Genomic DNA, 57,671 nt, shown 5'->3' on the forward strand with positions numbered 1-57,671 from the left:
CGAGGTGTTGAGCGGGAAGGCGTCCATCACGACGAACGCCTCGGGGATCATGTAACGCGGCAGACGGTCGGCGAGGAAGTCCGGCAGCTCGGCAACGTTCACGTTTCCGACCACGTAGCCCACGAGCTGCTGACCAGCAGCGACGTTGAGAACGACCGCCGCCGACTGAGTGATCGACGGGTGGTCGAGCAGCGCCGCCTCGATCTCACCGAGTTCGATGCGCTGACCACGCAGCTTGACCTGGAAGTCGGTACGACCGATGTAGTCGATGCGACCGTTGGGCAGCCACTTGACGAGGTCACCCGTGCGGTACATGCGGCCCTCGGCGAACGGGTTCGCCACGAAGCGATCCGACGTGAGATCCGGGCGGCCCAGGTAGCCCCGCGCGAGCTGGATGCCCGCGAGGTAGAGCTCACCCGGAGTACCGACCGGAACCGGACGCAGCCGCGAGTCGAGGACGTACCACTGGACATTCCACTCGGGAACACCGATCGGAACGGCGACTTCGTGCTCGGGCTTGGCCTGCTCGTACGACACTGAGACCGCAGCTTCGGTCGGGCCGTAGAGGTTGTGCAGACCTGCATCCGACAGACGCATCCAGGCCTGAGCCGTGGCACCCGGAAGTGCTTCACCGATGACGTAGACGTGCTTCAGCGTGGCGAGGTCAGCAGCCTTAGCCTGCGAGATGAAGACCGAGAGCATCGACGGCACGAAGTCGGTGATCGTCACGCCGAGCTCGGCGATCTTCGCCGACACGTACGCCGGGTCGCGGTGACCATCCGGCGTTGCGACGACGAGGCGCGCACCGCTGGCGAGCGGCATCCAGTAACCCCACAGCGAGACGTCGAACGTGGTCGCCGTCTTCTGGAGGTAGATGTCGTCCGCAGTCAGCGCGTACTCGGCGTTCATCCACTTGATCTGGTTGACGATCGCCTGGTGCGGCACCGCCACACCCTTCGGGCGACCGGTCGAGCCGGACGTGAAGATGACGTACGCGGTGTTCGTCGGACGCAGGCCGACGTTCGTGAGCGGCTCGGCGGAGTACTGCGTCAGGTCGACTTCGTCGACATTGACGACCGGGAAGTCCGTCTCGTACGGGTACGCAGAAGTGGTCAACACTGCCGCCGGCTGCGCCGTGTCGAGCACATAAGCCGTGCGCTCCGACGGGTGCTCCGGATCGACCGGAACCCACGCGCCACCAGCGGTGACGATCGCGTACATACCGATGACGAGGTCGAGCGAGCGCGCCATACCGAGCGCCACGCGCGACTCCGGACCGACACCCACGGACTGCAGGTGGCGGGCCAGACGGTTCACCTTCGCAGCGAACTCCGCGTAGGTGAGCTGCTCCCCCTCGAACTCGACCGCAGTCGTGTTCGGAGTCGCCACGGCTTGACGCTGGAACGCTTCATGCAGCAGTTCGGTCGTGTCGGTCTCGTGGAACGTGTCATTCCACTCCTCGACGATCGTGACCTTCTCCGCCGCCGACAGCACGTCGATCTCCGCGACCTGCTTGGCCGGGTTCTCGATCATCTGCGACAGGATGCGCATGAGTCGGCCCGCAACCGCAGCGACATCCGACTCGGAGTACAGCGCCGCGAGGTACTGCAGCGTGAACTTCACCTGCGTGCCGTGGACACCGACAACTAGCGTCAGCGGGTAGTGCGTGACGGTGATGACGTTGACGTCGTTGATGCGCATGCCGTCGATGTCGGCCGCACTCGCGAGGCCTTCGACGTCGATCGGGTACGACTCGAACAGGTACAGCGTGTCCGAAAGCGCACCCTGTCCCGCGACGGCCAGGATGGCCGGCAGCGCGACGTAGTGGTGGTCGAGCAGCGCAGTCTGCTCACTCTGCAGACGCTGGACGACGGTCTCGATCGTCTCCTGCGCACCGGCCTTGACGCGCAGCGGAACCGTGTTGATGAAGAGACCGATCATCTCCTCGACACCCGGCAGCTCCGGCGGACGACCCGACACGGTGTTGCCGAAGACGACGTCGTCGCGACCCGTCATGCGGGACAGCAACAGACCCCACGCAGCCTGCGTGATCGTGTTCGGCGTGACACCCAGTCGTGCCGCGAGCTTCGAAAGCTGTTCGGCGACAGCCGGATCAAGTTCGAAGTCGAACTCGCCCGACAGCGTGGTGATCTGGCTGTGGTCACCCGGTGCGATGATCGTCGGCTCGTCGACGCCGACCAGGTTGTCCCGCCACGCCTCGAGCGCAGCCTGCTGATCGACCTTCGCGAGCCACTCGGTGTACGCCTTGAACGAGCGCGCCTGTCCAAGGGCTGACGCATCGCCGCGCGTGGCGTAGAGGACCAGAAGGTCCTTCATGAGCAGCGGCATCGACCAGCCGTCCACCAGCACGTGGTGGATCGCGAACGTCATCGTCCACTCTTCGGCACTCGTCTGGATCAGCGAGTAGCGCAGCAACGGCGGCTTCGTCGGGTCCATCCAGCGGGTGCGGTCCTCGAAGACCAGGCGGTCAGCCTCAGCCTGCGGGTCAGCAGAAGCAGTGACGTCGTGGATCGCGAACGGAACCTCGACCTCGCCCATGATGAGCTGCACCGGCAGACCGGTGTCCGCGGTCTGGAAGCCCGCACGCAGGATCGCGTGACGTGCCACCGCGGCGCTGGCCGCAGCCTGCATCCGCGCCGGATCGACCTGGCCGACGAGCTTGATGACGACCTGCGAGATGTAGACGTCGACCGTGGTCTCCGCCAGCATCGCGTGGAAGAGCAGACCGCCCTGCAGCGGCGACAGACCCCAGATGTCGGTGAGGTCCGGGTACTCCGACTCCCACGCCTCGATCTCGCGCTGGCTCAGCGGCACGACGACGTCGGACGGCGTGAGGCCACCCTCAGTCTCGGCCAGGTGCGCAGCGAGAGTTTCGAGCGCAGCGGTCCAACGCTGGGCAATCGCCTCGACGGCGTCCCGGTCGATGGCACCCGCCGGGAACGCGAACGTCGCCTTGAGGACGTCGTTGTCGGTGACCACCGCGTTGATGTCGATCGTCTTGTTCGCGGCCATCGTCGACGGACGCAGGTCCTCGACGTCGGTGATGTCGGTGGCCGGAATGAAGCCCAGACCAGCGGGGACTTCAATACCGCCGCCCATGCGACCCAGGTAGTTGAATGAAATCTGGCCGGTCGGCAACTCCGAGAGCTCCGCCCTGGTGTCCTCGTTCAGGTACCGCAGCAGACCGAAGCCGATTCCGTTGTCCGGGATCGCGCGCATCTGCTCCTTGACCGCCTTGATGGCAGCACCAGGCTCGAGGCCCGTCACGTCCAGGCGAACCGGGTAGACCGAAGTGAACCAACCGACCGTGCGAGTCAGGTCGGCGCCCGGCACGATGTCCTCGCGTCCGTGGCCTTCCATCTGGATCAGCGCCTGGCCGTCGAGAGCGATCGCGAGAGCGGTCAGCAGACCGTCCTGGGCACCACCGCGGTACTTGTCCGCGACGAGCGTGAGCAGGCGTTTCGTCGTCTCCGGCGACACCGAGACCTCGACCTGCTGCAGGCTCGCAGCAGTATCGACAGCCGGGTCGAACGAACGGTTGCCCAACAGCGGGTCCGGTCCGTCGAGCGTCTGCTTCCAGAAGTTGAGCTCACCGGCACGCTTGTCGGCTTCGTCGACCATCGCGTGCGACCAACGACGTAGCGACGTGCCGACCGAGCTGAGGCTGACGGTCTGGTTGTTCGAGAGCTGTGCCCACGCCTGAACCAGGTCCGGAATGATGATCCGCCACGAAACGCCGTCGACGACGAGGTGGTGGGCCACGAACAGCAGGCGATCGCGGTTCTCGAGCCAGACGAACTGCAGCATGACGCCGTTTGCGGGGTCGAGGTTGTCGAGCGCCCGGCTGTACGCCTCGGACGCATCGCCGCTGGTGCGGACGATGAGCGACGAGACATCGATGCTTCCGGCTTCGGCAATCTCAACCGACATGCCGACGAGCTTCATACGCAACGCGTCGTGGTGGTCGACGACCGCACTCAGCGTCGCGACCAGTTGCTCTTCGGTGATGCCAGCCGGCAGTTCGAGCGTCGACGTCTGAACGAAGCGCGAGTAGTCGCCGCGCTCGAGCATGAGGTGACCGAACGGCAGCAGCGGTGCGTCACCGATACCGCCACCCGGCAGCTCTTCGAGAACGACTGCATCCTCGGCACCGCGAGCGACCTCGGCGAGCGCCGAAACCGTGCGCTGTTCGAACACATCACGCGGGGTGAAGACCACACCTCTGGCGCGAGCACGTGCCACAAGCTGGATCGACAGGATCGAATCACCACCGAGGGCGAAGAACGAGTCGTCCGCACCGACACGATCCGCACCGAGAACCTCGGCGAAGACCTCCGCGATGACCTGCTCGGCCGGCGTGGCCGCCTCGCGGTACTCGGTTCCGGCGCCGAGGTCCGGTGCCGGCAGCGCCTTGCGGTCGAGCTTGCCCGACGCGTTGAGCGGCAAGAACTCGAGCACCATGATCACGGCCGGGACCATGTACTCCGGGACCGATTCCGCAATGAACGACTTGAGCGCCTCGGGGTCCGGAGCCGTGCCGGTCTTGCCGACGACGTAACCGACCAGCGCATCCGCCGGACCGTCCTTGCGAACGATCACCGCGGCTTGAGCCACTGATTCGTGGCGCAGCAACGCCTCTTCGATCTCACCGAGCTCGATTCGCAGACCACGCAGCTTGACCTGGAAGTCGGTGCGTCCGATGTATTCGATCTCGCCGTTCGACAACCAATGGACGAGGTCACCGGTGCGGTACATCCGGTCGCCCGGCTGTCCGAAGACGTCCGCGACGAAGCGGTCCGCGGTGAGGTCCGGTCGGTTGACGTAGCCGCGGGCCAGCTGGATACCGGTCAGGTACAGCTCGCCCGGAACTCCCACCGGAACCGGGTTCAGGCGTGCGTCGAGAACCCGGACGCCGGTGTTCCACAGCGGGCGGCCGATCGGCACCGAGCCGAGGTCGTCATCGGTGACCTCGTGGTACGTGACGTCGACAGTCGCTTCGGTCGGGCCGTACAGGTTGTTGACCTCGATCCCCGGGATCGCCTGGCGCAACTGCTGCGCGATTCGACCCGGCAGCGCCTCACCCGAGGCGAAGACCGCACGGAGGGAGACACAATCCTCCGCACGACCCGAACCGGTGAACACCGACAGCATCGACGGGACGAAGTGCGCGAGCGTGGCCTTCGTCGAGACGATCAGGTCGGCGAGGTAGTCCGGGTCGCGGTGACCATCCGGCTTGCAGATGACGAGCTTGGCACCGACGCGGAACGGCGTGATGAGCTCCCACACCGACACGTCGAAGGTCGTCGGCGTCTTCTGCACGATCACGTCGCGCGACGTGATCGCGTACATCGCGGACATCCAGGTCATGCGGTTTACGACCGAGAAGTGTTGAATCGCAACACCCTTCGGGCGACCGGTCGATCCGGACGTGAACAGCACGTAGGCGGTGTTGTACGGCCGCAGCGGACGGATCCGGTCGGCGTCGGTCAATGCCGCATCGGAGTAACCGCTGACGTCGAGCTGGTCGATGACGAGGACCGGTGCTGCGTCGGTGGTCCACTCGTCCCACGAGGCGGTGAGCACACAGACCGGTGCCGCCGTCTCGAGGATGTAGTCCACGCGCTCGGCCGGGTGGTCCGGGTCGATCGGGACGTACGCGCCACCGGCGGCGAGGATCGCGTAGATCGCGACCATCATGTCGTTGCTTCGACGCAGACCGAGGCCGACGAGCGACTCCGGACCGACGCCGATCGACACCAGGTGACGTGCGAGACGGTTGACCCGCGAAGCGAACTGGCCGTAGGTGACGACGTCGCCCTCGAACTCGAGAGCCGGCGCATCCGGGGTCGCCGCGCACTGGCGGTAGAACTCCTCGAGCAGCGTCGACTCGTGGTCGAAAACGCGCTCGGTGGAGGTCCACTTGTGGAGCACGCGTTCGCGCTCGTAGTCACTGACCAGCGAAACATCCCCGACGGCACCGTTGGGGTTCGCGACGATCGCCGTCACCGCGCGCTTGAGGCGGTCGATGAGTGTGTGGACCGTGCGGTCGTCGACCAGGTCACGCAGGTAGATCGAGCTCAGCTTGAGCTCGGTGCCCGGCGCGACGAGGACCATGAGCGGGTAGTGCGCAGAGTCCGTACCCTGCATCTCCACCACGGCCATGCCGTCGATGTCCGCGGCCTGCGCGGCGATGCCCTCGGCGTCGACCGGGTAGGACTCGTACACGAGCAGGGTGTCGAACAGGTTCGGCACCTTGGTGATCGCCTGGATCTCCGACAGACCCGTGAAGTGGTGGTCGAGCAGTCCGGCCTGCTCCGCCTGCATCCGGCGCAGCGCCACCGACACTGACTCGCTCAGCCCGTACTGCGCACGAATCGGGATCGTGTTGATGAACAGACCGACCATCTCTTCGACGCCCGGCAGACCTGCCGGACGACCCGAGACCGTGGCACCGAAGACGACGTCCTGGCTGTTGGTCAGCTGACCGAGGACGATGCTCCACGCGAACTGGACGAACGTGTTGACGGTGACACCGAGTTCGGCAGCCGTGGCGACGATCTTCGCCGTGGTCTCCGCGTCGACAGACGTGTGGTAGCGACCCGACAGGGCCGTGACCTCACGGTTCGCCGATCCCGGCGCGAGCAGCGTCGGCTCAGTGAAGCCGGCCATCGCGTCGCGCCAGGCCTCACGGGAGGCCTTGTTGTCCCGGTTCGCAAGCCAGCGCAGGTACTCCCGGTACGGCTTGACCGGCGGCAGCAGCGACTGGTCGCTGCGGACCGCGTACAGGAACAGCATGTCCTTGAGCAGCAGCGGCATCGACCAACCATCGAGAAGGATGTGGTGGTAGGTCAGCAGCAGTTGCGACTTGCTGTCGGTCAGCTTGTACAGCGTGAACCGCATGAGCGGTGGCTGCGCGAGGTCGAACTTGTGTCCGCGGTCCGCGTCGATCAGACGCTGAAGCTCCGCGTCCTGGTCGGCACCCGACAGGTGCGACAGGTCGACGTCATGCCAGCCGACCTTTCCGGACGGCAGCACGACCTGCAGTGGCGTGCCGTACTCGCTGAGCACGAACGCGGTCCGCAGGTTCGGGTACCGCGCCACGACCGCGTCGGCGGCGCTGTGCAGTCGCGCCGAGTCGATCCGGCCTTCGAGCGTCATCGTCGCTTGCGGGATGTAGACGTCGACACCCTGCTCGGCCATGACCGAGTGGAAGAGGAAACCGGTCTGCAGAACAGCGAGCGACCACGCGTCGTTGATCGAGCCGTACTTGCCGTTCCAGGTGTCGATGTCCTTCTGCGTGACCTCGACGAGCGGGAAGTCGCTCGGCGTGAAGCCACCGGCGTTCGCGTCCTTGACGTGCTCGGCGAGAGCCGTCAGGTTCTCGACCCACAGGTCCGCGAGTTCCTGCACCGCGTCGCGCTCGAGGAGCGTCGACGGGAACGAGAACCGTGCGGTGAGTTCGTCGCCGACCGTGATCGAGTTGATCTCGAGCGCGGCGAGAGCCGGCATGTCCTCATCGCCAGCCGCGTGCAGTGCAATCTCATCGGTCGACGGGAGCCAGCCCAAGCCTTCGGGCATTTCCGTGGTCGTCGAACGGCCCAGGTAGTTGAATCCGATCTGGCCCGGCACGCCGACCGGCAGCTGAGCTGCGGTTTCGTCGTTCAGGTAGCGCAAGAGGCCATAGCCGATGCCGTTGTCCGGGATCGCGCGGAGCTGTTCCTTGACCGCCTTGACGACCTTGCCGATGTCACGGGTGCCGCTCGCACTGAGGTCGAGCTTGACCGGGAACATCGTCGTGAACCAGCCGACCGTCTGGCTCAGGTCCGCACCCGGTGCGACCTGCTCCTCACGACCGTGGCCTTCGAGTCGGATGAGGGCAGCATCGGTCTGGATGCCGTGACGCTTGCGCCACGAGACCACCGCGAGCGCGAGCGCCGCGAGCAGACCGTCGTTGACACCGCCGTGGAACTTCTCCGGAACGTCTCGGAGCAGCGCGCTCGTGACGTCGGCCGGCAGTCGCAGCTGGATGCTTTCGACGGTCGTCGCGAGGTCGACCTTCGGGTCCAGGGCACGCGAGCCGAGCAGCGGGTCCGGGGTGTTGGCGGCATCGAGCCACAGGCCGAGTTCGGCCACGCGAGCCGGCTCGTGGGCAGCGTCCTTGAGCGCATGCGCCCACCGGCGAGCCGAGGTTCCGACCGCGTCGAGCTGAACCTCAGCACCGTTGCTGACCTGCGCCCACGCCTTGACGAAGTCCGGAATGAGGACACGCCACGAGACACCGTCGACGACGAGGTGGTGCAGGACCACGATCATGCGGCCAAAGTCGGCACCATCGAGCCAGACGAACTGCGCCATGACGCCGTTCTGCGGGTCGAGGCGGTCGGCGGCGTTGGCGAACTCCGCCTCGGCGACCGCTTCCCAGTTCTCCGGCGTCACGTCGACGCGATGGATCAGAGCGTCGACATCCGCGGACTCGAGAGCCTCGAAGACCCACTCGCCGTCGACCTGGTGCAGCTTGGAGCGCAGCATGTCGTGACGTGCGAAGACACCCTCGACGACCGTGATGACGTCCGCGCGGTCCATGCCGGCTGGGACGTCGAGCATGGTCGTCTGCTCGAACTGGTTGAAGCCACTACCCCAGCCGAGCATCCACTGCACGATCGGCGGGATCGGCATTGTGCCGACGCCACCGCCATCGAGCTCCGCGAGGACGGACTCCTCCCCGGAGATCGCCTTGGTGACCGACGCGAGCGCCTCGACCGTGCGCTGCTCGAATACATCACGCGGTCCGAATCCGATGCCGCGAGCACGAGCACGCGAGACCAGCTGGATCGAGATGATCGAGTCACCACCGAGCGCGAAGAAGTCGTCGTCCAGACCGACCTGGTCAACGCCGAGGATCTCGCCGATGAGTTGGGCAAGCACCTGCTGCGTCTCAGTGACCGGCGCGCGGAACGCCTTCTGCTCGATGACCGGCTCGGGCAGTGCCTTGCGGTCGAGCTTGCCGACCGGGGTCAGCGGAACCTCGTCGAGCACGGTGATCGACGCCGGGACCATGTAGGCGGGCAGAGTTTCCCCAACCCACGCGGCCAAGGCATCCTTGTCGGCGGTCTGGCCGGGCACGAACACGATGTAGGCCGCGAGTGACGTGACCCCAGCCGTGTTCTTGTGACCGATGGTGACCGCGAAGTCGACCGCCGGGTGCTGTGCGAGGCGCGCGTCGATCTCACCGAGCTCGATACGCAGACCACGAACCTTGACCTGGAAGTCCGAGCGGCCGACGTACTCGACGCGGCCATCTTCGGTCCAGCGCACGACGTCACCGGTGCGGTACATCCGCTCGCCCGGCATGCCACCCGGCAACGGGAGGAAGCGGTCCGCGGTGAGGGCCGGACGGGCGTGGTAACCACGCGCGACCTGGACACCCGCAATGTAGAGCTCGCCCGCGACCCCGACCGGAACCGGGCGCAGACGCGCGTCCAGGATGAGCGACTGCACACCACCGATCGGCGCACCGATCGTGACGCGCTCGCCCGCGAGCATCGTGTCGTTGTTGGAGAAGATGACGGTTTCGGTCGGGCCGTAACCGTTGACCATCTTGCCGACGACCGGTGCCCAACGGCGGACGAGTTCAGCCGGAACCGCTTCACCACCGGCGAGGAGGACCTCGATGGAATCGATGCCCGTCGGATCGACCGACGCCAGCGCCGACGGCGTGATGAACGTGTGCGTGATCCGCTGCGTGCGCAGGAGTTCAGCAAGGTCCGGACCGGCGAAGACCGTCGGCGGCGAGACCACCAGGGTTGCCCCGGCCGACAGCGCGAACAGCAGCTCGAGCATCGACGCGTCGAACGACGGCGACGCCACGTGCAGGACCCGCGAGTCCTTCGAGATGTTGTGCCGTTCCCGCTGGTCGGCCGCGAAGTTCGCGAGACCCGACTGCGGAACCGAAACACCCTTCGGCAGACCGGTCGAACCCGACGTGTAGATGAGGTACGCCAGGTTGTCCGGAACAAGGTTGTTCTCGACCGGCTCGCTCGAATAGCCAGACAGGTCGAGCGTGTCGATCTCGATCCACTCGATGTCGGTCGGCAGACCGGCCTTCGAACCGGACACCGTCAGACCGACGAGCGAGCCCGAGTCGGTGACCATGTGCGTGATGCGGTCGGCCGGATAGGTCGGGTCGACCGGGACGAATGCCGCACCCGATCGAGCCACGGCCCACCACGCGACGACCGACTCGATCGAACGCGGAATACCGATCGCGACAATAGTTTCCGGCTTCGCACCGCGCTCGATGAGGAAGCGGGCGAGCTTGTTCGACCACACGTCGAGTTCGGCGTAAGTGACCACTTCGTCGCCGAGAACGATCGCGGCACCATCTGGGTTCGCGGCAACTGCTGCGTCCATGAGGTTCGGCAGCAAGCCCGGCTCGGCAGCCGTCGCGGAACGACGGTTGAGCAGATCGCGCTCTTCGGCCGGGTCGAGGATCGTGATGTCGCCGATCGGCTGTGCGGGCTGCATGACGACGCTCGCCAGAATGCGGCGCAGGCGCGTGATGAAGCCTTCGACCGTGTCGCGGTCGAACAGGTCGGTGGCGTACTCGAACTGTGCAGTGAGACCGGCCGCGTGCCCCTCGGAGTCGAGCGGCTCGCTGATCGTGAGCATCAGGTCGAACTTCGAGATGCCGGCGTCGAACTCGACGGCCGAGACCGTCAATTCCGGCAGCGCGAAGGTCGTCGTGCCGAGGTTCTGGAAGGCCAGCGCGACCTGGAACAGCGGCGTGTAGGACTGCGTGCGGTGCGGTGCGAGGACGTCGACGAGACGCTCGAACGGCACATCGGCGTGATCGAACGCGGCAAGGTCGGTCTCCCGCGCAGCCGACACGATGTCGGTGAACGAGGCGCCCGGCTCGACGAGCGTCCGCAGCGCGAGCGTGTTGACGAACATGCCGACGAGGTCGTCGAGGGCAGCGTCACCGCGGCCCGCGATCGGCGTGCCGATGACGATGTCATCGGTACCCGACAGGCGGCTGAGCAGCACCGCGAACGCGGAGTGCACGACCATGAACAGCGACGCGTTGTGGCGCCGGCCCAGATCAGCGAGTTCCGCGCGCAGCGACTCGTCGATGTCGAAACGGATCGTGGCACCGCGGTTGGACATCGACGACGGACGCGGGCGGTCCATCGGCAGCGCGAGGACGTCCGGAACACCGGCAAGCTGACGCTTCCAGTAGTTCTCCTGAGCGCTGACCAGCGACTCCGGGTCGTTCTCCGAGCCGAGAACCTCGCGCTGCCACAGCGCGTAGTCCGCGTACTGAACCGGCAACGGATCCCACGACGGAGCCTCGCCCTCGATGTGGGCGCTGTAGGCGACCATGACGTCGCGAGCCAGCGGTCCCATCGAGAAACCGTCGCCCGAGATGTGGTGGACGACGACGACGAGAACATACTCGGTGTCCGTCACCTGGAGCAGCGCCGCACGCAGCGGCACCTTTGCGGCAACGTCGAAGCCCTGGCCGACGATGGCCGCCGCCTTGGCGATGACCTCGTCCTCGGAAACCGCGATCGGAACCATCGGCTCGAGAGCTTCGTGCGCCGAGACGATCTTCTGGTATGGCGTGCCGTCGATCTCCGGGTAGACCGTGCGGAGGCTCTCATGACGCGAAATCACATCGTGCAGAGCAGCATTCAGCACGGTGACGTCGATCCGACCGCTGAGTCGGATGGCGACCGGGATGTTGTAGGTCGCGGCCTCGACGTCGAAGCGGTTGAGGAACCACATGCGCTGCTGAGCGAGCGACAGCGGGATCTGCGTCGGACGCAGCATCGGCGCGAGCGGCGCGCGAGCCGATTCACCCGTGTGCGCCGAGACGCGAGCCGCGAGACCCGAGACGGTCGATGCGTCGAACACGACCCGAACCGGAACGCGGTGTCCGAGTGCCTGGCTCAGACGTGCCACAACCTGCGTCGCCATGAGCGAGTTACCGCCCAGGGCGAAGAAGTCGTCGTCCGCACCGACGCGCTCGACGCCGAGGACCGCGGCGAAGACCGCCGCGACTTCCTGCTCCATCGCCGTTTCCGGAGCGCGGTACTCCTTCGCGGCGAACGTCGGCGCCGGCAGCGCATTGCGGTCGAGCTTGCCCGAAGCGTTGACCGGGAACGAGTCGAGGAAGACCCAGGCGGACGGAACCATGTAGGGCGGGAGGTGCTTGGACAACTCGCCCTTGAGCATCTCGACATCGTCCGAGCCGACCACATAGCCGACGAGCTGGTCGCCCGTGTGCGCGTCGTGGTAGACGATGACCGCCGCCTGCTCGACGCCCTCGATCGACGCGAGCGCCGACTCGATCTCGCCGAGCTCGATACGCAGACCGCGCAGCTTGACCTGGAAGTCAGTGCGGCCGATGTACTCGACCTCACCGTTCGGCAACCAGTGCACGAGGTCACCGGTGCGGTACATGCGCTGACCGTCCGCGTCTGCGACGAAGCGGTCGGCCGTGAGATCCGGCCGGCTGACGTAGCCGCGCGCGAGCTGAACACCCGTCAGGTAGAGCTCACCCGGAACACCGACCGGGACCGGCTTCAGGCGTGCGTCCAGAACCCGCAGTCCGGTGTTCCAGACCGGCGCACCGATCGGAACGGAAAGCGTGTCGGCGTCGACGACCTCGTGGAAGGTGACGTCGACGGCAGCTTCCGTCGGGCCGTAGAGGTTATGCACCTTGACGCCCGGGATGAGCTGGCGCAGCTTCTGTGCGGTCTGCGCGGGCAGGGCTTCACCGGAGGCGAAGACCATCCGCAGACTGGTGGCCTGGTCAGCCGAATCAGACGCAACGAACACAGCCATCATCGACGGCACGAAGTGCGCGGTCGTGACACCCTGCTCAGCAATGAGTTGCGCGAGGTACTCCGGGTCGCGGTGGCCGTCCGGCTTCGCGATGACCAAACGAGCACCCACCTGCAGCGGCCAGAAAAGCTCCCACACCGACACGTCGAACGTGACCGGCGTCTTCTGCACGACCACGTCGGTGTTGGTCATGCCGTAGGCGCCCTGCATCCAGTCGATGCGGTTGACGATCGAGCGGTGGCTGACGCCCACACCCTTCGGTCGACCGGTCGAACCGGACGTGAAGATGACGTAGGCGAGGTTGTCCGGCTTTGCCGCGAGCTCGAGCGGCTCATCGGAAACGTCGCTGAGGTCGAGCTCGTCGACGAGGACGACTGGAGCAACCGCAGACGTCATCCCGTCCGCTGTCGTGGTCAGCAGCGCGACCGGCTGGGCGGTCTCGAGGATGTACTCGATGCGCTCGGCCGGGTGGTCCGGGTCAACCGGAACATAGGCACCACCAGCGGTGATGACGGCGTAGATCGCGGCGAGCATGTCGACCGAGCGGCGCATGCCGACGGCGACATAGGACTCCGGTCCGACACCCATCGCCTGCAGATGACGCGCGAGCTTGTTGACTCGTGCCGAGAACTCGTCGTACGACAGTGCCTCGTCTTCGAAGACCACGGCCTCGACACCCGGCGAACGGCGAACCTCGGCCTCGAACTTCGAGACCAGCGTCTGGGTGGTGTCGATCTCGTGAGCGGTCTCGTTCCACCCCGTCAACTGAGCGAGTTCCGCGTCGTCCAGCAGAGACACGTCACCTGTCGGAACGTGCGAATCACTCGAAATCGCAGCTAGCAGGCGGATGAACCGCTCGCCGTAGATGTCGACAGTCGACGCTTCGAACAGGTCGTTGGCGTAGCGGATATCGAGGTCGATACCGCCGGCTTCCTTTTCGGCGAACGTGAACTGCAGGTCGAACTTGGCCTGGCCGGTCTCGTATTCGAGCTCGGCGACCTTGAGTTCCGGCAGTTCCAGCGACACCGGTGTCATGTTCTGGAAGGTCAGCATGACCTGGAACAGCGGCGCGTAGGCCTGCGAACGAACCGGGTTGAGGACCTCCACGAGACGCTCGAACGGCACGTCAGCGTGGGCAAATGCACCGAGGTCGTGCTCGCGAACGCCCTTGAGGAATTCGTTGAACGGCTGGTTCGGGTCGACTTCAGTCCGCAGCACGAGAGTGTTGACGAACATACCGATGAGGTCGTCGAGTTCGCGTTCACCGCGGCCCGCGATCGGCGTACCGATGACGATGTCGGTGGTACCGCTCATCTTCGCGAGCAGCATCGACAGCGCCGCGTGGATGACCATGAACAGCGACGCGTCGTGCTGACGGGCCAGCTGACGCAGCGCGTCCGCGGTGTCGGCGTCGATCTCCAGTCGGCGCGACGCACCCTGGTAGCTGGCGATCGCCGGACGCGGCCGGTCCGCCGGGAGGTCGAGCACGGCCGGGATGCCGGCCAGCTCGTTGCGCCAGTAGTTGACCTGCTGGCTGATGAGCGATGACGCATCGGTCTCGGAACCCAGCACGTCGCGCTGCCACAGCGCGAAGTCGGCGAACTGCACGGGCAGCGGAGCCCACGCGGGAGCCTCACCGGCAACGCGCGAGTTGTAGGCGATCATCACGTCGCGCGCCAGCGGTCCCATCGAGAAACCGTCACCGGCGATGTGGTGGACCACGACCGCCAGGATGTGCTCGGTCGGACTCACGCTGAACAGCGCCGCACGAACCGGCGGCTTGACCGTGACGTCGAAGCCCTCGGACACGAAGCCGATGACCGTGCTGAGAACGTCAGCCTCAGCGACCTGATGCAGAGCAAGCTCCACGCCCGCCTGAGCGACAGTCAGCACCTGCTGAACTGCGCCACCATCGACCTCGGGGTAGATCGTGCGCAGAACCTCATGGCGAGCCACCAGATCGCGAACGGCCTTCTTGAGCGCCGCACTGTCGATCGCACCGGTCAGTCGAACCGCAACCGGGATGTTGTTGACGCCCGACTCGGGATCGAAGCGGTTGAGGAACCACATGCGTTGCTGTGCGAGCGACAGCGGAATGCGGGCCGGACGCTCCTGCGGGACGAGTGCCTTTCGGCCACCCTCACCAGCGTGCGACTCGAGGGCCGCCGCCATCGCGGAGACCGCCGGCGACTCGAAGACGACGCGGACCGGGACGCGAGTGTCGAGCGCCGCCGACAGGCGTGCCACGACCTGCGTCGCGAGCAGCGAGTTACCACCAAGCGAGAAGAAGTCATCGTCCGCACCGACGCGCTCGATGCCGAGCACGTCGCTGAAGACTCCCGCGACCACTTCTTCGATCGGCGTCGACGGCGCACGGAACGCACGTGCGGCGAAGACCGGTGCCGGCAGCGCCTTGCGGTCGAGCTTGCCCGACGGGTTCAGCGGGAACTCGCTGAGCACCATGATCGCCTCGGGGACCATGTACTTCGGCAGGTCCTTGGCAACGAACGTCCGCAAGTCTTCCGGCAGAACCGTCTGGCCCGGGTTGCACACGACGTATCCGACAAGCTGCTGGCCGATCTCGCTCTCGCGAACGAGGACGACCGATTGGCTGACGGCAGGGTGGTCGAGGAGGTCGGCCTCGATCTCGCCGAGCTCGATGCGCTGACCGCGGAACTTCACCTGGAAGTCGGTACGGCCGATGTAGTCGATCGCACCGTCGGGCTGCCATACGACGAGGTCACCGGTCCGGTACATGCGCTCGCCAGGGGTGAACGGGTTCGCGATGAAGCGGTCGCTCGTGAGGTCCGGACGCTCGAAGTAGCCGCGCGCGAGCTGAACGCCCGCAACGTACAGCTCGCCGGGGATACCGACCGGCACCGGACGCAGGCGCGCGTCGAGGACGTACGCCTGGACGTTCCACTCCGGGACACCGATGGGCACCGTGTTGCCGAGAATTTCGGCGGCCGGCCAGTCAGTGACCGAGACCGCGGCCTCGGTGGGTCCGTAGATGTTGTAGATGTCGGCGGTCGAAATCCGGCGGAACGCCTCCACAGTTGCCGACGGCAGCGCCTCACCGACACCGATCGCAATACGCAGCGCAGCCAGATCAGCAGCGTTCGCCTCCGCGGCGAAGACGGCCATCATCGACGGCACGAAGTCGGTGAAGGTGACGCCCTCTTCACGCATCCGCGCCGACTGGTACAGCGGGTCGCGATGTCCGTCCGGAGTCGCCACGACGAGGCGCGCACCGACGGCCAGCGGAACGAAGTAGCCCCACAACGAGACGTCGAACGTCGTCGCGGTCTTCTGGAAATAGACGTCGGCCGCGGTGAACTCGTACTTGGTCGCCATGTACGCGATCTGGTTGACGATCGCCTCATGGGTGATGACGACGCCCTTCGGCTTACCCGTCGAACCCGAGGTGAACAGGATGTAGGCCGTGTGATCCGGACGGACATCCACGCCGCTGACCGGCGCGCCCGAAACCTCCGACAGGTCGAGCACATCGATATCGATCGTCTCGAAGTCGTTGTCCGGCAGCGTGTCCTGTGTCGTCTTGAGGATGCACACCGGGTTCGCCGTCTCGAGGACGTACGTCGTGCGGTCCGCCGGGTGGTCCGGGTCAACCGGAACGTAGGCGCCACCCGCAGTGAGCACCGCGTAGATGCCGACGACGAGGTCGAGCGAACGGCGCATACCCAGCGCGACGAGCGACTCCGGTCCCACACCCATGTCGATGAGATGACGGGCGAGCTTGTTGACCCGCTCGGCGAACTCGGCGTAGGTGAGCGACTCCCCTTCGAAGATCACCGCGACGGCGTCCGGAGTGGCGAGCGCTTGCGCTTCGAACATGCTGGTCAGGCGCAAGGTCCGGTCGACATCGTGCGCGGTGTCGTTCCAGCCGACGACGATCGCGTCGCGCTCTTCGGCGCTCATGAGATCGATGTCGCCGAGCGAGACCTCCGGCTTAATGAGGATCGTCTCGAGGACGCGGCTGACGCGATCAGCGAAGACCTCGATCTCGGCCTCGTCGAACAGTTCACGCAGATACTGCAGCGTGAAGCGCGCACGATTGTCGTCAACCATCGCCAGGAACGACATCGGGTAGTGCGTGATCGTGGTCATGTCGACGTCGGTGATCGACATGCCGTCGATGTTGCTGGCCTGCGACTCATCGATGTCGACTGGATACGACTCGAAGATGTAGAGGGTGTCGAACACGGCACCTGCGCCGACCGACGCCTGAATCTCGGGCAGGCCGACGTAGTGGTGTTCGAGCAGGTCGGACTGCTCCCCCTGCAGACGGGTGAGCAGTGACGCGGCAGTCTCGTTCGGCGAGAAGCGCACGCGCGCGGGGACCGTGTTGATGAACAGACCGATCATCTGCTCGACGCCCGGGAGCTCGGGCGGACGGCCGGCGACGGTGTTACCGAAGACGACATCGTTGCGGCCCGTGTGCTTGGCGACGATGAGACCCCACACCGCCTGCATCACGGTGTTGACCGTGACACCGAGTTCGGTGGCGTAGGCAGTCAGGCGAGCGGACAGCTCAGGTGCCAGCTCCCACTTGTATTCGGCTGCGAGCGTGGAGATTTCACGGTTCTGCCCGGCGTCCGACAGGAGAGTCGGCTCGTCGACTCCGACGAGGGCGCGGTGCCAGGCCTCGACCGACTTGCCGAAGTCGACTCCGCGCATCCACTCCAGGAACGACTTGTACGAACGCGGCGCCGGCAGCGCCGACGTGTCGCCCCGGGTGGCGTACAGGAAGAGGAGTTCCTTGAGCATGAGCGGCATCGACCAGCCGTCCACGAGAACGTGGTGGATGGCGAAGATGAGCTCGTAGGTCTCGTCCGCGGTGCGCACGAGGGTGAAGCGCAGAAGCGGCGGGCTGGCCGGGTTGAACCACGCCTTCCGGTCCTCGAGGATCATCTGCCGCAGCGTTCCCTCGATGTCTGCGTCGTTGCGGAGGTCGACCTCGCGGAACGGCACCTCGACCGAATCCATGACGAGCTGGACCGGGCTACCGTCCGCCGCGGTCGCGTAGGCGGCGCGCAGGTTCGGGTAGCGGCCGACCATCGCCTGGGCGGCGTTGGACAGACGTGTCCCGTCGACCGTGCCAGTGAGCGTCAGAACGATCTGCGAGATGTAGACGTCGACCGAGGTCTCGGCGAGCATCGCGTGGAACAACAGACCGCTCTGCAGCGGCGACAGCGACCAGATGTCGTCGAGCGCGGGGTACTTGGTCTCCCACGCCGCGATCTCGCGCTGACCGACCTTGACCAGCGGAACGTCCGACGGCGTCAGACCACCGGCGGCCGAGTCGGCCGCGTGCTGCGCGAGCGCGGTCATCGCGTCGACCCAGTTGGTGGCGATCTCCTGGACCGCTTCGGCCGTGATCGCACCGCACGGGTAGGCGAACGACACCTTCATGTCACCGTCGTCGGTGACGATGGCGTTGATGTCGAGCGTCTTGTTCGCCGGCATGTCCGACGGGCGCTCGTCGGTCAGATCGCCGAGGTCCTCGGCCGGAAGGAAGCCGAGGCTCTTGAGCGCCTCCGGCACGTCACCAACGACAACGCGACCGAGGTAGTTGAACGAGATCTGACCAGTCGCGTAAGCCGAGAGCTCCGCCTTGGTGTCCTCGTTGAGGTAACGCAGCAGACCGTAGCCAAGGCCCTTGTCTGGGAGCGCGCGCAGCTGCTCCTTGACGGACTTGACGGTGTCACCAATTGCTTTTCCGCCGGCCAGAGCCTCGTCGATGTCAATTCCGGCGATGTCCAGGCGGACCGGGAAGACGCTCGTGAACCAACCGACCGTGCGCGACAGCTCGGCGCCCGGAACGATCTCTTCTTCACGACCGTGGCCTTCGAGCTGCAGCAGCGTCGAATCCCACTCTTGTCCCTTGCCGCGCCGGTACTTGCCGATGGCGAGTGCGAGGGCCGCGAGCAGACCGTCGTTGACACCGCCGTGGAACTTCTGCGGAACGGTCGTGAGCAGCGTGTTCGTGACGTCGGCCGGGACCACGACATGGTGGTGGACCACCGTCGCGACGGTGTCGACGGCCGAGTCGAAGACGCGCGTGCCGAGAATCGGGTCCGGTCCTTCGAGCACGTCCCGCCAGATGGGAAGTTCGTTCGTGCGATCCGGCGCCTGCTCGACGAGAGCGTGCGACCAGCGGCGCAGCGAGGTGCCGACGTTCGCCAGCGTCGGCTCCTGGCCGTTGCTGATTTGCGCCCAAGCCTGGACCAGGTCCGGCACGATGATGCGCCACGAAACACCGTCGATGACGAGGTGGTGCGCGACGACGAGCAGTCGGCCCGACTCTTCTGAACCACGATCGAGCCAGACGAACTGCAGCATGACGCCGTTGACCGGGTCGAGGCGATCGAGCGCCGAGCTCAGGACGTTCGAGGCGTCCGCGAACGCGGCCGGGATGCGGTGCAGGAGCGGGTCGACGTCGATACTGCCCGCCGGGCTGATCTCCAGACCCGGGCCATCGCCGATGACGAGCTTCGAACGAAGAACGTCGTGACGGTCGATCACTGCAGTCAGGGTCGCCGCGAGCTGTTCGCGGTCGATAGCGGCCGGAACTTCGAGAGTCAGCATCTGCGCGAAGCGGCGGAAGTCGCCACCGCGCTCGAGCATGACGTGGCCGAACGGCAGGAGCGGCGCCCAACCGACACCGCCACCGGGCAGTTCGGCGAGCGTGATGGTCTCGGCCTCGCCGAGCACGGCGACCGACGCCAGGCCGGTGACGGTCTTCTGCTCGAAGACGTCACGCGGGGTGAAAACGACACCGCGAGCACGAGCGCGGGCGACCAGCTGGATCGACAGAATCGAGTCTCCACCGAGGGCGAAGAACGAGTCGTCGGCACCCACGCGGACGCCACCCAGGACATCGCTGAAGACCTCGGCGATGATCGCCTCGGTCTCGTTCTCCGCCGCGCGGAACTCCTTGGCCTCGAAGACCGGAGCCGGCAGCGCCTTGCGGTCGAGCTTGCCGGAGGCGTTCAGCGGGAACGCGTCAAGGACCATGATCACGGCCGGAACCATGTACTCCGGCAGGACCTTGCCGATCTCCTCCGTCACGGCGGCGATGTCGACAGCGCGACCCTCGGCCGGGATGACGTAGGCGACGAGGGCCTCGGCCGGACCGTCCGTGCGGACGACGGCGACGGACTGGGCGATCGAATCCTGCGCGATGAGCGCGTTCTCGATTTCGCCGAGTTCGATCCGCAGACCGCGCAGCTTGACCTGGAAGTCGGTACGACCGATGTACTCGACCTCACCGTTCGGCAACCAATGCACGAGGTCACCGGTGCGGTACATGCGCGTGCCGTCTTCGTCGGCGACGAAGCGGTCAGACGTGAGGTCGGCGCGACCGACGTAGCCGCGCGCGAGCTGAACACCCGTCAGGTAGAGCTCACCCGGAACACCGACCGGAACCGGCTTGAGGCGAGCGTCCAAGACGCGCAGTCCGGTGTTCCAGACCGGCGCACCGATCGGAACCGACAGCGTGTCGGCATCGACGACCTCGTGGAACGAGACGTCGACCGCAGCTTCGGTCGGGCCGTAAAGGTTGTGCACCTTGACGCCCGGAATGAGCTGACGCAGCTGCTGAGCCGTCTTGGCCGGCAGGGCTTCACCGGAGGCGAAGACCATCCGGAGGCTGGTCGCGCTCGCGGCCGCCTGGCTCGAGACGAACACTCCCATCATCGACGGCACGAAGTGTGCCGTCGTGACGCGCTCGTCGCGCATGAGCTGCGCGAGGTATTCGGGATCGCGGTGGCCGTCGGGCTTCGCGATCTGGAGTCGGGCTCCGACCTGCAGCGGCCAGAACAGCTCCCACACCGAAACGTCGAACGTGACGGGCGTCTTCTGCACGACCACGTCGTCCGCCGTCATGCCGTACGCGCCCTGCATCCACTCGAGGCGGTTGACGATCGCGCGGTGCGCGATGCCGACACCCTTCGGACGACCGGTCGAACCCGAGGTGAAGATGACGTACGCGAGGTTGTCGGGCTGGGCGGCGATAGGTAGAGCTCCGCCATCGACATCGGTCAGGTCGAGTTCAGCGAGGTAGTCCTCGGTGATCACGGCGACCGGCTGAGCGGTTTCGAGGATGTACTCGATGCGCTCGGCCGGGTGATCCGGGTCGACCGGAACATACGCACCACCGGCGGTGATGACGGCGTAGATGGCGGCGAGCATGTCCGTCGACCGACGCATCTTGACCGCGACGAACGACTCCGGTCCGACGCCGATCGACTGCAGGTGACGGGCTAGCTTGTTCACCTTGGCCGAGAACTCGGCGTAGGTGACTGTCTCGCCTTCGAACCCGACCGCAACGGCGTTCGGGGTAGCCGCTGCCTGACGCTCGAACATCGAGACAAGCGTCTGCGATGCGTCGACGTCATGCGACGTGTTGTTCCACGAATCGATCTGTGCGAGCTCCGAAGCGTCGACGAGCGGAACCTCGCCGGCGATCGAATTCACGTCAGCGGCAAGCGCTTCCAGAACGCGGATGTAGCGCTCACCGAACAGGTCGATCGTGTCGGCATCGAACAGGTCGGTCGCGTAGTTGAGCTCGACGCCCATTCCGCCCTGGCCGTTGTCACCGAGCGTGACCTGCAGGTCGAACTTCGCCATGCCGTCGTCGAACGGCACACCCGAGATCGTGAGTCCCGGCAGTTCGAAGCTGATCGGAGCCATGTTCTGGAAGGTCAGCATGACCTGGAACAGCGGCGAGTAGGCCTGCGAACGCTCTGGCTTGAGCACCTCGACGAGACGCTCGAACGGCAGGTCCGCGTGGGCGAACGCACCGAGGTCCGCCTCGCGAGTCGTGCGAAGGACCTCGGCGAAGGTCACTCCCGGCTCGAACTCCGTGCGCAGAACGAGCGTGTTGACGAACATGCCGACCATGTCGTCGAGTTCGCGCTCACCACGACCCGCGACCGGCGTACCGATCGCGATGTCTGTCGTCGCCGACAGACGCGCGAGCAGCACCGCCAGCGCCGAGTGGACGACCATGAAGAGCGAGGTTTCGGACGTTCGCGCGACCTCGTTCAGCTTGCTGACGAGAGCATCGTCGAGCGTGAAACGACGCACCGAACCGCGGTACGAGGCAACCGCCGGACGCGGCCGGTCCGTCGGCAGATCGAGCACGGCGGGGATGCCGGCGAGGGCCTGCTGCCAGTAGCGAACCTGCTCGCTGATGAGCGACTTTTCGTCGTCCTCCGAGCCAAGCACCTCACGCTGCCAGATCGCGAAGTCCGCGAACTGCACCGGAAGCGGCGTCCACGACGGCTGCTCCCCTGCGACGTGCGCGTTGTAAGCGACCATGACGTCGCGAGCGAGCGGGCCGGACGAGAATCCGTCGCTGCTGATGTGGTGAACGCACAGGATCAGGACGTAGTCGTTAACCCCGACTTCGAAGAGACCCACGCGAACCGGCGGTTCCGCAGTGACGTCGAATCCGGCCGAGACGAACTCGACCAGACGCGGCAGAAGCGCATCTTCGCCGATCTGCTCGAAGACGAGGTCTGCCTTGACCGCGGACGCCGGGAGGATGACCTGCGCGGCCACGCCGTCGACCTCCGGGTAGACCGTGCGCAGAACTTCGTGGCGACCGAGCACGTCGCGAACAGCCGTCCGCATGGCTTCGACGTCGAGAGAACCGGTGAGTCGCACCGCGAGCGGGATGTTGTTGACACCCGACTCCGGGTCGAAGCGGTTGAGGAACCACATGCGCTGCTGCGCGAGCGACAGTGGCACGTGCGCCGGACGCTTCTGCGCGACGAGCGCCTTGCGGCCGCCCTTGCCGACGTGCGATTCCAGGCGCGAAGCCAGGCCCGCAACCGACGGTGCCTCGAAGATGAGACGGACGGCGACGCGGGTGTCGAGAGCCGCTGACAGACGGGCGACGACCTGCGTGGCGAGCAGCGAGTTTCCACCAAGCGAGAAGAAGTCGTCGTCGGCACCGACGCGCTCGGCACCGAGGACCTGCGCGAAGACGTCGGCGACGGCCTCTTCGGTCGGAGTCGCCGGAGCCCGGAAGACGCGCGGTGCGAAGACCGGCGCCGGGAGTGCCTTGCGGTCGAGTTTGCCGTTGACGTTGAGCGGCAGCGCGTCGAGCACGACCCACGCGGCCGGAACCATGTAGCTCGGCAGCTGCGACGCCACCGCGGCACCCAACGCGCCGGTGTCGATTGTCTGACCATCAGCAGCTACCACGTAACCGACGAGCTGAGCACCGATCAGATCGTCCTTGCGGGCGATGACGGCGATCTGCTCGACCTCCGGCTGTGCCGCGATGACCGCTTCGATCTCACCGAGTTCGATACGGAAACCGCGGACCTTGACCTGGAAGTCGGTGCGGCCGACGTAGTCGAGTTCGCCGTTCGGCAGGAATCGGACGAGGTCACCCGTGCGGTACAGACGACCCGAGCCGAACGGGTTCGCGACGAAGCGATCCGCGGTGAGGTCGGGACGGGCGAAGTAGCCGCGTGCCAACTGGATGCCCGCGAGATAGAGCTCTCCCGCGACACCCGCCGGAACCGGGTTGAGGCGTGCGTCGAGGACGTACATCTGCACGTTCCACTCGGGACCACCGATCGGCACCGAGATCTCGTCCGCCGAGGTCACGGTGTGCGTGGTCGCCGAAACGGCGGCCTCGGTCGGGCCGTAGAGGTTGAACAACTGCAGGTGCTTGTTGTTGTCGGCGACGCGCTTGGCCAGGCGGGCCGGCAGGGCTTCACCGATGGCGAGGATGCGGCGGAGCGAGCCCGGCAGCGCGTTGCCGGATTCGGTCATGAGGGCGTCGAGCATCGACGGGACCACGTGCAGCGTCGTCACCTTCGCCGACCGCATGAGGTCGTTGAGGTAGGACGGCTCCTTGTGGCCGTCTGCGGTCGCGATCACCAATGCAGCGCCCGACGCCAGCGCCGACCAGAACTCCCACACCGAGAGGTCGAACGTCGCCGCGGTCTTCAGCAGAACCGCGTCGCCGGCACCCATCTCGAAGTACTGACGCTTCCAGATGATCTGGTTCGCCACCGCGACGTGCGGCAGCATGACGCCCTTCGGGCGACCGGTCGAACCCGAGGTGAAGATGACGTAGGCCGCGTTTGACGAGGTCAGCGGGGCGACGCGGTCGGCGTTGGTGAGCGGACCGCCGTCGTAGGCGGCGAGATCGAGGTCGTCGAGAACGAGGACGGGTGCTTCAGTTGCGGTGAACTCATCGCGAGCAGTCGTCAGCACACAGACCGGTGCCGCGGTGTCGAGGATGTAGCCCGTGCGATCGGCCGGCTGGTCCGGGTCGACCGGAACGTAGGCACCACCGGCAGCCGACACCGCGTACATCGCGATGACGAGTTCCGGCGAGCGACGGATCGCGAGGGCAACCCGCGACTCCGGACCGACCCCGATCGACACGAGGTGACGTGCGATCTTGTGGACCTCAGCGGCGAACTCGGAGTACGTCCAGCGGCGGCCTTCGTACACGAGCGCGGTGGCGTCCGGGGTGGCGGCCGCGGCCTGTTCGAACAGGTCCACCAGGGTGAGCGAGTGGTCGACCTCAGCCGCACTGTCGTTCCAGGTGTCGAGAACGAGGGTGCGCTCGGCGTCGTCGAGAAGTTCGATCTCACCGACCGGCTGGCCCGGGTTCGCGACGATCTGGCGCAGCACACGCACCAGACGCTCGCCGAACTGGTCGACGGTCGCCTCGTCGAAGAGGTCCTTCGCGTAGGTGAAGAAGCCGTTGACGCCGGTCGCGGCACCGTCCAGGGAATAGGTGTCCGACACGATGAGGTGCAGGTCGAACTGCGACAGACCCATGTCGTAGTCGAGCGGCTCGACCGTCAGGCCCGGGAGTTCGAGCTTCGCCTTGGCGAGGTTCTGGAACGACAGACCGATCTGGAACAACGGGTGGTGCGCGGTCGAACGGACCGGGTTGAGCACCTCGACGAGACGCTCGAACGGCACATCTGCGTGGGCGTAGGCGTCGAGGTCGGTGGCGCGCTGGCGTTCGAGCAACGTCTGGAACGATGTCCCGAGCTCGACCCGCGAGCGGAACACGAGCTGGTTGACGAACATACCGACGAGGTCTTCGAGAGCAGCCTCGCCACGACCCGCGCTCGGCGTACCGATCGCGATGTCATCCGCTCCGGACAGTCGCGACAGCAGCACTGCGAACGCCGTGTGCACGACCATGAACAGCGTCGAACCCTGGCTGCGCGCCAGATCGACGAGTGCCTGGTGCAACTCGGCGTCGAGGGTGATGTCCGACCGGCCACCAGCGAACGTCTGCACTGGGGGCCGTGGGCGGTCGGTGGGCAGCTCCAGCACTGCCGGCAGATCGCCGAGCGCTTCGCGCCAGTACCGGATCTGCTGCGTCGCAACAGATTCCGGATCGTTCTCGGAGCCGAGAACCTCGCGCTGCCACAGCGCGTAGTCGGCGTACTGAACTTCGAGCGGCAGCCAGCCCGGCTCCTCGCCGCGGACCCGCGCCGAGTAGGCGATCATGATGTCCCGCGCGAGCGGAACCATCGACGAGCCGTCGGCCGAGATGTGCTGCGCGACGAGCGCGAGCACAGCTTCCTGCGGCGAAACCCGGAACAGCCCGACGCGCAGCGGAACCTCGGTGGTGACGTCGAACGTGCGCGAGGTGAAGGTGACGATCGCCGGGATCAGTCCGGATTCGTCGACGTCGGAAACCGGCAGATCGACGTGTGCGTCGCTGATCGGGAGCACGACCTGAACCGGGCCGTTGACCGTCTCCGGGTAGATCGTGCGCAGGACCTCGTGGCGGCCGACGACGTCGGCGATCGCCCGGCGCAGTGCCTCGACATCGAGTTCGCCCGACAGGCGGATCGCGGCCGGCATGTTGTAGGCCGCGGACTCGTCGAAGCGGTTGAGGAACCACATGCGCTGCTGCGCGAGCGACAGCGGGATCTCGGCCGGACGGGGCTTGGCGACGAGCGCCTTGCGGCCACCCTCACCAGCGTGAGATTCCAGGCGCGCAGCGAGGTGGGTGACCGTCGGCGCCTCGAACAGCAGGCGTACCGGGACGCGGGCGTCCAGCGCTGCGGAAAGGCGCGCGACCACGCTCGTCGCGAGCAGCGAGTTACCACCGCGGGCGAAGAAGTCGTCGGCCGCACCGACGCGGTCGATACCGAGAACCGCGGCGTACGTCTCGGCGACGATCTCTTCGATCGGGCCACTCGGTGCGCGGTACTCGGCGGCCTGGAAGACCGGCGCGGGCAGCTGCTTGCGGTCGAGCTTTCCGGACGCGTTGAGCGGCATCTGCTCGAGCTCGATGATCTGCGCCGGAACCATGTAGGCCGGCATCTTCGCGCGGGCCGCGTTGGTGAGCGCGGTCGCGTCGATCGTCCGGCCGAACGCCGGGACCACGTAGGCGACGAGCTGCTCGCCGAAGTTCTCGTCCTTGTAGACGATCGCGACCGTCTGCGCGACCGAGTCCTCTGCCGCGAGAACCGTTTCGACCTCGGAGAGCTCGATGCGGAGACCGCGCAGCTTGACCTGGAAGTCGGTACGGCCGATGTACTCGATCTCGCCCTTGGCATTCCAGCGCACGAGGTCACCCGTGCGGTACAGACGGCCTTCCCCGTATGGGTTGGCGACAAAGCGCTCGGCCGTCAGGCCACCGCGGCCGAAGTAGCCACGCGCGACCTGGGTACCACCCATGTAGAGCTCACCCGGGACGCCGACCGGAACCGGACGCAGCCACGCGTCGAGGATCAGCGCCTGCGCGTTCCAGACCGGCATACCGATCGGGACCGGGCCGTCGGCGTATTCGCGGATGACGAGGTTCGTCGCGTGGACGGTGAACTCGGTCGGACCATAGAGGTTGGCGGGAACAGCGTCGGACACCCGAGCGAGTGCCGCAACCGTGCGGCCGGTCAGCGCCTCACCGGCGATGAGCACGTAGCGGAGGCTGTCGACCGAGCCCGGCTGGACCTGCGAGGCAAACACCGAGAGCATCGACGGAACGAACGACGTCATCGTGACGCGCTGTGCCGCAATAACATCCGCGAGGTAGGCCGGGTCGCCGTGGCCGTCCGCGGTCGCGATGACCATGCGCGCGCCCACCGCAAGCGTCGAGAACAGCTCCCACACGGACACGTCGAACGTCGACGGCGTCTTCTGCAGCACGACGTCGTCGGCGTTGATGCCGTACTCGTCGGCGAGCCACAGGACCTGGTTGACGGCCGAGCGATGCGAGATCGCCACGCCCTTCGGACGACCGGTCGAACCGGACGTGAAGATGATGTACGCGAGGTTGCCCGGGTTCAGCGGTGCGGTGCGCTCGGCGTCGGTGATTGGCGCCTCGGAGTACCGCGACAGATCGAGGGTCTCAATCTGGATGCCGGCCATGCCGTCGGCGACGGTGGTCAGGACGACGGTTGGCTCGGCCGTTTCGAGGATGTACTCGATGCGGTCGGCCGGGTAGTCCGGGTCGATCGGCACGTAGGCACCACCGGCGGCATGCACCGCGTACATCGCGGTGACCATGTCGAGCGAGCGGCGCATACCGAGCGCGACGCGAGACTCCGGACCAACGCCCCCGGCCACCAGGTAGCGCGCGAGCTTGTTGACGCGGGCCGAGAACTCGGCGTAGGTCAGCTCGACGTCGCCCGCGACGACCGCGACGGCGTCCGGAGTGGCCTGAACCTGAGCCTGGAACACCGCAGGCAGCGTCAGCGCCGGGTCGATCTCGTGCGATGTCTCGTTGAGTTCGACCAGTACGCGCTTGCGCTCGGTCTCGCTGAGCAGCGCGATGTCGCGCAGCGGGAGGTCCGCGGTCGCGCCGATCTGGGTGAAGATCCGGACCAGACGCTCGGCGAACACCTCGATCGTCGACGCCTCGAACAGGTCGCTCGCGTACGAGATCTCGCCGCGGAGGGCACTGAGCTGGCCGTCGGCGTCGTACTCCTCGCCGAACGTGACCTGCATGTCGAACTTCGCGACGCCGGGGTCGAAGTCGAGCGCCGAGACCGTGAGACCCGGCAGCTCGAAGCGCACCGGACCGAGGTTCTGGAACGCGAGCATCACCTGGAAGAGCGGTGCGTGCGCGGTCGAACGACGCGGGTTGAGCACCTCGACGAGCCGCTCGAACGGAACGTCCGCGTTGCTGAACGCGCCGAGGTCGGTGTCACGGATCTGCGCCAACAGGTCGGCGAACGACTGCTCGGCGTCGACGTGTGCGCGCAGCACGAGGGTGTTGACGAACATGCCGACGAGGTCGTCGAGGGCAGCTTCACCACGACCCGCGACCGGCGTACCGACCGCGATGTCGTCCATGCCCGACAGCTTTGACAGCAGGATCGACAGACCGGCGTGCACCGTCATGAACAGCGAGGCACCGCTGGCCTGCGCGAGGCTGCTGAGCGAGCGCGTGACCTCGGCCGGGACCGTGAAGAGGTGCCGTCCACCGCGGTACGACGCGACCGCCGGGCGCGGCTTGTCGGTCGGCAATTCGAGCAGGGTCGGCAGGTCGGCGAGCTGCTGCGTCCAGTGGCTGAACTGACGCGAAATGAGCGATGCCGGGTCGTCTTCGGAGCCCAGGACCTCACGCTGCCACAGCGCATAGTCGGCGTACTGGACGACCAGCGGCGACCAGCCCGGCTCCATGCGGCGAGCGCGAGCGCTGTAGGCGACCATGACGTCGCGAGCGAGCGGTCCCATCGAGAAACCGTCACCGGCGATGTGGTGCAGAACCAGGACCAGCACGAACTCGGTTTCGGCTGCTTGGAACAGCGCGAACCGGACCGGAACCTCGGTCGTGACGTCGAAGCCCTGAGTCGCGAGCGCGGTGACTTCGGCAATGAGGTCCGACGGGGCGACGCGGATCGGGTCGAGGTGCGGCACGACGTCCGACGTGCGGCGGATGACCTGCACCGCGGAACCGTCGACCTGCGGGTAGACCGTGCGCAGCACTTCGTGGCGGCCGACGACATCGGCGACCGCGGCACGCAGGGCCGCGAGGTCGAGCGCGCCGGACAGCTGGATCGCGACCGGCACGTTGTCGACGGCCGACTCGGGATCGAAGCGGTTGAGGAACCACATGCGCTGCTGCGCGAGAGACAGCGGAACGCGCTGCGGGCGCTCCTTGGCGACAAGTGCCTTACGGCCGCCCTCACCGACCTGTGTCTCCACGCGGGCGGCGAGGCCGGCGACCGTCGAGGCCTCGAACACGGTACGAACCGCGACCTGGGCATCGAGGGACGCACCGAGGCGAGCCACCAACTGCGTTGCGAGCAGCGAGTTTCCGCCGAGTTCGAAGAAGTCGTCGTCGGCACCGACCAGGTTTTCGAGGCCGAGAACCTCGGTGAACACCGACGCCACGATCTCTTCGACGAGCGTCGACGGGGCACGGAACGCGCGCGCCTGGAACACCGGGTCCGGCAGTGCCTTGCGGTCGAGCTTGCCACCCGGGGTCAGCGGGACCTCGTCGAGAACCATGATCGACGCGGGGACCATGTAGGCCGGCAGGAACTCCCCGACGTAAGCGCTGAGCTCCGCGGTGTCGATGATCATGCCGGGCTTCGCCACGACGTACGCCGCGAGAGAGACCACTCCCGTGGAGCTCTTGTGGCCGACCGTAACCGCGAAATCGACAGAGGTGTGCCGGGAGAGCGCCTGATCGATCTCGCCGAGCTCGATACGGAAACCGCGAACCTTGACCTGGCTGTCCGACCGACCGACGTACTCGATCGAGCCGTTCTCCGTCCAGCGGACGACGTCACCCGTGCGGTACATGCGCTGGCCAGCGGTTCCGAACGGGTTCGCGACGAACCGCTCGGCCGTCAGCCCCAGGCGCTGGTGGTACCCGCGTGCCACCTGAATACCGGCGACATAGAGCTCACCCGCGACACCGACCGGGACCGGCTGCAGCGCGCGGTCGAGGACGAGAGCCTGCAGACCACGGATCGGGCCACCGATCGTGACGCGGTCTCCGGGGATGAGGGCATCGGACAGGTTCGTTGCGATGGTCGCCTCGGTCGGACCGTAGGCGTTGAAGAACTTGCGACCGCAGGTGCCGTCCGCATCGAACGTCACCCAACGCTGGACCAGATCGGCCGGTACCGACTCACCACCGGATGCCACGACCTCGAGGTCGTCGAGCCCGGCCGGATCGACCGACGCCAGTGCGGCCGGCGTGATGAACGCATGGGTCACCCGCTGGATGCGCAGAACCTCGGCGAGGTCCGCACCACCGAAGACCGTCTGCGGGACGACGACCATGGTCGCGCCGGAACCGATCGCGAGAAGCAGTTCCAGAACCGAGGCGTCGAACGACGGCGACGCCACGTGCAGCGTCCGCGAGGCAGAGGTCACCCCGTAGCGGTGGCGCATCTCCTCGGCGAAGTTCGCGAGACCGGCGTGCGTGACGGCGACGCCCTTCGGCAGACCCGTCGAACCGGACGTGTAGATGAGGTACGCGGTGTTCGCGACGCGCACCGGCGACCGGCGGTCCGCGTCGGTGACCGGGGCACCCGAGACGTCACTGGTGTCGAGCGCGGTGATGTCGAGCCACTCGATCTCTGCCGGCAGATCATTCGCACCGGCAGCCAGACCCACCACGGATCCCGAGTCGGTGACCATGTGCAGGATGCGGTCAGCCGGGTAGTTCGGGTCGACCGGCACGAACGCCGCACCCGTCTTCGCGACGGACCACCACGCGAGCACCGATTCGACCGACCGGGTGATACCGATCGCGACGACCTTCTCCGGACCGACGCCATAGTCGATCAGAACCCGTGCGAGCCGGTTCGAACGCTCGTCGAGTTCCGCGTAGCTGACCTCGGTTTCCCCGAAGACGATCGCGGTGCCGTCGACATTGGCTTCGACCGCGCGAGCGAGCAACTGCGGCAGCACGACCGGCGCAACGCCGGCGCCGCCCGAGCGAGACGTGAGCACGGCACGCTCGTGGCCGTCGAGGATCTCGACCTCGTCGACCGGTGCGTCCGGGTTCGCGATGACGGCTTCGAGGATGCGGACGAGGCGGTCCCCGAAACTGCGGATCGTCCGCTCATCGAACAGATCGGTGGCGTAGCTGAACTCCGCGATGAGCGGGCCACTCTCGTTCGCCGACATCAGGAGACCACCGTGACCAGCGTCTTCACGAATGTTGAGCGCGATGTCGAACTTGGCCAGGCCCGGGTCGAATTCGACCGTGGAGATGCTCAGGCTCGGCAGTTCGAGGCGCACCGGACCGGTGTTCTGCAGCGACAGCGACACCTGGAACAGCGGGTGGCGGGCCGCCGAACGCGGCGGGTTGAGGATCTCAACGAGACGCTCGAACGGCACGTCCGCGTGGCTGAACGCCGCCAGGTCGGTGTCGCGAACCGTCGACAGGAGCTGGTTGAACGACTCGCCCTGCTGAGCCGTCGTACGCAGCACGAGGGTGTTGACGAACATACCGATGAGGTCGTCGAGGGCGGCTTCACCGCGACCCGCGACCGGCGTACCGATGACGATGTCGTCGGTTCCGGAGAGACGGCTCAGCAGCACGGCGAGCACACCGTGCATCACCATGAACAGCGACGTGTTGTGCGCACGACCGAGTTCGAGCGCCTTGACGTGGAGCTCCGCCGGAATCGTCATCGAGAAGCTGGCACCGGCAAAGGACGCCGTCGCCGGCCGCGGACGGTCCGTCGGCAGGTCGATCTGGTCCGGGAGACCGGCCAGAGCCTTCCGCCAGTAATCGACCTGCTGGCTGATGAGCGATTCGGGGTTGTCCTCCGAGCCCAGCACCTCGCGCTGCCACAGCGCGTAGTCGGCGTACTGGACCGGCAGCGGCGTCAGCGCCGGAGACTCCCAGTGGGTGCGCGACGCGTATGCCGTCATGACATCGCGCGCGAGCGGTCCCATCGACCAACCGTCGGTCGAGATGTGGTGGACGACCAGCACGAGAACGTACTCGGACTCGCTGAGTTCGAACAGACCCGCGTGGACCGGCACCTCGGAGGTGACGTCGAAGCCCATGCTCGCCATCTCGATGAGCTCGGCCTCGAGCGTGTCCGGCGACACCGGGATCGGCGTGAGGTCGGGTACAACGCGAGCGGCGTCGGTGATGACCTGCGCCGGACCGTTGTCGGTCTGCGGGAACAGCGTGCGCAGCGACTCGTGGTGGTTGAGCACGTCGATGACGGCGATCTGCATCGCGGCGACGTCTAGCTCGCCTTCGAGGCGGATCGCGATCGGGACGTTGTTGACCGCCGACTCCGGGTCGAAGCGGTTCATGAACCACATGCGCTGCTGAGCGAGCGACAGCGGGATGTGGTCCGGGCGCGGGCCCGCGACGAGCGGCTTGCGTCCGCCGTCACCCATGTGGGTCTCGACGCGCGCGGCGAGCGCAGCGACAGTCGAGTTCTCGAAGATCAGGCGCACCGGAACGCGGACGTCGAGAGCCGAACCCAGACGCGAAGCGACCTGCGTCGCGATGAGCGAGTTACCACCGAGGGTGAAGAAGTCGTCGTCGACGCCCACGCGCGGAACACCGAGCACGTCTTGGAACACGTCCGCGACGATCTCCTCGATCGCGGTCGTCGGCGGGCGGAACACCCGCAGGACGCGCATCTTGAAGGTCGGCTCGGGGAGTGCCTTGCGGTCGAGCTTTCCACCCGGGGTCAGCGGCACGAAGTCGAGCACCATGATCGCCGAGGGCACCATGTACGACGGCAGTGACTGACCCACGTGCTCGGTCAGCTCATGGGTGCTGATGTGCTCCCCCGCCGCCGCGACGACGTACGCGACGAGCGATGTCACACCTTGGGAGTTGGTGTGGCCGATCGTGGTCGCGAAGTCGACGGTCGGGTGGTTGAGCAGCGCCGCGTCGATCTCACCGAGTTCGATACGGAAACCGCGAACCTTGACCTGGAAGTCGGAGCGGCCAACGTACTGAATTTCGTCGCCGACCCAGCGGACGACGTCACCGGTGCGGTACATGCGCGCACCAGCGTCGCCATACGGGTTCGCGACGAAGCGCTCGGCGGTCAGGCCCAGGCGTTCGTGGTAGCCGCGTGCGATCTGGGCGCCGCCGATGTAGAGCTCTCCGGGCACGCCCTGCGGGACCGGACGGAGTCGTCCGTCGAGGACGAGCGCGTGTGCCCCGCGGATCGGACCACCGATCACGACGGATTCACCCGTGGCGATCGCGGACGTGTTGGTCATGACCGTGGCTTCGGTCGGACCGTAGGCGTTGAAGAACCGGCGGGTACCGGCGGAATCGGTGCCGGACCAGCGGGAAACGAGTTCGGCGCCGACGGCTTCACCACCGGCGATGATCGACTGGAGGCTGTCCACGTCGCTCGGGTCGACCGACGCGAGCGCGGCCGGCGTGATGATCGCGTGCGTGACGCCTTCGTAGCGGATGAGGTCCGCAAGCTCGGCGCCACCGAACACGTCAGGCGGCGAGACCACGAGAGTGGCACCGGCGCCGGACGCCATGAGCAGTTCCATGATCGAGGCGTCGAACGACGGCGACGCGACCTGCAGGACGCGCGAGTCCTTCGTGATCCCGTAGGTGTCGCGCATCTCGAGGGCAAGGTTCGCGATACCGATGTGGGTGACGACGACGCCCTTCGGCAGACCCGTCGAACCCGAGGTGTAGATGACGTACGCCGGGTTCTCCGGCGCGATCGGCTCATTGCGGTCCGCGTCGGTCAGCGCGGCGCTGTCGAGGTCGGCCAGCTCGTCCGTGGCGAGCACCCAGTCGATGTCGTCCGGTAGCTGACCAGCCACTGCCTCCACGGTGACACCGAGGGTGACCCCGGAATCGCGCAGCATGTGCAGGATGCGGTCGGCCGGGTAGTTCGGGTCGACCGGCACGAACGCGGCACCGGTCTTGGCGACCGCCCACCACGCGCGAACCGATTCGTAGGACCGCGGGACCGAGATCGCGACGATCGTCTCCGGGCCTGCGCCCTTTGCGATGAGGTGCCGCGCGAGGCGGTTGGAGTCCGCGTCGAGAACCGAGAACGGAATCTCGCGTTCGTCGAAGACAACTCCGATGCCGTCCGGGTTGATCGCCACGGCGTCGGCGAGCAGCTCGGGAAGCATGCGGATCGGCTCAGCGTGCGCACCGATGCGGGCCGTCAGGTCAGCGAATTCGGCCGGCTCGAGGATGTCGATCTCGCCGACGGACTGCGCGGCGTCGCGCGTGATGGCATCGAGCAGTCGGACCCAGCGGGTCGCGAACGTGGCGACCGTCGACTCATCGAAGAGGTCAACGGCGTACGTGAGTTCGGCCGAGATTCCGGCCGCTGCCCCAGCGGTGCCGACCGGGCGCTCGGACAGCATGAACTGCAGGTCGAAGTTCGCGATGTCGACCTTGATCTCGGTGGCGCTGACCTCGAGATCGCCGAGCGACATCGAGGTTTCCGGCTGCTTCTGCAGCGACAGCGTCACCTGGAACAGCGGCGAACGAGCCTGCGAGCGAACCGGATTGAGCACTTCGACGAGCCGCTCGAACGGCACCGCGGAATGTGCGAAGGCCGCGAGGTCCGCGTCGCGCGTGCGTGCGAGCAGGTCGGCGAAGCTCTCGCCCGGCTCGATCTCGGTGCGCAGCACGAGCGTGTTGACGAACATACCGATGAGCTGGTCGAGCGCTTCCTCACCACGGCCCGCGATCGGCGTACCGATGGCGATGTCCTCGGTCGCGCTCATCCGCGACAGCAGCACCGCGAGAGCGCTGTGCAGCAGCATGAACAGCGTGACACCGTTCGCGCGGGCGAGAGCCTGCAGGCGACCGTGGAGGTCGGCGTCGATCTCGAACGGCAGACGTGCACCACGGAACGACTGGCGGTTCGGACGCGGCCGGTCCGACGGAAGGTCGAGCTGGTCCGGCAGCCCGTCGAGCGTCTTCTTCCAGAATTCGATCTCGCGCGATATCAGCGAGTCCGCATTGGTCTCGGCGCCGAGCAGGTCGAGCTGCCAGACCGTGTAGTCCTGGTACTGCACCGGCAGCGGCGCCCAACCCGGCGCTTCGCCGGCGGCGCGCGCCATATAGGCGACGGCGACGTCCGTGGCCAGCGGTGTGAACGAGAAGCCGTCCGCAGCGATGTGGTGGACGACCATCGCGACGGCGTAGTCGTTGTCGGCGAGGCGGAAGATTCGGGCCCGAATCGGCAGTTCCTGCGAGACGTCGAAACCGTTGGAGGCGAAGTCACGCAGCTGATCGACGAGCGACTGCTCGCTCGACGGCACCGGATCCAGGTCGAGGTTGACGTCGCCCATGGGCACGACGTGCTGGTAGCCGCTGTCCCCCGAGACCGGGTAGATCGTGCGCAGCGACTCATGCCGGGACACCACATCGCGCAGCGCCGCAGCCATGGCCGCCGGGTCGACGTTGCCGGTCAACCGCAGGACGAAGGGCAGGTTGTAGGCCGGAACCGTGGGGTCGAACTGGTTGATGAACCACATTCGCTGCTGCGCCGACGACAGCGGCACATGCCCCCGGCGCTTGCGTGCAACGAGTGGCGGGCGCGGGGCAGCCGACTTCTCAGCGGCCGCGCGGGCCGCCATCCCGGCGACAGTCGGCGACTCGAACAGAACTCGCACACCGATCTGCGTGCCGAAGGCAGCGCCGATGCGACTCACGACCTGCGTCGCGACGAGCGAGTTACCGCCGAGGTCGAAGAAGTTGCCGTCGATGCCGACGAGCGGGACGCCGAGCACGTCCGCGTAGATCGACGCGACGATCTCCTCCGCGGGGTTCCGCGGTTCCCGGTAGTTGTCGGTGTCGACGGTGAACTCGGGCTGCGGCAGCGCCTTGCGGTCGAGCTTTCCGCTGGGGTTGAGCGGGAAGGCGTCGAGGACCATGACCGAGCCCGGGATCATGTACGACGGCAGCGAGTGGGCCAGAGAACGGGCCACGGACACCGGGTCCGGACTATCGCCGACGACATAGGCGACGAGCTGCTGACCGGTCGCCATCTCGACGACGAGAACGGCGGCCTGGTTGATGTTCTCCAGCGCGAGCAGCGCGGACTCGATTTCACCGAGCTCGATGCGCTGGCCGCGGAACTTCACCTGGAAGTCGAGTCGACCGTAGTACTCGATAGCTCCAGCGGCGTTCCACCGCACGAGGTCGCCGGTGCGGTACATCTTCGAACCCGCGGGACCGTACGGGTTCGCCACGAAGCGTTCGGCACTCAGGTCCGGGCGACCGACATACCCGCGCGCGAGCTGGACGCCCGCGAGGTAGAGCTCACCCGGGGTGCCGATCGGCGCGGGCCGCAGGTGGGTGTCGAGGACGTAGACCTGCACGTTCCATTCGGGCACACCGATCGGAACGGTCGTCTTGTCCGCGATGGAGGTCTGCCAGTAGGTGACGGTGACGGCCGCTTCGGTCGGTCCGTAGAGGTTGTGCAGACCGGCCGCACTGATCGCGCGGAACGCCGCAGCGGTCTCCGGCGGGAACGCCTCACCGACGACGAAGACGTCGCGTAGGGACCCGATCTGATCGGCGGTCACCTGGTTGGCGAACACCGTCAGCATCGACGGCACGAAGTCCGTCAGCGTGACGCGTTCGCGCTCGATGACCGACGCGACATACGCCGGGTCGCGGTGTCCGTCATGCGTCGACACCACGAGCTTGGCGCCCGCGAGGATCGGCATGAACCAACCCCACAGCGAGACGTCGAACGTCGTCGCCGTCTTCTGCAGGTAGACGTCGTTTTCGTCGAGCCGGTATTCCTGGTTCATCCAGAGGGTCTGGTTGACGATCGACTGGTGCTGGACCGCGACACCCTTGGGTCGACCGGTCGAGCCGGACGTGTAGATGACGTATGCCGTGTTCGTCGGCCGCGGCGCGATGAACTCGGCGGTCAGACTCAAGTCGCCGGATTCGAACTCGTCGACGTAGATGCGCTCGACGTCGTCGGTGAGATCGAGCTCGTCGCGTGCCGTGGTGAGCACACAGACCGGGTTCGAGGACTCAAGGATGTAACCCGTGCGCTCGGCCGGGTGATCGGGATCGATCGGGACGTACGCACCACCGGCGCGCAGGACGGCGTAGATGGCGACGACGAGTTCGACCGATCGCCGGATGCCGACGGCGACGAACGCCTCGGGGCCGACACCCATTCCAGCGAGGTGGCGAGCCAGCCGCTCGACGCGGGCGTCGAGTTCCGCGTACGTGAGTTCGGTGCCCTCGTAATTGAGGGCGATGCGGTCCGCATTGCGAATGAAGGATTCCTTCATCAGCGCAGTCAGCGTCGTGGCCGGAACCTCGTGAGCCGTCTGGTTCCAGGCGACGAGTGCACGCTCGGCCTCGTCCTCGCCGACGATCGGAATCCGCCACACGAGCTCATCGGCGGGCGCCGCCAGGAATCGGGTGAAGAACTCGAGGAAGCGGCGGTGGTGTGCCTTGGCCTCGTCGGCCGTGTAGAGATTGGGGTTCGTCTCGAAGTCGATGTGGGTCTTGGTGCCACCCCCCGACTTGTAGAGGTTGACGCCGAGGTCTTCGACGCTTCCGGTCGAGAGCACGTGATAGTTGCCGACGACGTCACCGAACGTGATGGTGTCGTTGAACAGCATGATGTTGACCCACGGGCCGAAGAACTCTTTGGCGTTGTTGGTCTCCGACGAGCTGTCGCGACGGATGTCCTCGTGGCGGTAGCGCTGGTGGCGCAGGGCGCCGGTGACCTCAAGGGCCACGTTGGCCAGCAGGTCGCCGACCGTCGTGTCGGCCTCGACGCGGAAACGCAACGGCACGATGTTCGACACCATGCCGGCGCTACGACGCATCAGTGCATTGACACGCGCGGTGACGGGAAGGCTGAGGATGACGTCAGTGGTGTCGGTGGTCTGCGCGAGGTAGGCGGCGAACGCGGCGAGCAGCAGGCCCGCGTCACTGTTCGCATGACGCGCGACCGCGTCGTCCATGAGCGCGAACTGCGCCTCCGAGAGCTGCCCACTGGCGAGGCCGTTCAGGGCGGCCGGCGGAGCGCTGCGGCCGGTGAGGCTTGTACCTTGTTCGAGGCCCGCCACGCGCTCGGCCCAGTGTTCCTTGTCGAGCGCGAACCGCGAACTGTCGCGGTAGCTGATCTCGTCCTCGACCATCTTCTGGAGCGAGACCGACTTGACCGACTTGGCCTCGGTCCCGGAGACCATTGCCGTGTAGTGCTCGGCGATCCGGTTGAGGTAGTTCATGGCGCCGAAGCCGTCGAGCACGATGTGGTGGACGCGCGAGTACCACCAGAACCGCTGATCGTCGGTCTGCAGGAGGGCCGCGAACGTCAGGCGGTCCTTGAGCAGGTCGACCGGACGGCTGTAGTCCTCGCGCATCCATTCGCGGGCCGCGGCTTCCGGGTCCGGTGCGTTCCGAAGATCGATGAAGGTCAGGACACGAGGTGCCGAAAAATCGACGACCTGCATCGGCTGGCCGTTGACCTCGACGACGCGCACGAAGTAGGACTGCAGTTCCTCGGCCGCCGCGTCACCCGCGTCTTGCAGGACGTCGAGGTCGATCGGTCCGTTGAACTCGATGCAGTTGGCGATGTTGACGGGGACCTGAGGGTCGACGTGCTGCGCGTACCAGATACCCAGCTGGGCAGGTGAAAGCGGAAACGGTTCCGAGGTGGGGGCGGCAGGTTGAGTCCGGTCGTAATGAACCTCGTCGTACAAGGCCTACTGTCCTTCCCGGCCCGCGAGGGACCCCAAACGCGCGCAACGCAAGATTGCCAACTTCCTATTCAATCGCCATCAGGCTCTGTTCCGGGTGAACCGGGGACGCGCCCGCGTGTTTGACACGCAGCGCGAACGGGGTACCTGCAGACCTGATGGCGACGCAGGCAGCACGGGGTACTTGGACTGGGAGAGAAACGAATTGAAGAAACCGCATTCCAGCTTGCTCGATGAGTACCCACTTGACCGCTTCAGAGTCTACGCGCCCTCACCGACAGGTCCGTCCTCGGCGGAAGTTGGTAACAACCACGTTGACTCGCTGCGATGTTTGAAATGCGAACTAGAGTGGGTTCCCAAACCGTCCGTCAATCAGGGGACAGATCAACGTTGATCATTGACAGTGCGCAGCGGGACCTCCGCAAGTACACCGAGTGTTATGACGTCATAACTGACATTCGCATGCTCCGCTGGTCTCCTGAACCCATCGCCATCCGGTATGGAAAGGCGTTCCGCCTTCTCTTTCGCGCGCAGTTCCTCTCTCATTACTGGGGGTATCCGCCGAAGTGGCGGCTTCTCGCTCGTCGCCTCAGTGGCGGGCCTCGTGTGTTGCCGGACTTCGCCTGCGTGGGCTCGATCAAGAGCGGCACGAGCGACCTCGCGACCAACCTCTTCGCCCACCCGAGCATCGTGCCGCCGTTCTCGAAGGAGATCTTCAACGACAAGGTCGAGTCGTGGCGTGCGTACTACCCCACCGTCGAGGAGATGGCGTCGACGCGGGACGCGAGCGGTGCTGCCCGTACCGGTTACTTCACGCCATGGCTCTCGCATCGACCACTGTCGGCCAAGTTCCACGCAGCCGTGCCGGAGGGCAAGGCGATCCTGGTGCTGCGCGACCCGGTGAACCGCGCGTACTCCCACTACAAGTGGGAGATCATGTTCGGCGGACCGGCGCTCCTGCGTCAGCCGCACTTCGCGTCGTACTCCGCCTTCGTAGACCGCGCTCTCGCCGACTACCCGAAGCCGGCCCCGACGATCTGCGGCGAGCCCTTCCTGCAATGCGGGCTGTACGCCGACCTCGTCGAACCATGGCTCAACGAACTCGGGCGGGACAACGTTCTGATCCTGGCCGCCGAGGACTACTTCCGGAAGCCCGCCGAAACGCTCGACTCCGTCTACGCGTTCCTTGGACTCGAGTCCATCCCCTACGTGCGGGGACCGAAGCTCAACGAGAACCCCGTTGAGGCACCGGCCGAGGATGAAGCCTCGCGGGCTCGCCTCGTCGACTTCTACGCCCCGCACAACGCCAAGCTGTACGAGTTGCTCGGTCGGGATTTGGGCTGGGGTTAGCCCGCGTCCCAAATCTGCACCTCTACCAGCCAGAGCCAAACCCAATAGCGGTCTGTTTGGGGTGTGGCCGGACGACACGGGTGCAGATTCGAGACCCCGGGATCCGGGGTTCACGCCCGCGGCCCGTCGTTGGCAAGAGTGGACGTGTGCCCGAGCTGTTTCGCCGCAAAGACATCCTCGCCAGGGGCTTCACCGATTCGGAGATCCGGACGAATCGAAACGCTGATCAGTGGTCCCGTCTAGCCGCAGGCGTGTACGCCGAATCGTCGAAACTCGCCGACCTGTCCGACGTCGAGCGGCATCGACTGGCCGTCATTGCGCGTACCGCACGATTAAGCGAACAAGCGGTCGTGAGCCACCAATCCGCGGCGGTGATGCTCGGCGCGACGCTGTGGAACACCGATCTTCGTACGATTCACGTAACGCGCAATCGGCAGAGCGGTGGGCGAATCAAGTCCGGCCTGATAGTCCACAACGCAGCCATCGACCAGGGTGTTTCCGTCGACGGAGTCCTTGTCACGACGCCGGCTCGCACCATCGTGGACCTGGCGCGCACGCTGCCGTTGGGCAGCGCCCTTGTCTGTGGAGACAACCTGGCGCGCACGTACGGCGTGAGCCGCAGCGACCTGATCGCTGAAGTCGACGCTGCGAAAGGATGCAAAGGCGCCGCGGCCGCGCGACGAGCAATCACTCTCATCGAACCGCGCGCCGAGAGCGCGGGCGAGTCACTGAGCCGCGAGCAGTTTCACCTGCTCGACGATCTGCCGGACTCGCAAGGCGATGTGTTCGACGAGCACGGAAGGTTCGTCGGTCGGTGCGACTTCTACGACGACGCCTGGATCGGCGAGTTCGACGGCAAGACCAAGTACACGAAGTATGCAAAGCCGGGTCAATCGGTTGCGGACGTCGTCATCGCCGAGAAGCGCCGAGAAGACGCCTTCCGCGATCTCGGCTTCCGCGTGAGCAGGTGGGTGTGGGACGACATCGGTGACTCACGAGCGATGGCCCTGGTCATGGAATCTCGGCGCCGGAGTCGACTGGCTACCCCACCGCGTGGGTACATCAGGCCGGCGCGACTCCCCGCCCCCGCCACGAACATGCACGCGATCCACCTGGATGCAGCCCAGCCTGCACGCCGGGAGGGGTGTATCTGACGAAATACCGTGCGTCTGGCTCGCTAACGTGCGCGCGCAGGGTCGTAGAGATGCGACTGCGCGCAGCCCTCGACGCCCAATGCCCGCCCCACGATGATCACCGCGGCCTGCTTGAGGCCAGCGCTCTCCACCTGCTCGGCAATCGTCGTGAGCGTCGCGCGGAGGACGAGTTCCTCGGGCTGAGACGCGCGGTACACGACGGCGACTGGGCAGTCGGCGCCGTAGTGCGGAACGAGCTGCGCCGCGAGCGCACCGATCCGCGTGATCGCCAAGTGGAGAACCAGCGTCGCTTTCGTCCGTGCGAAGTTCTCGAGGTCCTCGCTGTCCGGCATGACCGTCGACCGGGCTTGCGTACGAGTCAGAACGACCGACTGCGCCAGCTCGGGCACGGTCAGCTCCGAACCCAGGATCGCCGCAGCCGCGGCATACGCCGGCACACCCGGCGTGATGTCCCACGCGACGCCGGCAGCGTCGAGGCGCTTGATCTGCTCGGTGACAGCTGAGTAGAGGGACGGGTCGCCGGAGCACAGCCGGGCCACGTCCTTCCCTTCGGCCGTCGCACGGGTCATCACCGCGACGATCTGATCGAGATCGAGGTTCTGGGTGTCGACGAGCTCGCACGCGGGAGAGCAATGGCCGAGAACGGCATCATCGAGGTAGGTGCCCGCATAGAGGCACACGCCCGCGCGTTGCAGCAGCGCTACGGCCCGCAACGTCAGCAGATCGGCGGCGCCGGGTCCGGCGCCGATGAAGTGAACAGTCATCACCGCTAGTGTGCCGGACGCCTCGCGTCACACCCCGGCGCGGGCCACCATTCGCTGGGCCTGCCGCAGGACCGGCTCGTCGACCATCTTTCCGTCGAACGTGAACACGCCGCCCTGGCCCTCGCCGGCCGCGAGCACACCGCGGGCCCAGGCGAGCTGAGCATCGTCCGGCCGGAACGCGGTCCGGACCGGTTCGACTTGGTTGGGGTGGATCACGGCCTTACCGTCGTAGCCCATGGCTGCCGCCTCGGCCGCCTCCGTTTCGATCCCGTCCAGGTCGGGGATGTCGGCGAACACCGCATCAATCGCGAAATGGCCCAGAGCTTTCGCAGACATCAGCGCGGTCGTGCGTACGTGCCGCGCGGTGTCGAGGTAGGTGCCATCCGGCCTCCGACTCGAGGTACCGCCGAGGCTGGCCGCGAGGTCCTCACAGCCCCACGTCACGCCGATGACGTTCGCGTGCCGCAGCATCTCGCCCACCGACAGTGCCCCGCGGACCGTCTCGATCATCGGAATCACCGACAACAGCCGGGTGTCGATGACCTCCCGTTCCGACTCGCATTTGGCCAGCAGAACCGTCCGGAACGGCGACGCTACCAGCGCCTTCATGTCGGCGACCCAGTCGTCGGTGCCCGCACGGTTGATCCGCACAGCCGTCCGTGCCGGATCGAGCGTGCTGCCGACGAGCGCTTCGCGGGCGGCCGCCTTATTCTCCGGCGCGACGGCGTCCTCGAGATCGAGGATCACCACGTCCGCTCGCTCGGCGGCCTTCGCGTACCGCTCCGGCCGATCCGCCGGACAGAACAGCCAGGCCGGGCCTGCGGGCGTCCACGTCATACGGTGAAAACTAGTCCAGCAGACCCAGTTCCGCGAGAAGTTGAACCGTCGCGACCAGAGCCGCCCGACGCGGGAAGGGATGGTGGAGATTCGGCGAACCCAATCGGTGCGACATCGGGAACGGACCCAGGGCCAAGTCCCAATGATGGGCGCGCAGGACCGCGAGCGTCGTGCCCATCGGCGACGTGACCTGCGCATGGTCGACCGCGACCTGCATGTCGTTCGGACCGACGGCCTTTCCGATTTCGATCGATCCCTGCATCTGGAAGTACGGCACTTCGAGCGGACCTGCTTGGCCCGCGATGTTGAAGATCGGGATGTCGAGTTCATCGATCGTGGCGCCGTGCTCGTCGAGGAATCGCGCGCGCTCGGCCGTGGTGAGGTCGCGAACGGCCGCCCGCAGATCCCACTCGTCGGGCCGCTCGATCATCCCGTCCATCTGAGCTATCGGCAACAGCATCTTCAGCACATTGATCACGACGTCGCTGCCGACAATCGAGCCGAGTTCGAGGTCCTTGATGAGGTCGTAGACGCCGTCCGCCGACGGGCTGCCGCCCACCGCACCGGCCCAGCTCACGAGCGCACGGACCCGATTCGCCAACTCCGGCTGATGGGCCAACAGCGTGAGCGCGTCGGCGCTGCCCTTCGAATACCCGACCATGACGACGCTGTCGCTGCCGGTCGAGTCGAAGGCGGCTTGCAGATCGGCGATGTTGGCTTCGCAGCCACGCGCCGGATGCGCATCCGCCCGCACGACCTCCGCGCCGTACCCCTCGGCGACTTCCTCGAGGTCCTCGAGGCCGGAAACCGGGATCGCCCGGTGCACGAACCCAGGGCAGAACATGAAGGTCGCCGGATCAAGGCCTGCGGCGCGACGTGAACTCGCGTCCAGCGCAGAAACAGCAGGTTCCGGCAGGTCGAGCTGCCAGTCCTCGACGTCCTGGGCAAGGAAGCGCTCCGCGAGCCGCCGCTTGACCGGGCGACCATCGAATCCGAAGGGCTTGCTGCTCTCCTTGACCGCACGTTCGTCCTTGGCGGCTTCGTCGAGGAAGAGAAAGCGCCAGCGCTGTCCGCACCATTTTTTGACCTCGGGATCGGCGAGTACCCGTCGATCTGTTGAGATCTGTTCGCGAAGCGTCGCGATCAGTCCGTCGTAATCCTGGCGGGCGAGATGGTCCGCAATGTCGTTCACTGTTCCTCCTGCCATCGACGCTATCGGCGACGGCGGGTGCTGAGGCAGTGCCCGAGCGTGCTGATATCGGGCCCGGAATTGTGCCGGCGAACATTGCAAAGGCCCGCCGACGCGAACGCCGACGGGCCCTTGGAGACCAGGGTCAGTCCTTTTGCGGCTTGGTCAGCGCACCGAGCAACTTCGATCCCAGTGTGGCGGCGACGCCACCGACCTTCTGCGCCATCGCCACGCTTTCCCCGATGAACTTGCTCGGATCTGCGGCGATCTCCTGGGCCTTCTTGAGCAGTTCCTCAGGCGCGTTCATCGGGATCGTGACCCCGGCGAGCTCGGCCTGCTTCTGCAGCCCGTTGAACAGGGCGAGCCCCGTGTCCCAGGCGCCGGTGAGGTCGGCCGCCTGCAGGAGGCCGGGTGCGATCGACTCGACGTTGAGAAGCGAAATCTGCTGACTCAACAATTCGATCGTGCTCGCTGAGGCGCCTTGCGCGACCTTCAGCAGGCTCGCCAGGACTTCCTGCTGGCCGGCTTCGTCGAGGTTCGAACCCAGCAGGTCGTCCTCAGCGTTCGCGGCGATGACATCGGTGACCTTGGTGCGCGCTTCGGCAGGCATTTCGGCGGCGATGTTGAGCATCGCCGGCAAGTGCCCGCCCTCAGACGCCTGAACGAGTGCCGACTTCATCTCGTCGGAGTCTAGCGCCGCGGCCGCCGCCGTCACCCGGGCCCGGGCGGCCGCCGGCATGAGGTCGACGAGCGGCAGCAGTTGCGGCATGCGCCCGATCCGCACAGTGGCGCGGACCGCGGCGTCGATCTGCGGTCCCGGGAGGGAACTGATCGCGTCGGCGTAGGCGCGCTGCACGGTGGGCGACGCGTAGGCCGACAGATGCAGAGCACCAGCCAGCGTGTTATCGCCGGTCAATGCCGCCGCAACGACCTCCTTGCGGTGAGTTGTCGCTACTCCGGCGATGTACTTCGCGGACTCCCCGGGCAGGTACGCCCCGAGTGAGAGGAGTCCCACCCAGTCCTGGCTGTCGTGGGCGGCCTGCGTCAACGCCGTCAGGACCTCGGGGTCCTGGAGTTCCTTGACCCGCCCGAATCGCTGCAGGGCTGACTTGCTCATGCTCGCGGTCATCGGAAGGAACAGCCCGTAGAGGTGCTCCTTGTGGGCCGCCCGGACCAGAGAACCGAGAATCGTGTCGGGCATTTGGGCCGCCATATCGGCCAACCGAACCCGCAGCTCAGGCTTGATCTCGGTGAACAGATTCAGCGCATGAGACCACATTCCGTGCTCGGACGCGGCGAAGAACACGCTCGGGATGCGCCCCCAGATCAGCGGAATGATGTCGTTGAGCTTCTCCTTGTTCTCGGCGTAGGTCGCAATCTTCAAGAGCGACACGTCGTCGAGGACCGGCAGGGTCGCCTCGAGAATTTCCGGCGTCACAAAGTCGACGAACTGCCCAATGGTGATCGTCTCGTCCATCGCGACGAGTGCGGGCGCCAGCTGAGCGGTCAGTTCCGGGGAGATCTTCGCGGCGATTCCACCGATCTTCCGGGGGTCCACGTGCGGCGAACATGCCGTGAGGTAGTCGAGCGGCAGCTTCGACATCAGCTTGACCGACTTGTCCTCGTCCACGAGTCCGGCCATTGCCGCGGCGAGTTTGGGCTCGAAGTACATCGGCGCGAGTTTGGCGATGATCGGCACGGGGACGAGCTTCGAGGCCGCCGCGAGGTTCTTGAGCTTGCCCTCGTTGTAGGCGAACAGCTGGTCGATGACCTGGTAGCGGAACGCCCGCAGGTCCTTGGCGCCGACGACCGCGAGGTGTTCGAGCTTGCTCACCGGCAGCCCGGTCACGCGCGCCAGCTTCGCGAGCTCGGCGGAGATATCGACGATCTCGCTCACTTTGTCGAACCTCCGACGATCGCACGAACGGGCGCCCGCAGCATCAAGGGCAGAGCGCTGATCGAAGCCTCGGTCGATTCGTCGATCGCCGCGCCCTGGGTCCGCTTGATGTCTCGCAGGGCCACGGCGAGGTCCTTGATCTGTTCGATTGACAGCTTTGCGAAACCGTCCGGTGGCGTGGCACCGAGTTCGGCCGCGAGGTCCTTCATCGCACTACTGACCATGAAACATCTCCGATTCGAAAACTCCGCCTGAACAGGCGGACTGGCTCGAATCGGACCCTAGTCGGCAACCAAGATCGACATAGGGTTTTCCCGACACGACAACCGAATCCTGTAGACCGCTCCTAACAGGTTCGGGTGCACCCTCAACGGTTAAGATAATGGCGATTAACCGAGTTGTCCGTGTCGAGAGGTGACGAGTGACCAGCGCGCCGACTCGCCGCGAACAACTCAAGGCTGATCGCCGAGCTCAACTCCTGCGCGAAGGCGCTCGCCTCATCGCCGAACGCGGCTTCAACGGAACCCGGATGGAAGACCTCGGCGCGGCCGTCGGAATCAGCGGTCCAGCCCTCTATCGCCACTTCCCGAACAAGGAAGCGCTGCTCGTCGAGCTGCTCGAAGGATTCAGCAACAGCCTGCTCGCGGGCGCCACCTCGGTCGTCGCCGCCGACGCACCCGCGGACGCGCTCGGTCACCTCATCGACTTTCACCTGGAGTTCGCGCTCGGCGATCGGGACATCATCCGCATCCAGGACCGCGAGCTCGAGACGATGCCCGTCGAGGCTCGAACAAAGGTGCGCCGGACTCAGCGCCAGTATGTCGAACTCTGGGTCGGTGTCCTATGCGCCCTCAACCCGGAGTTGTCCGAAGCGGACGCCCGCACGCGCGCGCACGCTGCGTTCGGCCTCCTCAACTCGACGCCACACAGTGCGAAATCCGCGCCCCAGAACGCCCGGGCGACGCTGCGGGCGATGGCCCTGGCCGCGCTGTCTGCCTAGCGAGCCGATGCTTGCAGATACTGCCGGTCGATAGCCGACCTGGCGGCCGGTGAGTTCGCGAGGTACGCAACAGCCTGGCTGGTCGAGCCGTACTTCGACGGGTGGTACTTCGGCATCAGGTAGCCGGGGGCCATCTTCACGATCTCCCACACGGTCGGCAGGATGCCTTTTCGGGAAGCACGCCAGAATGTCAGCGGATCCAGCGAGGCGTTTCCTTGCACGACCGGGTCGTTCTTCAGCAGATAGCGCGTACCGACGATGATCCAGACCCAAACCAGCGCCGGCAGAACCAGGCCGTAGGGAACGACCCGGCGGACGTAACCACCGTCGAGATGCTGATAGAGGTCGTAAGCAACGCTGCGGTGTTCCACTTCCTCGGCACCGTGCCAACGCAAAAGGTCGAGCATGACGGGGTCGGCCCCGGCCGCATCGAGACTCTTCGCATTGAGCACCCACTGCCCGAGGAACGCGGTGATGTGCTCGATCGCGGAGGTGAGCGAGGCTTGCAAAACCATGAGCTCGTAGCGGGCTCGGCCGCTCAGCCCGCGGTTGCTGTACAGCAGCTTGACCAGCCACGCCATCTGCTCGGCAAACGGACCGGGATCAAGCCCCTGAGCCTTCAGGCGCTCGAGCGCATCCGCGTGCCCCTTGGCATGCTGCGCCTCCTGGCCGATGAAGCCCAGAACGTCTTCCTTGAGCTGCTCGTCCTTGATGTACGGCAATGCCTCGCTGAAGCAGCGGACGAACCACTCTTCGAACTCCGGCAGCATCATGTGCATCACGTTGATCATGTGCGTCGCGACTGGCTCGTTCGGGATCCAGTGCAGCGGCAGCTCATGGAAATCGAACTCGACATCACGCGCATTGAGGGCGATGCGGTCCGGTTCGACAGACTGATGGACGGATTTGGTGGCCACGTTGCCTCCCGGTGGGTATTGCCAATGTCGAGCGAAGTACGGGTGAGCGAACGGGCGCCGCAGCCCTGGTGTCACCACTGTTAGACAGCATGTCAATAGTGGACAATTGGAGAGACTCTGTCAACTGGGTGGACTCTCCTGGGGGACGTGTCGTCCCATTTGCCCAACCCAGATCGACAAACGCTCGACTACGACCGCCCACGCGTCGTGCGTCGTATCGACGACGTCGAAATGCCCTGCGCCTGCCAGTTCCACGAGTTCGACCGCATCGCCAGCAGCTCGGGCAGCCGCCGCATAGGCCCGGCTCACGTCAATCGGAACAAGCGTGTCCTCGTGACCATGAATGAGAAGTTGCGGCACTCCGAGAGGCACCCGGTCGCAAGGCGACGCCAGGTTGTAGCGGTCCGGGACCTGCGTGGCGTTCCCGCCCAGAAGCCACGCGGCCGCACCCTGGTCGCCCATCGCCCCTAGTCGTAACTGGTCTGCCAAACGCAGATCCACCACGCCTGCCAGCGCGATTGCCGCATCTATCGGCACTATGGGCGACGATCCAGGCGCACCCTGGGGAAGATCCCGTCGCGCCGCCAGCCACAGCGCAAGCTGCCCGCCCGCAGAGTGTCCGAGGGCGACGACGGAGGTGAAGTCGTATCCGACCCGCGCGCTTACTTCGGCGAGGGAATCGACCGCCGCCGAAGCATCCTCGAGCGTGCCCGGCCATCCGCCCCCCGGCTCACCGATCCGTCGGTACTCGACATTCAGTACGGCGTAACCACGCTCAACGAGGTCGGGAATGAGCTGATACATCTGCTCGAGCCCATAGGGGTTGCGCCAGAATCCACCGTGAACAAGGACTACGACCGGCCCGGAACCATCCGTCGCTTCGGGAAGAAACAGCTCGGCGAACTGTGACCGTGCTGGACCGTACCGAATTGTCGATCCCCGCATTGGTTCAGCGAACGTTCGGCCGCAGTGCCTCAGCGTTACGCGAGTCGAACACGCCCGCCCACAGCCCTGAGCCGTAGGCAAGGTCGTCGGCGCGCTTGAGAGCGATGTAGCGAACCGGGTCGAGGGTGCCGTTGTTGCGGTAGCGGAACCAGTCGACCGCACCTTCGGCGATCGCGACCGCGACCGCCACCTTGCGGATACGCGGTGAGACGACCATGGCGACCGCGGTCACCGGCCAGTACTGCCGGAACATCGCCGACACCAGCCGCCAGAAACCGAACGCGAATCCCTGCCCGGTGTAGATCGCGGCGACCTTGGTCTTGCCGTCCACATCCGCGAAGACCGTCCGCATCCGCACGACGGCTCCCACGAACGTCAGGAGGGCCGCAAGCCAGCCCACGCGAGTGAGCGAGGCGAGCAGCAGGCCGGCCGCAGCCGTCGACGGCGAGATGGTCACCGGCGACACCATTCCCGGGTGACGCTCACCGAGCCGTGCGGACGCCGCGCCCGCGCGGGCCTTGCGCTGCAACCACTGGCGGACGGATTCCGAACTGTCCTGGTTCACGTGCGCAGCCGGCTCGTAGCGCAGACGCCAGCCCGCGCGCTCGAGACGCATGCACACGTCGATGTCCTCGGCGACGTTGATGATCTCGTCGAAGCCACCCTCTTCGAGCAGCGCCTCACGACGCAGCAGCACCGCCGCGCTCGGCACGTACGTCACGACCCCACGAGACTCGATCGCCGATTCGCGACGCCCCAGGTCAAACGCCGTGCGGCCGCTCTCGTAGCGGGACAGCAGGTTCGCATCCGGGTCGAGGCGGAGCATGCGCGGGGCCACGAGGGCAACTGACGGGTCGCTGAAGTGGCTCAGCATGAGCTCGAGCCAGCCGTTCTTCGGCACTACGTCCGCGTCCAAGAATGCGACGAAATCAGTTGTTGCAGCCCGTAATCCGGTGTTCCGAGCGGCGGCGGGGCCACGCGCGATCTCGTGCCGGATCACCGAGACGCGGCAGCGCGCTTCGGCGATGATCCGCGCCGGATCGTCGGATGCATCGTCGACGACGATGACATTGTGGCCGCGCAGAACCGAAAGCAGTCGATTCAATCCGGCCGCATTGTTTCGGACCGGAATGATCACCGTGACATCCCCCATTGACGGGGAGAGTTCCGGACGTGGATTTGCCACGCCCGAATCGAGCAACCGTCGCGCCACGACCGCGGATTTCGGGTCGGAGACCCGGAGATATCCGTCGCCGATCATCGAAGCTGCAGACGGAGTCAGCTTGAGCATTTTCATCGGCATTCCACCGAAGAGAACCTGACCGCCACTGTAGCTACGAACGGCGGGATCGATCCTTACTCCAAACCCGTTTGGGAGACGACCCTGGCGCATCAGGCGATCGTATTCAACTTCGTCTGAAGCGTCGGCAGTTGCAGAAAATTGGCCTCGTTCATTCGCCCAACTCCTCGGCGACCGAAATTTGGAATCACAACCGTCACCCGAATCGACAACAATGCACGCCTTGCACGCTCGTAAAGCCATGCGCGATTCGGCTCGTTCCACTATGGCACGAGCCACCGCGAGGGGGAACCGCCGGGTGAGGACGTCAGAGAGCTCGGAGGCGAGCGCGCGTCGACGCATCCAAATGCTCGGTCGCATAACTGAGCGCCGTGCGGCCCATTTGCTGAGCGTGAGTTTCCAGAAACGAGATCAACGTTTCCGTGCCCACCCGCTTGCCCATATGACGCAATGACCAACCGACGGCTTTCTGAATGAGATCACGTCGATCGGCAAGCAATTGAGACGCCAACGCAAGCGTCACCGATGGGTCTCCCCCATCGCAGAATGCGAATGATGCGATTACCGCAACCCTTCGCTGCCAAAGCTCTTCACGTTCGGCAAGATCAAAAAGCAATTGCGGCGACTGCGTCAAAAGTGAACGCCCGACAATGACCGCGGCCGACGAATCGACGAGATCCCAGTTGTTGATTCGGCCGTGCTCCACGGCGTCCAGATACTCCGAAAGGATGCGCCGCTGGGTTTCCGAATCCCCTCGCCGAAGCGCGATCTCGAATTGACGAACGAGAATCAACACCGCCGCAAGGCGATGCTCATGCACCTCACTGGCGAGCAATGAATCGATCTCGGTCGCGGGCAGATTCGAGAATTTCTTGACCACCGATCGCGTCTGTGGAACTCGCACGCCGAGGAAAACGTCGCCTTCGCCGTACTCCCCCGGACCGGTCTTGAAGTACCGCGCGGCGCCCGCCGCGTAATCCGGGTCCGATAGCGCAGCGAGTGCCGCCTTGACCTCCGCGGCGGTCATCAGCCCAGAATCCGGCCCGGTTCGAACTGGGCAGCCGCATCGGGCAGTGCGCCCGGTACGCCGCTATGGAACACGTCCACCGTTCCGTGCCCGCGTTCGCCCCCGCCGCCGATCTCGTCGATACGCCGCAGAGTCTGCTTCGCGACCGCATTCGCACTGTCGAAGATCTTCACCTTGCCGCCCAGGGCGCGCACGATGCGTTCCTCGACGAGCGGGTAGTGCGTGCACCCCAGCACCACACCTTCGACGTCTGGAGGCGTCAGGGCGGCCGCTGCGGCGATGGCTGCGTCGATCTCTGCCCAGTTGCCGCGATCGATCGCGTCCGCGAGTCCGTGGCACGCGACTCCGGTGACCTCAGCGCCGTTTCCGAACTCCTCGATGAGGTCCGCCTGGTACTGGCTGGCGGTCGTCGTGGCGGTCGCCCAGATGGCGATCTTGGAGCACTCCGCGGCCGCCGGCTTGATGGCCGGCACGGTGCCGATCACTGGGATCTTCGGTCCGAGTTCTTCGCGGACGACGTCGAGCGCGGTCACGCTCGCGGTGTTGCACGGCAGCACCACGACTTTGGCGCCCAATGAAACGGCTTCCCACGCGGTCGACACCACGCGCTTTTGGACCCACTCCGTCGGCTTCGGACCCCACGGGGCACCCTCGGGATCGGTGAAGAGCAGGAGGTCCAGGCCGGGCCGCAGCTTCCGCAACCATGCGGACGTGGTCAACAGGCCGAGTCCGGAGTCGATGAGCGCGACGATCACGACTCGAATTTACCGGTACGGGGTCAGGCTGGTTTGTTGTCTTGGCCGCCGCGCTGCCGTTTGACGGCATTGCGGGCCTTGTATTTGCCGATACTGAAGCCGGTCTCGCGCATCCACTCGCGCCGATTCAGGCCCGTCAGCCAGATCGGGAGACCGGGATTGCTCATCGCCAGGTAGGTGAATCGTCGGACCCAGTCCGCGCGGGACATCGCGGGGAAGTCATCCGGACCGAATTCCTCAGCCAGTTGCTCGGATGCCCTGCCTTGCCCCCGGCCTTGGCGATAGAGACTGCGAAAGGTCGTGCGATACCGGTATGCCACCAATTCCTCGAAGAGGAAGCCGAGCCGATAACCGTTCTTCTGCGCCCGAATCGAGAACTCGACGTCCTGGCTCGCACCGAAGCGCTCGTTCATACCATCGAGTTGGCGGTAGACGTCCGGCCAGACGCCCAGGCTGAAGCCGGCGGCGTGACGGTAGTTCTTGGTCGTGCAATGCAGTTCAATCGGCGGCGGTGGGCGCCAGGGGTAGCCCGAGTTCAATGTCCGCGCTTCGGCGGTACTGCCCACCAGGTCGTAGTCGGGCGCGATGTCGACCAGCCGCTCCAACCAGGTTGGCTTGACGACGTCGTCGGCGTCGCAGAAAGCCAGCAATTCCCCGACCGCATTCTTCGCGCCGACATTCCGCGCGTACGCAGATCCCTTGAGCTGCGACGAATCAACCCACTTCATCGACAGCTTGTCACGGAGCGGATGGTTCGCGATGTGTTCGGACAGACCGTCAGTCGACCCGTTGTCGCTGATGATGACCTCGACTGGGCGGTAAGTCTGTTGATTCAGACCATCGAGCTGCTCGTCGATGGTGTCTCGACAGTTGAACACCGGAATGATCACGGATACGGTCGGGCGCTTCGGCCGAGAAACTTCCTGACGGTTGGGTGTTTTGTCCAAAATCGTCCTCACCTGCGATTTGGGATTGCCACACTTAGTCGGCACTTTTCTCTACCGACAGATTACCGACCTCTTACCCCGTTTTACGAATCCGCACACCTTGGTCCTTACACAAAATGACAAAAGCCCCGGACCCGAGGGTCCAGGGCTTTTGCTCAGAGTGAGTCTAAAGCGACTTACTTGATGATCTTGGTGACACGACCAGCGCCGACCGTACGACCACCCTCACGGATGGCGAAACGGAGGCCCTCGTCCATGGCGACCGGCTGGATGAGCTTGACGGTCATCTCGGTGTTGTCACCAGGCATGACCATCTCGGTGCCCTCAGGCAGGGTCACAACACCGGTCACGTCAGTCGTACGGAAGTAGAACTGCGGACGGTAGTTGTTGAAGAACGGCGTGTGACGGCCACCCTCGTCCTTGCTCAGGATGTAAGCCTGGCCCTCGAACTCCTTGTGCGGAGTCGTGGTGCCCGGCTTGACGATGACCTGACCGCGCTCGACGTCCTCGCGCTTGATACCACGCACGAGCAGACCGACGTTGTCGCCAGCCTGGCCGTTGTCGAGGAGCTTCTTGAACATCTCGATACCGGTGATGGTCGTCTTGACGGCCTTCTCCTTGATACCGACGATCTCAACTTCCTCGTTGAGGTTGATGATGCCGCGCTCGATACGACCGGTGACGACAGTTCCACGACCGGTGATCGTGAAGACGTCCTCAACGGGCATCAGGAACGGACGGTCGGTCTCACGAACCGGCTCCGGGATCGACTCGTCGACTGCGTTCATCAGTTCGACGATCGACTCGGTCCACTGCGGGTCGCCCTCGAGAGCCTTGAGGCCCGAAACGCGAACGACCGGAGCGTCCTCGTCGAACTCCTGCGAAGCGAGGAGCTCACGGACCTCCATCTCGACGAGCTCGAGGATTTCCTCGTCGTCGACCATGTCGGCCTTGTTCAGCGCGACCAGGATGTAAGGAACACCAACCTGGCGAGCGAGCAGGACGTGCTCGCGAGTCTGCGGCATCGGACCGTCGGTGGCGGCAACCACGAGGATTGCGCCGTCCATCTGAGCCGCACCGGTGATCATGTTCTTGATGTAGTCGGCGTGACCCGGGGCGTCAACGTGCGCGTAGTGACGCTTCTCGGTCTGGTACTCGACGTGGGAGATGTTGATCGTGATACCACGAGCCTTCTCCTCAGGCGCCTTGTCGATCTGGTCGAAGGCGAAGCTCTTGTTGAGCGTCGGGTACTTGTCAGCGAGCACCTTGGTGATCGCAGCGGTCAGCGTGGTCTTGCCGTGGTCAACGTGACCGATGGTCCCGATGTTGACGTGCGGCTTCGTCCGCTCGAACTTGGCCTTCGCCACTTTCGTCCTCCCTGGACTTGTTCGTGCCCGCCGGTTGACGGGCGCTTTTGGGGTTTCTCTTTCGGCTATTAAAGCCGATGGGCTAGTTGGCAGGTTAATCGGGTGGCAACCGTGATCACCACCCGATTTGATTACTCGCCCGTTGCCTTCGCGATGATTTCCTTCGACACGTTGGCCGGAACCTCGGCGTACGAGTTGAACACCATCGAGTAGTTGGCGCGACCCTGGGTCTTCGACCGCAGGTCACCGATGTAACCGAACATCTCCGACAGCGGCACGAGCGCCTTGACGACGCGCGCTCCGGAGCGCTCTTCCATGGCCTGGATCTGGCCACGACGGGAGTTCAGGTCGCCGATGACGTCGCCCATGTACTCCTCCGGCGTGGTGACCTCGACCGCCATGAGCGGCTCGAGGATCACGGGGCCGGCCTTGCGAGCGGCTTCCTTGAACGCCTGCGCGCCGGCAATCTTGAACGCCATTTCCGACGAGTCGACTTCGTGGTACGCACCGTCGAGCAGGATCATGCGAACGTCGACCAGCGGGTAGCCGGCGAGCACGCCGTACTGCATCGCGTCCTGAGCGCCCGCGTCAACCGACGGGATGTACTCGCGCGGAACGCGACCACCGGTGACCTTGTTGACGAACTCGTAGTGCGAGCCGTCTTCGCCGTGGAACGGCTCGAGGCCGATCTGCACCTTGGCGAACTGACCCGAACCACCGGTCTGCTTCTTGTGCGTGTACTCGTGCTTCTCGACGGCCTTGGTGATCGTCTCGCGGTACGCAACCTGCGGCTTACCGACGTTCGCCTCGACCTTGAACTCGCGACGCATGCGGTCGACGAGGATGTCGAGGTGGAGCTCACCCATACCGCCGATGACGGTCTGGCCGGTCTCCTGGTCGAGCTTCACCGAGAAGGTCGGGTCTTCTTCCGCGAGCTTCTGGATCGCGACGCCGAGCTTTTCCTGGTCCGACTTCGACTTCGGCTCGATGGCGACGTTGATGACCGGGTCCGGGAACGTCATCGACTCGAGGACGATCGGGTTGGCCGGGTCGCACAGGGTGTCACCGGTAGTGGTGTCCTTGAGACCGATGACCGCGTAGATGTGGCCTGCGGAAGCGGTCGGAACCGGGTTCTCCTTGTTGGAGTGCATCTGGAACAGCTTGCCCAGACGCTCCTTCTTGCCCTTGGTCGAGTTGATGACCTGGGTACCGGAGTCGACCTTGCCCGAGTAGACGCGGACGTAGGTCAGCTTGCCGAAGAACGGGTGGACCGCGATCTTGAAGGCGAGGCCGGCGAACGGCTCGTCCGCGCTCGGCTTGCGAACGAGGATCTCTTCCTCGTTGCCGACGGCGTGACCCTTGGTCTCCTCGACGTCGAGCGGCGAGGGCAGGTAGTCGACGACCGCGTCCAGCATCGGCTGAACACCCTTGTTCTTGAATGCCGAGCCACACAGGATCGGGTACAGCTCCGAGTTCACGGTGAGCTTGCGGATGGCGCCCTTGATCTCGGCGACCGAGAGCTCCTCACCACCGAAGAACTTCTCGAGAAGGTGCTCATCAGACTCGGCAACGGTCTCGAGCAGTTCCTGGCGGTACAGCTCAGCCTGGTCGGCAAGCTCGGCCGGGATCTCGATGGTTTCGAAGCTCTCACCCAGCTTGGTTTCGCCGCGCCAGACCTTTGCGTTCATCTCAACGAGGTCGACAACACCCTCGAACTGGTCCTCCGCACCGATCGGCAGCTGGATGACCAGCGGCTTCGCGCCAAGGCGGTCCTTGATGGTCTGGACGGTGAAGTAGAAGTCCGCGCCGAGCTTGTCCATCTTGTTGACGAAGCAGATACGTGGCACGTCGTACTTGTCGGCCTGACGCCACACCTGCTCGGACTGCGGCTCGACACCTTCCTTACCGTCGAAGACGGCAACGGCACCATCGAGCACACGGAGCGACCGCTCGACCTCGACGGTGAAGTCGACGTGGCCGGGGGTGTCGATGATGTTGATCTGGTTGTCGTTCCAGTAGCAGGTCGTCGCGGCGGACGTGATCGTGATGCCGCGCTCCTGCTCCTGCTCCATCCAGTCCATGGTGGCGGCACCATCGTGAACTTCACCGATCTTGTACGAGATACCGGTGTAGAAGAGGATGCGCTCGGTGGTGGTGGTCTTGCCGGCGTCGATGTGCGCCATGATGCCGATGTTGCGGACCTTGTTGAGGTCAGTCAGCACTTCGAGTGCCACGGGATTCCTTCGCCGTTAGAGAGAAAGTCTTGATGCGGTGGTCCCGCCCGTCCAGCATGCGCCGGACGGGCGGGAACAAATCACCAGCGGTAGTGAGCGAACGCGCGGTTGGCGTCGGCCATCTTGTGAGTGTCCTCGCGACGCTTGACCGAGGCACCGAGACCGTTGCTCGCGTCGAGGATCTCGTTGGCGAGACGCTCGACCATCGTCTTCTCGCGGCGGGCACGCGAGAAGTTCACGAGCCAGCGCAGCGCGAGGGTGTTCGCGCGGCCCGGACGAACCTCGACCGGAACCTGGTACGTCGCACCACCGACGCGGCGGCTCTTGACCTCGAGCGCCGGACGGACGTTGTCCATCGCGCGCTTGAGGGTGATAACCGGGTCGGTGCCGGTCTTGTCGCGGGCCTGCTCGAGGGCACCGTAGACGATGCGCTCAGCGATCGACTTCTTACCGTCGAGCAGAATCTTGTTGACCAGCTGCGTCACCAGCGGCGACCCGTAAACCGGGTCGTTGACGAGCGGACGCTTCGGAGCGGCTCCCTTACGTGGCATTTCAGCCCTTCTCCTTCTTCGCGCCGTAGCGGCTACGGGCCTGCTTACGCTTCTTCACGCCCTGCGTGTCGAGCGAACCGCGGATGATCTTGTAGCGAACACCGGGGAGGTCCTTCACACGACCGCCACGGACGAGCACCATCGAGTGCTCCTGAAGGTTGTGGCCTTCGCCCGGGATGTAAGCCGTAACCTCGACCCCGCTGGTCAGGCGGACACGTGCGACCTTACGAAGCGCGGAGTTCGGCTTCTTCGGGGTGGTGGTGTACACACGGGTGCACACGCCACGGCGCTGCGGGCTGCCCTTCAAGGCTGCGGTCTTGACCTTCGCAGTCTTGTCGGTGCGGCCCTTTCGGACCAGCTGGTTGATAGTTGGCAATTGACCGGCTTTCTTCCTTACACCCGCCTGCGGCGAGCGCCTGTGTTTACTTGCTGTCTGTGGGGTCGGACCATGCGTTGCACGTCATCCGCACCACACAGCACCCGCAGTCGGGCGTGTCGGACATGGCTTAAGGCCTTTGAAAGGGCAGAGTTCAACGACTCAGCCGCTCTCGCTGGCCTACGTGATACGCAAATCCTGCCCACATAAAGTGGGCACAGCGCTCCACGATACGCGCCGATAGTGATCCCGGTCAAAAGCAGGGTTCTGTGCTATCCGTGCGGCACTCCGCCAAAGTACGGAACCCCAGGTGAGAACGCGGAAACCGCGCCTCCACAGGACCCTGGACTTAGCGTCCGGCGGGCTACACGAGGTTGCCACGGCCGCACACTGCCCAGAGAACTTGCCGCCCGAAGGGGTCGGGCAAGGTTCCCCAGGATGCGCACATCGACGTCAGAAAGTCGACTTCGGACACCGGTTCGGCTCCCGACGGCGTTTCCGGACGGACCCGGACGCGGATTGACGGCTCGTCGATCGCCAC

The 57,671-nt window shown here is 65.7% G+C and carries 20 protein-coding genes (2 of these 20 running past the window's edge); 3 read left to right on the forward strand and 17 right to left on the reverse strand.

What is annotated here, in order from left to right; all coding sequences use genetic code 11:
- Window positions 1-38,523: the 5' portion of a non-ribosomal peptide synthase/polyketide synthase gene (locus tag F600_RS29880; protein WP_018163560.1), read on the reverse strand. It extends 8,784 nt beyond the left edge of the window; the window shows 38,523 of its 47,307 coding nt (coding positions 1-38,523); the start codon lies at window positions 38,521-38,523; the stop codon falls past the left edge of the window.
- A gap of 387 nt (window positions 38,524-38,910) precedes the next feature.
- On the opposite strand from F600_RS29880, the gene F600_RS0125765 reads away from it, so the two are divergent.
- Complete coding sequence (locus F600_RS0125765) at window positions 38,911-39,870, forward strand: sulfotransferase domain-containing protein (RefSeq protein WP_018163561.1); 960 nt, start codon at window positions 38,911-38,913, stop codon at window positions 39,868-39,870.
- A 146-nt stretch (window positions 39,871-40,016) separates the two neighbouring features.
- Complete coding sequence (locus tag F600_RS29885) at window positions 40,017-41,024, forward strand: hypothetical protein (RefSeq protein ID WP_018163562.1); 1,008 nt, start codon at window positions 40,017-40,019, stop codon at window positions 41,022-41,024.
- Between the two features lie 23 nt (window positions 41,025-41,047).
- Here the strand turns inward: F600_RS29885 and cobM are convergent, their stop codons facing one another.
- The 5 genes from cobM to F600_RS0125795 form a co-directional block, all read right to left on the reverse strand.
- Window positions 41,048-41,788, reverse strand: a complete 741-nt coding sequence (cobM, locus tag F600_RS0125775; protein WP_018163563.1) for a precorrin-4 C(11)-methyltransferase — start codon at window positions 41,786-41,788, stop codon at window positions 41,048-41,050.
- Window positions 41,789-41,815: 27 nt separating this feature from the next.
- The gene (locus tag F600_RS0125780; protein ID WP_018163564.1) at window positions 41,816-42,625 is read right to left on the reverse strand and encodes an HpcH/HpaI aldolase/citrate lyase family protein; all 810 of its coding nucleotides are present in this window, start codon (window positions 42,623-42,625) and stop codon (window positions 41,816-41,818) included.
- Window positions 42,626-42,635: 10 nt separating this feature from the next.
- On the reverse strand, window positions 42,636-43,817 hold the full coding sequence (locus F600_RS0125785; protein ID WP_018163565.1) for a hypothetical protein: 1,182 nt from the start codon (window positions 43,815-43,817) through the stop codon (window positions 42,636-42,638).
- A gap of 142 nt (window positions 43,818-43,959) precedes the next feature.
- Window positions 43,960-45,711 carry a hypothetical protein gene (locus tag F600_RS0125790; protein WP_018163566.1) on the reverse strand — a complete coding sequence of 584 codons (1,752 nt, stop codon included), beginning with the start codon at window positions 45,709-45,711 and terminating at the stop codon, window positions 43,960-43,962.
- Window positions 45,708-45,935, reverse strand: a complete 228-nt coding sequence (locus tag F600_RS0125795; protein ID WP_018163567.1) for a hypothetical protein — start codon at window positions 45,933-45,935, stop codon at window positions 45,708-45,710. The genes F600_RS0125790 and F600_RS0125795 overlap by 4 nt, the downstream gene beginning before the upstream one ends.
- Before the next feature lie 197 nt (window positions 45,936-46,132).
- On the opposite strand from F600_RS0125795, the gene F600_RS0125800 reads away from it, so the two are divergent.
- Window positions 46,133-46,711, forward strand: coding sequence for a TetR/AcrR family transcriptional regulator (locus F600_RS0125800; protein WP_018163568.1), 579 nt, complete (start codon window positions 46,133-46,135; stop codon window positions 46,709-46,711).
- Here the strand turns inward: F600_RS0125800 and F600_RS0125805 are convergent.
- The 11 genes from F600_RS0125805 to F600_RS0125860 all read right to left on the reverse strand — a co-directional run.
- Window positions 46,708-47,628 (reverse strand): metal-dependent hydrolase, encoded by a 921-nt coding sequence (locus F600_RS0125805; RefSeq protein WP_018163569.1) that lies wholly within the window; start codon window positions 47,626-47,628, stop codon window positions 46,708-46,710. The genes F600_RS0125800 and F600_RS0125805 overlap by 4 nt on opposite strands.
- A gap of 120 nt (window positions 47,629-47,748) precedes the next feature.
- Window positions 47,749-48,573, reverse strand: coding sequence for an alpha/beta hydrolase family protein (locus F600_RS29890; protein ID WP_018163570.1), 825 nt, complete (start codon window positions 48,571-48,573; stop codon window positions 47,749-47,751).
- A gap of 4 nt (window positions 48,574-48,577) precedes the next feature.
- Window positions 48,578-49,966 carry a mycofactocin biosynthesis glycosyltransferase MftF gene (mftF, locus tag F600_RS0125815; protein WP_026306962.1) on the reverse strand — a complete coding sequence of 463 codons (1,389 nt, stop codon included), beginning with the start codon at window positions 49,964-49,966 and terminating at the stop codon, window positions 48,578-48,580.
- 214 nt (window positions 49,967-50,180) lie between these two features.
- The gene (locus F600_RS0125825; RefSeq protein WP_018163572.1) at window positions 50,181-50,900 is read right to left on the reverse strand and encodes a DNA alkylation repair protein; all 720 of its coding nucleotides are present in this window, start codon (window positions 50,898-50,900) and stop codon (window positions 50,181-50,183) included.
- Window positions 50,900-51,655 carry a glutamate racemase gene (locus tag F600_RS0125830; RefSeq protein WP_018163573.1) on the reverse strand — a complete coding sequence of 252 codons (756 nt, stop codon included), beginning with the start codon at window positions 51,653-51,655 and terminating at the stop codon, window positions 50,900-50,902. The genes F600_RS0125825 and F600_RS0125830 overlap by 1 nt, the downstream gene beginning before the upstream one ends.
- A gap of 23 nt (window positions 51,656-51,678) precedes the next feature.
- A complete protein-coding gene (locus F600_RS29895) occupies window positions 51,679-52,602 on the reverse strand; it encodes a glycosyltransferase family 2 protein (RefSeq protein WP_162141484.1) in 924 nt (307 codons plus the stop codon).
- A gap of 176 nt (window positions 52,603-52,778) precedes the next feature.
- A complete protein-coding gene (gene tuf, locus F600_RS0125840) occupies window positions 52,779-53,969 on the reverse strand; it encodes an elongation factor Tu (protein WP_018163575.1) in 1,191 nt (396 codons plus the stop codon).
- 131 nt (window positions 53,970-54,100) lie between these two features.
- Window positions 54,101-56,203, reverse strand: coding sequence for an elongation factor G (gene fusA / locus F600_RS0125845; protein WP_018163576.1), 2,103 nt, complete (start codon window positions 56,201-56,203; stop codon window positions 54,101-54,103).
- Window positions 56,204-56,283: 80 nt separating this feature from the next.
- Window positions 56,284-56,754 (reverse strand): 30S ribosomal protein S7, encoded by a 471-nt coding sequence (gene rpsG / locus F600_RS0125850; protein ID WP_018163577.1) that lies wholly within the window; start codon window positions 56,752-56,754, stop codon window positions 56,284-56,286.
- Window position 56,755: 1 nt separating this feature from the next.
- Window positions 56,756-57,130 (reverse strand): 30S ribosomal protein S12, encoded by a 375-nt coding sequence (gene rpsL, locus F600_RS0125855; protein WP_018163578.1) that lies wholly within the window; start codon window positions 57,128-57,130, stop codon window positions 56,756-56,758.
- Window positions 57,131-57,494: 364 nt separating this feature from the next.
- Window positions 57,495-57,671 carry the 3' portion of an STAS domain-containing protein gene (locus F600_RS0125860; protein WP_018163579.1) on the reverse strand. Its footprint extends 606 nt past the window's final position, so only the last 177 of its 783 coding nucleotides appear in the window; its start codon lies beyond the right edge, outside the window; it ends in the stop codon at window positions 57,495-57,497.

Origin of the sequence: Smaragdicoccus niigatensis DSM 44881 = NBRC 103563, assembly GCF_000380645.1 — a bacterium.
GTDB lineage: Bacteria > Actinomycetota > Actinomycetes > Mycobacteriales > Mycobacteriaceae > Smaragdicoccus > Smaragdicoccus niigatensis.

What these genes read in the sequence shown, in the direction of transcription:
- cobM (WP_018163563.1), bottom strand. Translation starts at nt 41,788, where the DNA reads ATGACTGTTCACTTCATCGGCGCCGGACCCGGCGCCGCCGATCTGCTG.
- F600_RS0125780 (WP_018163564.1), bottom strand. Translation starts at nt 42,625, where the DNA reads ATGACGTGGACGCCCGCAGGCCCGGCCTGGCTGTTCTGTCCGGCGGAT.
- F600_RS0125795 (WP_018163567.1), bottom strand. Translation starts at nt 45,935, where the DNA reads ATGGTCAGTAGTGCGATGAAGGACCTCGCGGCCGAACTCGGTGCCACG.
- F600_RS29890 (WP_018163570.1), bottom strand. Translation starts at nt 48,573, where the DNA reads ATGCGGGGATCGACAATTCGGTACGGTCCAGCACGGTCACAGTTCGCC.
- mftF (WP_026306962.1), bottom strand. Translation starts at nt 49,966, where the DNA reads ATGCGCCAGGGTCGTCTCCCAAACGGGTTTGGAGTAAGGATCGATCCC.
- F600_RS0125825 (WP_018163572.1), bottom strand. Translation starts at nt 50,900, where the DNA reads ATGACCGCCGCGGAGGTCAAGGCGGCACTCGCTGCGCTATCGGACCCG.
- rpsG (WP_018163577.1), bottom strand. Translation starts at nt 56,754, where the DNA reads ATGCCACGTAAGGGAGCCGCTCCGAAGCGTCCGCTCGTCAACGACCCG.